We start from the raw sequence: 57671 nt of genomic DNA on the forward strand, positions 1-57671 counted from the left end.
CGCTTTGCTGTGACGCTTTGCTGTGACGCTTTGCTGTGACGCTTTGCTGTGACGCTTTGCTGTGAGTCTCGCGGACGAGTCACCCCGACGCTCCCCCACCCGCGCGAGGAGTCGTCACCGGGAATTGCGCAACACCCGGCTCGATCCCGCGAAACCGGGTGAGCGGTTTGCCGCACGACGCGAGGCGCTGCAAAGCCGGCTTACTCAAGTCGCGATGCAGTATTGAGGCCGCGCGACGCGCATCCTCCGGCAGTTTGCTAACATGGACCAAGCCGCGGCCGCCGGTAGCGCCTCTGTGGCGCTGCCGGCGGCCCGTGCAAGGCATTATCGGAGCGCGCCTCGTGACCCTCATCGTGTACATCAATACCGCCGGCAATCAGGACGGGCGCGACACCGACCTGTTCCAGATCGACGCGGCCGGCTTCCTGGTCGACATGGGTTGCGTGCTGGTCGATCACTGCAGCCATGCCGTAAACGCAGCGTCGCGCCCGGCCCTCCAGCGAGCCATCCGCCGCATCAAACCCGGCGACACACTGGTGGTCGCGCATCTCGGATACCTGGGAAGCAGCATCAGCGACGCAGTATCGACACTCGCCACGCTTGCGGCCAAAGGGGCGCACGCCATCAGCCTCGACGTAGGCAAAGCCGATCTTTGCGCGAGCGGCGAAGGCTCGCCAATCCGCATGCTCCAGCTTGCCGCCGAACTGGAGCGCGATGCCAAACGCGCCCGCGCGCTCGACGCAGCCGCGATTGCCAAGAAGGACGGCGCGCATCAGGGACGTCCTGCCTCCTTGTCCGACTCACAGCGGCAACAAGCGCTGAGCGCGCTTGCCGCAGGCAGCACCGTGACGGCAATCGCACGCGTGCTCAGCACGTCGCGGCAGACGATCATTCGCCTGCGCGACGCGGCAACGCGCGATTCCGCTGCGATGCAATCACCGCCAATGGAGCACTAAGCCGCAGGAGCGGAAAGGCTTCAAGAAGGCGTCAGCGGTCAAGACTGTCGTCAGGACCACCGTCGAAGCGGCTATTCGAGCGCGGCTCCGGTCGCCTCGGAGCAACGGGCTTTGCCGGAAGGGCATTGGTGCCAGTCGTGAGGCGCGCGAGGATGACGCTACCGCTATACACTTGCATCCATGCCTATAGAACATCCCGCTGACAAGCCACACAAAAGCAGCGCACCATTTGCACGCGAGCCGGTGCCTGATCTGCCTCGAAAACTGTCGACCGGGTCCAGCGGTATCGAACCAGCAGTCGCGACCGGATTTTGCGGGCTGATGCTTGATGCCGGTGCCTGGGCTTTCATGCGTGACAAAAGCGGAGATTTCTTCCCCGCGCTCACGCCCATTTGCATGGTCGCGGGTGCCGTACTTACCGCTGTTAGCGTGGTGTTATTCAGCCTTGTGTGGCTCAAGCACCGGCGCGCTTCGTCTCGCGCTGATCGCCTGCCATGACGAGAGCGCGATCGCCGTAGTTGATCTCGAATCGGCTGAGGTTTTGCGCTCCCTGCCGATCTGGACTTGAAAGTCGAAAGCTGATCTGCGTGACCGGGCGACCAGCGCCCAGTTCCGGACCCTGAACCAAACCGAGTCGCCCTGAATACCTGGTGAATGCCTAACGCTTCACAAGTGAAAGTTGTATTAAGCGACCTGCGCAGTAAACGATGGTAATAAAAAAATCCATGCGCTCGTCGCCCTCACTCCACAAGGCTGCGCAGACGCCGGCCAAAAGCAGCGAACCATTATTAGTTATGGTGCAGGCGCTTATTCGCTGCGTTTAATCCGCTGCCAAAAACGGACCGGACAGCTTCAATCGCCCTTCCGATGGTGCGCGTGGGCGCTGCAGCTTTGTTTTCCTTTGTGTACATTGCCGCATTGTCTGCTTGCATACAAAATTGAGCGAGCTTGGCGATGTCTTGATTTCAAATTACCTTAATAGTGATGATTTCGAAATCGATTCGAAAGAACTCAGCGGTTTCTGCTTGGAGCAGCCGTGTGAGCGCCAGCCGGATCAGATACTCGATGAAGTGAGTGACCAGACCGTCGTCAGCCCAGAACCCAAGAACATGTGGAGCATTTTTCAACAATCCGTCTTGTGTGAGGACGGAAGTGGTCCTACCCGGCGCATTGCGCGGGCCATGCGGACGACTGCGGCCGAACCTCGCCGACTGTTGCCGCTGGCAGCATCAAGGCGCCGTTCAGTTCAACCCCAAGTCTTGGAACTCTCATGCTCGGCCTAGTACGTATCGCTCTCCGACGGCCATACACTTTTGTCGTCCTGGCGATCCTCATTTTGATCATCGGGCCGCTTTCCGCGATCAGAACACCGACCGATATCTTTCCCGATATCCGCATTCCCGTGATCAGTGTCGTATGGCAATACACGGGCTTGCCGCCGGACCAAATGGTCGGACGAATCACGTCGCCGTTCGAGCGCTCGCTGACCACGACCGTCAACGACATCCAGCACATTGAAGCTGAATCGGTAAACGGCTTCGGCATCATCAAGATCTTCTTTCAGCCGGGCGTGAACATCAGTAACGCGAACGCGCAAGTGACCGCCGTTGCACAGACGCAATTGCGTCAATTGCCGCCGGGCACCACGCCGCCGCTGATCCTGAACTACAACGCGTCAACCGTGCCAATCATCCAGCTCGCGCTGTCGGGTAAAGGTCTCTCCGAACAAAACCTGGGTGACCTTGGGCTGAACCAGTTGCGTCCGGCGCTGGTGACTGTGGCCGGTGCGTCGATCCCCTATCCGTTCGGTGGCAAGTCTCGTCAGATACAGATCGACATCAACCCCACGGCCTTGCAAGCGCGCGGCCTGTCGGCACAAGACGTCGCCAATGCACTCGCTGCCCAGAACCTGCTGACGCCGATCGGTACGGAAAAGATCGGCGATCACGAATACACGCTGCAGTTGAACAATGCGCCTTACGCGCTCAAAGCGCTCGGCGACCTGCCGATCAAGGCGGTGAACGGCACTACGGTTTATATCCACGATGTCGCCAATGTCCGCGACGGCAGTCCGCCGCAAACGAATATCGTGCATGTGGACGGCAAGCGTTCGGTACTGATGTCGGTGCTGAAGAACGGCTCGGTGTCCACGCTCGGCATCATCGCCGGCATCAAGCAGCACGTGCTAGACGCCAAGGCTTCGTTGCCCGACGCACTGCAAATTGCGCCGATCGGTGACCAGTCGCTATTCGTGCGCGCGGCCATCAGCGGCGTGGCCCGTGAAGGCGTGATAGCGGCCGCGCTGACCAGCCTCATGATCCTGTTGTTCCTCGGCAGCTGGCGTTCGACCGTCATCATTGCGACCTCGATTCCGCTCGCCATTCTCAGTTCGATCGTGACCTTGTCGGCGCTCGGCGAGACACTCAACATCATGACGCTTGGCGGCCTCGCGCTCGCGGTGGGGATCCTCGTTGATGATGCAACCGTCACCATCGAAAATATCAACTGGCATCTCGAGCAAGGCAAGCAGGTAGAAGAGGCTATCCTCGACGGCGCCGCGCAGATCGTCACGCCGGCGTTCGTGGCGCTGTTATGTATTTGCATTGTGTTCGTGCCGATGTTCTTCCTCGAGGGCGTCGCACGTTTTCTCTTCGTGCCGATGGCCGAAGCCGTGATCTTCGCGATGGTCGCGTCGTTCATCCTGTCGCGAACGCTCGTTCCCACGATGGCGAAGTACCTGCTGCATCCGCACAATCTCGATGAGGATGCGCATGAGAAGAAACGCCCCGGCCCACTTGGACGCTTCCAGCAAGGCTTCGAACGGCGCTTCGAAAAAATTCGCACCGGCTATCACGGCCTGCTCGAACTGGCGCTGAACCATCGCGCGCCGTTCGTCAGTTGCTTCCTCGGTTTCGTCCTGATCTCGTTCGCGCTGGTGCCGCTGCTCGGCCGCAACTTTTTCCCGGACGTGGACGCCGGGCAGATCCTGTTGCACGTGCGCGCGCCGGTCGGCGTGCGGGTCGAGAAGACCGCACAGATTTTCGCGGATGTGGAAGGGTCGATTCGACAGATCATTCCGCCTGCTGAACTCTCCACCATGGTTGACAACATCGGCCTGCCGATCAGCGGTATCAACCTCGCCTATAACAACACCGGGACGATCGGCTCGCAGGACGGCGACATCCAGATCGCGTTGAACGAAGATCATCGTCCGACCGCGGAGTACGTGCGGCAGATGCGCGAGAAGTTGCCGCGTCTTTATCCGGGCGTGACGTTCTCGTTCCCGCCGGCGGACATCATCAGCCAGATCCTGAACTTCGGCTCGCCGGCACCCGTCGACCTGCAGGTGCGCGGCAACAACCTGAGCGCAAACTTCGCTTACGCGAACCGGCTGCTGCGCGAGATCCGCCAGATCCCCGGCGTAGTCGATGCGCGTATCCAGCAAGCGCAGAACTCACCAACCTTCAATGTCGACGTCGACCGGACTCGCGCGCAACTGCTCGGCATCAACGAGCGTGACGTCACGAACAGCCTGGTCGTGAACCTCGCGGGGTCAAGCCAGGTCGCGCCGACTTTCTGGCTGAACAATGCGAACGGCGTGTCGTACCCGATCGTGATGCAGACGCCGCAATACAACCTGGATTCGCTTGCCTCGCTGCAGAACTTGCCGATCACGTCGAGCCTGCAGAGCAGCGGACAGATCCTGGGCGGCCTGGCGAGCGTCGCGCGTACGAACACCAACGCGGTCGTGAGCCAGTACAACATCCAGCCGATGGTCGAGATTTTCGCGACCACGCAGGATCGCGATCTCGGCGCGGTCGCATCCGACATCCAGCGCGTGGTGCAGAGTAACGCCGGCGCGCTGCCCAAGGGTTCGTCGGTCGCGCTGCTCGGCCAGGTTCAGACCATGAACAGCGCGTTCGCCGGGATGTTGTTCGGTCTGCTCGGCGCGGTCGTGCTGATCTACCTGATCGTCGTGGTCAACTTCCAGTCGTGGGCCGATCCGTTCGTGATCGTCACGGCGCTGCCGGCGGCGCTCGCCGGCATCATCTGGATGTTGTTCGCGACTCATACCACGCTGTCCGTGCCCGCGCTGACGGGGGCGATCATGTGCATGGGGGTGGCGACCGCGAACTCCATCCTCGTGGTCAGCTTCTGCCGCGAGCGCTTGAGCGTTCATGGCGACCCGTTCAAGGCTGCGCTCGAAGCCGGCTTCACCCGTTTCCGCCCCGTCCTCATGACCGCTCTCTCGATGATCATCGGCATGGCGCCGATGGCCCTCGCGATGGGCGAAGGCGGCGAACAGAACGCACCGCTTGGCCGCGCCGTGATCGGCGGCCTGATTTTCGCTACCACCGCGTCGCTGCTCCTGGTCCCGGTGATCTTCTGCATCATTCACTCGCGCCCTGGCCGCGCGATTGCCCCGACACCCGCTACGGGAGGTCCTGCTCATGTCGTCTGAACCTGTTGTCAATAACGAACCCGTCACCAACCAACCCGTGCCGCGCCGGCGCCTCGTCATGATCGGCGTGGTGGGTATCGCGATTGCGGTGATCGTGGTCGCCGCGGGCGTCACGCTGCGCGCCGTCGATGCCCGCAACCTCAAGACCTGGACCAACGCGCAGGTCGTCCCGACTGTCAACGTGATCCATCCGGTCAGCGCGGCAAACGGCCCGACGCTCGACCTGCCGTCGCATCTCGAAGCGTATTCGCGTGCGCCGATCTTCGCGCGCGTCAGCGGTTACCTGAAGTCGTGGAATGTAGATATCGGCGCACCGGTCAAAGCCGGGCAACTGCTCGCGGTGATCGAGTCGCCGGAGCTCGACCAGCAGTTGCTGCAGGCTCGTGCGGACCTGGCCAGCGCGCAAGCGAACGCGGCGCTGGCGGGAACGACCGCGAAACGCTGGCAGGCGCTGCTCGGCACCGACTCGGTCGCCCAGCAGGAAGTCGACGAACGCACCGGCGATTACACCGCCAAGAAAGCGGCCGTAGCGGCGGCGCAGGCCAACGTAGATCGTTTGCTCGCCACCAAGGGCTTCGAGCGTATCCTGGCACCGTTTGACGGCGTGGTGACCGCACGCGACACGGATGTCGGCGCGCTCATCAACGCGGGTAGCGGCGGCATCGGACAGGAACTGTTCACCGTCTCCGATGTGAAGCAGTTGCGCGTGTACGTCCAGGTGCCGCAGAGCTACGCTCCCGATGTGCGCAGCGGCACCACGGCGACGCTTTCCGTGCCCGAATATCCGGGGCAGCATTTCGCCGCGCGCGTGATTGCATCGGCGGATTCGGTCAGCGCATCGTCAGGCACGACGCTGGTTCAATTGCTCGTGGATAACGCCGATGGCAAGCTCTTGCCCGGTGGTTTTGCCAGCCTGCAATTCAAGCTGCCGGTGCAGCCAAACGCGGTACGGGTGCCCGCCAGCGCACTGGTATTCGATGCTCGCGGCCTGACGGTCGCCACGCTTGGTGCGAACGGTCAGGTCGTGTTCAAGAAGGTGACGATCAATCGCGATTTTGGCGACTCGGTGGAGATCGGCTCGGGCCTCGTCGCTACCGACCGCGTGATCGATACGCCGCCTGATGGTCTGGTCGACGGCGATCGGGTGCAAGTCGCCAGCGCCGACAAGAAGGTGGCCGCCAATGGCTAGACTGGCAACGATGGTTACGCTGCGGGTTCCCGCGCTGCTTGCCGGCACCCTCGCGCTGGCGGCCTGCTCGCTCGCCCCGGACTACAAGGTGCCGCCAACGCCAGTCGTCGCGCAATATCACACGATCGGGCCGTGGATCAGCGCGCAGCCCGCCGATCAGTTGGATCGCGCCGGCTGGTGGAAGATGTACAACGACGCTCAACTCGATGATCTCGAGCAACGCCTGCTCGCGAACAACACGGATCTTGAGGCGGCATTCGCTCACTACAGGCAGGCGCAGGCGTTCGTGGACCAGGTCTCGGCCGGACTGTTCCCGAAGATCAGTGCGAACGCGGTGCCGCAACGCGACCGGCAGTCGTACAGGCGCCCATTGCGCGTTGGTGGCCCCAACGATTACAACTCCGCCACGCTCGGCGGCGAGATCGATTACGACCTCGACCTGTGGGGGCGCGTGCGTGATTCAGTGGTAGCGGGCAAGGACGAAGCTCAGGCATCGAAGGCCGATCTTGCGTCGGTGCAACTGAGCCTGCAGGTTCAACTCGCCGATAGCTACATCCGCCTGCGCGGTCTCGATCAGCAGACACAGTTGCTGACCGACACCGTCGCGGCATTTGCACGCGCGCTGCAGCTGACGCAAACGCTGCATGGAGGAGGACTTGTTTCCGGGCTCGACGTATCGCGTGCGCAGACGCAGTTGTCATCGGCGAAATCGCAGCTGTCGCAGAACCTGGCCCAACGCGCGTTGATCGAGCACGCGATCGCCGAACTGGTTGGCGCGTCTGCGTCCGAGTTCAGTTTGCCGCAGCAAACCGCCGCGGTTACCTTACCCGTGATTCCGGCCGGCTTGCCCTCTACGCTGTTGCAGCGGCGCCCTGACATTGCCGCGGCCGAACGCCGCGTGGCCGAAGCCAATGCGAAGATCGGTGTAGCGCGAGCGGCATACTTTCCTTCCATCACACTCAGCGCGCAAGCCGGCTTTCAAAGCGCCGCCTATGCGAATTTGATCAGTGCACCGACCTTGTTCTGGGCAATCGGTCCACAGCTCGTGCAATACGTTTTCGATGGCGGCTTGCGCCGCGCACAACTCGATTCGGCGAAAGCGGCGACCGATGAAGCGGGCGCACGTTATCGAGGGGTGGTGCTGTCGGCGTTCCAGCAAATCGAAGACAATCTTTCGCTGCTGCAGGACCTTGGCACGGCGCTCGACCAGCAACGCGATGCCAGCAACTCGGCGCAATATTCCGTGGATCTTGCGTTGCACCGGTATCGGCAAGGCGCGGTCGGTTATCTCGATGTCGTGCAGGCGCAGACCGCCGCGCTCGACGCTCAACGCGGCGTACTCGATGTCCAGACACGTCAGCTGAGCGCGAACGTACAGTTGATCAAGGCGCTGGGCGGCGGCTGGTCAAGCGAAGAGCTGGCGAGCACGGCAGCGGCTCCGGCGCTTGTTGCCACGAGTGAGAAACCGAAAGAATAGTGACACGTCGCCCAGTGCACCAAGCGGGTCCCCAGCTCTGTCGGGTTGGCGGGCGCAGGTCACTGGCGCGCGAGTGACGCTCTGAAGGCTAACCGCCCGATAGACACCGATGGTTGATTGCTCCGAGAAAAAAACGTTACTCTTATTGCTGGATAGCCGGAGTACCGCCGGTAGAGAGCACGGATGCGCCGGGTCTCGCGCGAAAGACAACCTCTGTGACCGCCATGGCGAACTGGCGACAAACGTGCCGTCAATGGAGCGCATTGCGCGCCTGATTCGTGAACTCGATATGGAAGCGGCCACACCGGCCGAGGTCCGCGACACCTTCGGCTACCGCGGGCGGGTGCCCAGCGGCCCGAGTTCTCGCCGCGTTAAGACAAGCGCCACGCCTTTGTCGCGTCGCCCATCAACCACGGTCAGCAGCCGACACGGATCGCGCATTGCAGGTAGAAGCGGGCAACCTGAGATTCAAGGCGCCTAAGGACACCCCACAGGTCAGTTACTCGTTTTCATCGAAGTAGTGACCAAACTTGACCTGCTTCGTCTTGATGTAGCGCTCGTTTTCTTCACGCACGGGAATGGCCAGCGCCACCCGTTCGCAGACCGGGATATCGTGCTTGAGCAACGTGTCGAACTTCGACGGATTGTTGCTCATCAAGCGTACTGAACGCACGTCGAGCGCACGCAGGATAGCCGCGGCCGAATCGTATTCCCGCGCGTCGTCGGGCAGACCGAGGTGCAGGTTGGCGTCGACGGTATCGTACCCCTGCTCTTGCAGCGCATACGCGCGGATCTTGTTCGCCAGCCCGATGCCGCGCCCTTCATGACCGCGCAGATACAGCAAGATACCGCGATTTTCAGCCGCGATATAACGCATGGCGAGGTCCAGTTGCTCGCCGCAATCACAGCGATACGAGCCGAACACATCGCCCGTGACACACTCGGAATGCAACCGGCACAGCACGGATTCGCCATGGCTGACGTCGCCCATGACAAGCGTCAAATGCTCGGCGCCCGTGCTCGTCACGCGATACACATGCGACTCAAACACGCCGTAACGCGTGGGAATCGTGGCCTTCGCCACGAGTTCGACGCATTCTTCGTGGGCTGCTACGGCAGTGGCTGCCGGTGAATCAGAAACGTTTTTCATGTTCTCTTGTACTGCCTAGGAGGGCGTGGGCCGCATGCCGGAATTGAATCGGTAACTTTAGCAAGAAGCCGGAAAAAGCAGGAGCGCCCGGTCCGACATGTTAAAACGCCCGGGAAATATTTGCAGCCCGCAGGCCGCAAGGACAGACGGCCGTCCGATGAACCGGATGAAACCACCCCAAATTCCCACGACTGATTTCTATATATCTAAAGAAGAACGTATCGCTTCGTCAAAAATTCCCCAATTGGTAAAGTACATGACTACTTAGGCGCGCTTGTTCGCCTCCGGGCACCGCCCGTCAACCTTCACCGACCTTACATGCCACATAAAAGCCTGACACCCGGCTCATTCTTCGCTCCAGCCCGCGCGCTGGTCCGTAATGCGGTTTGCACTGCGGCTTGCACACTGGCCGCCCTTGGCGCGCTCGCCGGCACCGCCCACGCGGCGGGCAAAACCCTGGTGTTCTGTTCGGAAGGCAGTCCGGCGGGCTTCGATTCCGCGGAGTACACCACCAGCACGGACTTCGACGCCGGCGCGCACGCAGTCTACGACACCCTGGTCGAATTCGAGCGCGGTTCGCTCAATCTCGTGCCGGGTCTGGCCGAGACATGGGACGAGTCGGCCGATGCCAAGACCTTCACGTTTCATCTCCGGCACGGCGTCAAGTTCCAGACCACGCCCTGGTTCAAGCCCACGCGCGACTTCGACGCAGACGACGTCGTCTTCACGTTCAAACGCATGATCGACCCGGACAATGCGTTCCAGAAAGCGCATCCGGTCAGCTTCCCGTATCTCAGCGACCTCGGTTACGACAAGAACATTGCATCGGTTGAAAAACTCGACGACTACACGGTGCGCTTCACGCTACACACCTCGGACGTGGTGTTCGTGCGCAACATAGCGATGGAGTTTGCCTCCATCGTGTCGGCGCAATACGCCGACCAGTTGCTGAAGGCCGGCAAGACGGAGGATCTGAACCAGAAGCCCGTGGGCACGGGGCCGTTCGTGTTCCGCGAGTATCAGAAAGACGCGATTATCCGCTACGACGCGAATCCGGACTTCTGGAACAAGAAGGACGTGCATATCGCGAAACTGGTGTTCGCCATCACGCCGGATGCGGCCGTGCGCATGCAAAAACTCGCGAGCGGCGAATGCCAGATGACCGCTTTCCCGCGCCCCGCCGACATCCAGACCGCGCGCAGCAATCCGAAACTCGCGGTGCTGTCGGGAGTGGGTTTCAACGTGGCCTATGTCGGCTACAACACCACCCACAAACCGCTCGACAACGTGCTGGTGCGCCGCGCGCTCGACATGGCCGTCGACAAACCGGCCATCTTGAAGAGCGTCTACGAGGGGGCTGCGACCGTCGCCTCGAATCCAATGCCGCCATCGCAATGGTCGTATAACAAGGCGTTGAAAGATGCCCCCTATGATCCCGCGAAGGCTCGTGATCTGCTGAAGCAGGCGGGATTTCCGAACGGCTTTTCGATCACGTTATGGGCAATGCCCGTGCAGCGCGGCTATAACCCCAACGCACGCCTGATGGCGCAATTGATTCAATCGGATTGGGCGAAGATTGGCGTTAAAGCGAATATCGTGACCTACGAATGGGCCGAATATAACAAGCGCGCGAAAGAAGGCGGCGAGCACGACGCCATCCTTTACGGCTGGATGGGCGACAACGGCGACCCTGACAACTGGCTCGGCACGACCCTCGGCTGCGACGCGGTGCATGGCAGCAACATGGCGAAGTGGTGCAACAAGCAGTTCGACGATCTGCTCGGGAAAGCACGGCTGATCACCGACCAGCCGACCCGCGCCAAACTGTATGAGCAGGCGCAGGTGGTATTCAAGGATCAGGTTCCGTACACGCCGATCGCCCATGCGAACGCGTTTCAGCTGATGACGAAGGACGTCAAGGGCTACGAGATCAGCCCGCTCGGCGGTCACCGTTTCGACGGCATCTCGCTCGACTGACAACGCCGGCTTCAACCATCCGGCGACAGGCTTTGAAAGGCCCGTCGCCGCTTGGCTTCATGCGGGGTGATCGAAGCTGCCGGGACTCTTGTCCGTCGCGCTCCATTGCGGCTTGCGAGCCTCCTCCGCCTTCTGCAAACCGGCCTTCAGGCCGTCTCTATCGAAATCCTTCGTGTAGACCGGCGTGCCCGGCTGCTGACGCCAGGACTCGTCAATACTCCCGTTGTCCACTGGGTCGAAGCCCATTTCGTTGACCAGCTGCATCACTACGGCTTTGGCGTCGGCGTTATCGCCCGAAACCGGCAGCGCCACGCGTCCCTGCGTGCCCTCAGGCTTGCCGAGATCGCGCAAATGGGCCGCGTAGATGTTGTTGAATGCCTTGATGACCGGGCGCCCGATCTGCTGCGCGACCCAAGCGCTTTCCATCATGCCGGACTCGATCCCGTCGATACGGCCATCGCGCTCGCGCGGATAGTAATTTCCGGTATCGATCACGACGGTGGTTTCCGGCACGTCGTCAAACAAGCCGGCTGGCAGATTCAGGACTTTCTTTTCGGGAATCGTGACCACGATCACGGCGGCGCCGCGTACCACGTCGGCGAGTTCGGCCGGCTTCGCCCCGGTTTCGCCGGCGACTTCGGCTAGCGTATCCGGCCCCCGCGAGTTGCCGATCAGGACCTCGTGCCCATGCTCGACCCAGCGCAGCGCCAGTACACGGCCAATATTACCCGCGCCAATGATGCCGATTTTCATACACCCTCCTGTTGATTCCGTTAGCTCAAGCGGGATGTGCGCAACGCCCATGCCCGTCGTGCTTGTTGACCTTGCCGGCGACCCCGGTACTGGCAGCGGGTCCCAGGTACGATAAAATGCGGCCCCGTTAATGCGGCGGCCTTGCGGCGGCCTTACGGTGCCCTATTCCGGTCGCCTGCTGCCGTTCCATCCCGCCTCGTTAACCCTGATAGCCTCACCACATCGACCCCATTAAATCATTCGATTTTCCATATTGGGTATCGCCCTTCATACTTCATTCACTTCTCCTTAACCACTTAACACAAGGACATACGCAATGCCGATCATCAACAGCCAGGTCAAACCGTTCAAAGCCAACGCTTACCACAACGGCGACTTCACCACCGTGACCGAAGAAAGCCTGAAGGGCAAATGGTCCGTCCTGGTGTTCTACCCGGCTGACTTCACGTTTGTCTGCCCGACGGAACTCGGCGATCTGGCCGACCGTTACGCAGAATTCAAGAAGCTGGGCGTGGAAATCTACAGCGTGTCGACCGACACCCACTTCACGCACAAGGCATGGCACGACACGTCGGACACGATCGCCAAGATCAAGTATCCGATGATTGCCGATCCGACGCTGGTGATCTCGCGCGCCTTCGACGTATTGATCGAAGAAGAAGGCCTGGCGCTGCGCGGCACGTTCGTGATCAATCCGGAAGGCGAGATCAAGCTGTGCGAAGTTCACGACAACGGCATCGGCCGTGACGCTGGCGAACTGCTGCGCAAGGTGCAGGCAGCGCAATACGTTGCAGCACACCCGGGTGAAGTGTGCCCCGCGAAGTGGACGCCGGGCGCTGAAACGCTGACGCCGTCGCTCGACCTCATCGGCAAGATCTAAGCTTTACATCCTCACCGCTGTAAATCCTCGTTGTAAAGCGCTGTACAGTCCGGGCCGTCCGCGGCCCGGATGACGCTCGCCTCGCATTCCTTGCCTTGATAAAACCCCCTCGCCACGGACTTCAAATCGCCATGCTGGAAGCCAACCTCAAGACTCAGTTGAAAGCGTATCTGGAAAAGGTCAGCCGGCCGATCGAGATCGTCGCTTCACTCGACGACTCTCCGAAATCCGTCGAGCTGCAAGGCCTGCTGCATGAAATCGCCACGCTGTCGGACCGCATTGCGGTGATCGAGAAGCGCGACGATACGCAACGCAAGCCCTCGTTTTCCATCGGCGAACCGGGCAAACCCACGGGTATCCGTTTCGCGGGCATTCCGATGGGCCATGAATTCACGTCGCTGGTCCTGGCGCTGCTCCAGACCGGCGGTCATCCGGTCAAACTCGACGACGCGGTGATCGAACAGATCCGCGCGCTCGACGGCGACTACGAATTTGAAACGTACATCTCGCTGTCGTGCCAGAACTGCCCGGAAGTCGTGCAGGCGCTGAACGTGATGGCGCTGATCAATCCGCGTATCCGCCAGGTCACCATCGACGGCGCATTGTTCCAGGACGAAGTCGAGCAGCGCCAGATCATGGCCGTGCCGACCGTCTACATGAACGGTGAAGTGTTCGGTCAAGGCCGCACGGGCGTGAAGGAAATACTCGCGAAGCTCGATAGCAACGCCGGCGCCCGCGCCGCGAAAGAGCTCGAAAAGAAAGGCGTATTCGATGTGCTGATCGTCGGCGGCGGACCCGCCGGCGCGGCGGCCGCCATCTACTCGGCGCGCAAGGGCATCTCGACCGGCGTGGCGGCGGAACGCTTTGGCGGACAGGTGCTGGATACGCTCGCCATCGAAAACTTCGTCTCGGTGAAAGAGACCGAAGGACCGCAGTTCGCCACTGCGCTCGAACAGCACGTGAAGAGCTATGACGTCGACATCATGGACGTACAGCGTGCCGAAGCGCTCGTGCCGGGCAAGATTCATGAAGTGCGTCTCGCCAACGGCGCGGTGCTGAAAGCGAAGACGATCGTGCTTGCCACGGGTGCTCGCTGGCGCGAAATCAACGTGCCTGGTGAGAAGCAATATCGCAATCATGGCGTGGCGTATTGCCCGCATTGCGATGGCCCGCTGTTCAAGGGCAAGCGTGTTGCGGTAATTGGCGGCGGCAATTCCGGCGTTGAAGCGGCAATCGATCTGGCCGGACTGGTCAGCGCGGTGACGTTGCTGGAATTCGGTTCGGAGTTGCGTGCCGATGCCGTGCTGCAACGCAAGCTGCGCAGCCTCAAGAACGTGACCATCATCACGCAAGCGCAGACCACGGAAGTCACCGGCGACGACAAGAAGGTCAACGGTCTTTCGTACAAGGACCTGAGTTCGGGCGAAGCGAAGCACATCGAGCTCGAAGGCGTGTTCGTGCAGATCGGGCTCGTGCCGAACACGGAATGGCTCAAGGGCACGGTCGAGTTGTCGCGTCACGGCGAGATCGTGGTCGATGCACGGGGCGCGACGTCGGTGCCCGGTGTGTTCGCGGCCGGCGATGTCACCACCGTGCCGTTCAAGCAGATCGTGATCGCCGTTGGCGAGGGCGCCAAAGCGTCGCTCAGCGCGTTCGATTACCTGATCCGGAATTCGGAGACGGAAACGGTTGCGGCGGGAGTTGAGGAAGCGGTAGCCTGAAGCCGGCGAGGAGCGGCTCAGCTTACGAATAGCCGCTGGAAGCTTCGATTGAATCGTAGTATCAAACGCCCGATAATCACCTATCATGTTGATTACCGGGCGTTTTTTGCTTTATTGCCAGCTTTCATCGTGTAAAAAATACCTTTAATTATGCGGTCCGTAAAAACCCTAAAGAATTCCCGCGAGCTGCCGTAGATACCGAGGGTGAGACCCAGTTCTCACGTCGAGTGCGCACATGCGGCCATCGGAAATGGCATGTTCCGATGCACAAATAACCTCAAGGTCGACGGTATGGGAATTCTCGGAAACACCTTCAGCACGCTCTTTCGCAGCCACGGGCGGTCACACCCCGGCATGGCGCAAAAGCTCGAACGCGCGCTTCGCCGGGAAGGCGATTTGAAACGTGAACTGACGCAGTTGCAGCTTAGGACGTCGGCGAGCGGGCCTGATCTCGACGTCCAGATGGACCTGATGAAATTCGACGTCGCGCAGGAAAAAGCCGCGGTCGCGAGTTTGACAGCGGCGTTGCTCAGCGCGCAGGAAGACCTGGAACTCGAGAAGGCGAACCGGTCGGCTGCAGTTCATCTCTTGAAGAAACATGGCGTGATCGATGGTGTGGCTTATGCGAGTTTTACGCGCGAGCAACGCGTGGAGTTGATCGCCGTGGCAATGGATGAAGTCGCCGGGAAAGAGACGACTAGCCGGTGGCGGGCGCGCTCGCCGGCAAGTGCGAAGTCGGGGTCGTCGGGTCGGGGTAAGGGATCGTAATGGGTCGTAATGGGTAGCAATGGGTAGTAAGGGCTGTGTGGCTGTGGGCTTCAAGATGGCAGCGATTCACTAAGCGCGCTCCGCGCCTACATCCAATCCCAAGCCAAATTTTCTCAGCGTGACGGTTGGCTCGGTCGAGCGTGCTGCGTGCTGTCGCGGTCCGCTCCTGTTTCCGCACATCATGGTAAGAGCCTCCCAATCTCCCGCCCCCATTCACCCCCACCCCATATCTTTAGCTCGTTTTGATATTTAAGATCTGCGTCAGCCGATGTTAGCCTTTAGAGCTATCGGCAGCGTCCTGAGGCGTCTTTTCACGCACTGCCTAACAGTGTGAATCAAACGAGGAGCGTCTTTCGTGAGCGTCGAATTCATCGGCATGATCCAGCAGCAAAAAGTGTCGGAGACGCATCTGGCGCGCGGCCCGGCAATCGATATCGACTACCTCCGCGACTTCGCCCAGGCGCACGAAAAAGCCGGCTTCGACCGCGTTCTCGTGCCCTATCAGTCGACCAGCCCCGACGCCATGCTGACCGTCGCCTATGCGGCCGGCGTCACGCAGCGCATCCACTTCATGCTCGCGCATCGCCCGGGCTTCGTCGCGCCGACCCTGGCCGCACGCCAGCTCGCCACGCTCGATCAGCTAAGCGGCGGACGCCTTGCGGTTCACTTCATCTCGGGCGGAAGCGACGTCGAGCAACGCCGCGATGGCGACTTTCTCTCGCACGACGAACGCTACGCCCGCACCGACGAATATCTGCAGATCCTGCGACGCGTGTGGACCGAATCCGAACCCTTCGATCACGAGGGCCGCTATTACCGCTTCGAAAAAGCTTTCTCCGAAGTAAAGCCCAAGCAAGCCCCGTATGTACCGATCTATTTCGGCGGTGCATCGGCACCGGCTATCGAGGTCGCGGGCAAGCACGCAGACGTCTACGCGCTGTGGGGCGAATCAAAGGAACAGGTACACGAACAGGTCACCCGCGTTCGCGCCGAAGCAGCAAAACATGGGCGCAACGTACGCTTCTCAGTGTCGTTCCGGCCGATTCTTGCGCCAACGGAAAAAGCCGCGTGGGAACGTGCTGAACATATACTTGCTGAAACGCAGCGGCTGCGTGCGCAACAGGGTCTCGGTGAAGCAACGCCCCAGCAAAGCGAAGGCGCACGCCGCCTGCTCGCCGCAGCGGGCGACGGTGTACGTGCCGATGATCGGCTGTGGACTGGCGTGGCGAAGGAGATTGGCGGCCGGTCGAATTCAACGGCACTTGTTGGGACCCCAGGTCAAGTGGCGCAAACGCTGGCCGAATATCACGCGCTCGGCGTCACCACGTTCCTGATTCGCGGATTCGATCCGCTGGAAGATGCGCTCGATTATGGCCGCGAACTGATCCCTGCCACGCGTGAACTGACCTCGCAAATAGCCCACGCGGCGTGACGCTACAATAAGCGATGAGCCATGTAAAACTGCGCGGATTTATAAGCGAGATTGCGCAACTCGTCGATAAAAATTTACCTGAAGCACGCCTGCTTGAACAAGGTGCGGTTTCGCTAAGCAAGCTGATAGCCGAAGACGACTGGCTGCCCGATGCCTACGCCCAACCATCGCCGGATCGCTATCAACAATTCCTGCTTTACGCCGATGCCCGTCAACGCTTCTCGGTCGTCAGCTTCGTGTGGGGACCAGGGCAACAAACGCCCGTTCACGATCACACGGTGTGGGGTCTGGTCGGCGTATTGCGCGGCGCGGAAGTCGCACGATCGTATGCACGCAATGGCCACGGAGCGCTCGTCACATCGGGCGAAGACCAGTTGCTCGAACGGGGTGCAGTAGCCGCGGTGTCGCCGTCCATCGGCGATATCCATCGCGTAAGCAACGCATTCGACGACCGAGTCTCCATCAGCATTCATGTGTACGGTGCGAACATCGGCGGCGTCTCGCGGCACGTCTATCCCCTTGACGGTCCGCCGAAGCCATTCGTCTCCGGCTACACGAACGACACGCTCCCCAACCTCTGGAACCTCTCGAAGGAACGACTCGACTCATGAGCGCCATCCCCCAGCGCAGCTTCAATGACGTGCGCGACGCCCTGCTTTCAAAGCGCGAAATCGCATTCCTCGATGTCCGCGAAGAAGATCCGCACGCGCAGCGTCACCCCTTGTTTGCAGCGAACCTGTCTTTGTCCAAAATCGAACTTGAAGCCTTTACGAAACTGCCGCGCAAGAGCGTGCCGATCGTTTTGCTCGATGACGGCGAAGGTCTCGCGAAACGGGCCGCGCGACGGTTCGAAGAACTCGGCTATACCGATGTTGCTCTGTTCGAAGGGGGTCTGAAAGGCTGGGAGCGCGCAGGCGGTGAAGTATTCCGCGATGTCAACGTCCCAAGCAAGGCATTCGGCGAATTCGTGGAAGCGAAGCGGCATACGCCGGCGTTATCGGCTGAAGCAGTCGATGCTCTGCTGAAAAGCGGCGAGGACGTAGTCGTGCTGGACGCGCGCCGCTACGACGAATATCAGACAATGAACATCCCGGGCAGCATCAGCGTACCGGGCGCCGAACTCGTGTTGCGTGCCCGTGCGCTCGCGCCTGATCCCAAGACACGCGTGATCGTGAATTGCGCGGGGCGTACGCGCAGCATCATCGGCACGCAGTCGCTGGTAAATGCCGGCCTTCCGAATCCAGTGGCCGCGTTGCGCAACGGCACGATCGGCTGGTTGCTTGCGGGCCAGTCGCTCGCCCATGGCAGCGCGCGGCAGTTCGCCACCGACGACGGCCGCTCCGACGCCGCTTCGCGTGAATCAGCCCGCGCCGTAGCCGATCGCGCAGGCGTGAAACGCACGACGCTCGCTGAGGCGAAGCGCTGGGCGGACGACGCGGAGCACACGACCTATCGCTTCGATGTCCGCACGCCGGCCGAATACGAACACGCGCATGCAGCAGGTTTTCAAGGCGCGCCGGGCGGCCAGCTCGTGCAGGAAACGGAGATGTTCGCGCCGGTCCGAGGCGCTCGGGTAGTCCTCTTCGACGACGACGGCGTGCGCGCCAACATGTCGGCGTCATGGCTCGCGCAGATGAACATCGACGTGTATGTAATCGATGATGCAACGAGCGCCGATCTAGCCGAACAAGGCCCGTGGCGCGTCGCGAAACCACTGCCAGCAGCCACACCCACGATCAGCGCAAACGAACTCGCCGCCCTGCTCGACGATCCCGCGAGCCAGACTGTCGTGCTCGACTTCACGGCGAGCGCCAACCATGTGAAGGGGCACATTCCCGGAGCATGGTGGACCGTGCGCTCGCGGCTTGCGCTCGACCTGCCCGCGTTGCCGGATGCGAAGCAATACGTGGTCACGTGCGGATCGAGCGCGCTTGCCGCATTCGCCGCACCTGAAGTGGCGGCGCTTACATCGAAGCCGGTGCTGTTGCTCGAAGGCGGTACGACTGCATGGACCACGGCAGGCCTGCCGCTCGCCAAGGGTGAGTCGCATCTGGCGTCGCCGAGAATAGACCGGTATCGGCGTCCATATGAAGGCACTGACGCACCGCACGAAGCAATGAACGCGTACCTTGAATGGGAGTACGGCCTCGTCGCGCAACTCGAACGTGACGGCACGCATGGATTCTTCGTGATCTGAAACATCTGATGTGACGCGGCCCCGTGCGCGTCATTCCAACTCCGGCGATTAGCAAAGCAGAACAAGGCGTTTGTCTAATGCCGCGGCGAATCGTATCGTGAATGCTTTTTCCTGCATGGACGATTCATGAAACGACGCAGTCTCCTGTTGATCGCCGCGCTGACTGCATTCACTGCGCTGCGTCCTCTTGCTTCAATAGCCGAACCTGTTCTGAAAGTCGGCGACCAGCAATTGCAGACACGCGGCATTCTCGAAGCATCCGGGCAGTTGAAAGACGTGCCGTACAAAATCGAGTGGTTCAACTTTCCCGCCGCTCAACCGCTCGGTGAGGCCTTGAACGCAGGTGCCATCGATATAGGCGGTCTCGGCGATGCGCCGCTGATCTTCGCCTACGCCGCCGGTGCGCGTGTACGCGCGGTGGCGGCAACGCGCTCCCAACCGGTAGACCTCGCGATCCTCGTGCCGGCCGGATCCCCCATCAAAAACGCAGCCGATCTGAAAGGCAAACGCATTGCGACCACACGCGGTTCGATCGGCCATTTTCTGGTCATCGCGACGCTGGAACGTGCGGGCATCAAGCTCTCCGACGTGACGCTGGAGTTCATGCAACCCGCCGATGCCAAGTCAGCGCTGGAGGCTGGCAACGTCGATGCGTGGTCTACATGGGACCCGTATGTCGCGCTCGGGGAATTGCGCGATAACAACCGCAGCGTGGCGAATGGTGTGGGGCTTTCATCGGGCCTCAGCTTTCAGGCAGCCACCGACGAATCGATCAAGACCAAACGCGCGCAAATCGATGACTTCGTGCGTCGCGTAGCGGCCGGTCAACAATGGGCGTTGTCGCATCCCGACGAGGTCGCGGCCATCCAGTCTCGTGTCACGCACCTGCCCGCCGACGTGCTGAAGGTCGTCTATCAGCGGGCGCAGTTGAAACCGATCGCAATCGACCGCAAGGTGATCGCCGAGCAGCAACGCACCGCCGATCTCTACGTTCGCGCGGGCGTGATCAAGACAACGCTCGACGTGACACCGAGTTTCGACGCTCAATTCACGACGCACTAGTAATTTTCATCAACGGACCATCCGATGACCGTACGGCATCCTTCCACTGCCTTGCAGGACCCTGTTGCGCTCGACGCCCTCGCCGATCTCGACAGCGCCGCAGCCGATCAATGGCTTGCGTCGCTCACTCAGGACTTTGCTGCGAGCGCCGGCGCGCTGGATCGTGATGCACTCTTTCCGCACGACAACCTCGCGCGGTTGCGCAGCGCCGGCTTGCTGGCGCTGACGGTGCCACAAGCACTTGGCGGCCGCCAGGCCACGCTCCCGCAAGTGCTCAAAGTGATACGCGCGGTGGCGCGCGGCGAGCCGTCGACGGCGCTGATCCTTGTGATGCAATGTCTCTATCATCTGCGTCTCCAGGCCAATCCGAACTGGCCGCAAGCATTGAAGGAGCACGTGGCGCGCGATGCGGTGGAACACGGTGCGCTCATCAACTCCCTGCGCGTGGAGCCCGAGCTGGGCTCGCCCTCGCGCGGCGGTCTACCCGGCACGATCGGTCGTCTGACCGATAGCGGCGACGCGTGGATTCTCAACGGCAGCAAGATCTATTCGACGGGCAGTCCGGGCCTGACATGGTTCGCTGTCTGGGGCCGCACCGACGAAAGCTCGCCCCGTGTGGGGACGTTCCTTGTGCATCGTGATACACCGGGGATCAAGTTCGGTGAGCCATGGAACCACCTCGGCATGCGCGCAACCGGCAGTCACGAAGTGATCTTCGATAACGTGCCTGTTCCCGCTGCCCATGCAGTCGACTTTAATTCTCCCGAGATCGCCGCAAGCGGCATGGACCCGCTGACTACGCTGTGGATGAACGTACTGCTTTCGTCGATCTACGACGCTGTCGCCCGCTCTGCGCGCGACTGGTTTGCGTCCTGGGCAGCGGATCGCAAACCCGCCAACCTGGGTGCGCCGCTATCGAGCCTCGCCAGTTTCCAGCAGACGCTTGGCCGTATCGACGCATTGTTGCTCAACAATCGCGTGCTGCTGGACGCTGGTTCGAAGGGCGACATTCCACTGCATGAAGCACCCGCCATTAAATACCTCGTGACGCAGAACGCCATCGCCGCCGTTGAACTCGCGGTCGAGGCAAGCGGCAATCCGGGGCTGAGCCGCAACAATGCGCTGGAGCGCCACCATCGCGACGTGCTGTGCTCACGCATTCATACGCCGCAAAACGACGCGCTGCTCGGCGCATTCGGACGCGCCGCCTTCGCGGGATTGGCCGCGCACCAAGCCAACTCTTCTAATTAAGGGAGCACCACCATGAGCGTTGAATTCATCGGCTATGTGAGCCATCAGGAATCAAGCGAAATCCACTTGCCGCAGGGACCGGCAGTCAATCCGCCGTATATTGCGGCAGTCGCGCAAGCGCATGAATACGGTGGTTTCGATCGCGTGTTGATCGCTCATTCAAGCGCGTCGCCGGACGGCTTCCAGATCGCGTCGTTCGTCGCGCAACAGACGAAGCGTTTGGGCATCCTGCTTGCGCATCGGCCGGGCTTTGTCGCGCCGACGCTCGCCGCCCGTCAACTCGCCACGCTCGATCACTTCAGCGCGGGCCGCACCGCCGTGCACATCATCTCCGGCGGCGACGATACCGAGCAGCAACGCGATGGCGACTTCCTCGATCACGACGAGCGCTATAAGCGCACCGACGAATATCTCGATGTCGTGAAGCGTTCATGGACCAGCGAAACGCCGTTCGATCATGAGGGCGCGTTCTATCGGGTGAAGGGTCACCGGTCACTAGTCAGACCGGTGCAAAAGCCGCATCTGCCGGTGTATTTCGGTGGTTCATCGGAAGCAGCAATCCAGGTCGCGGGCAAGCACGCCGACGTCTTTGCGCTGTGGGGCGAGTCGCTGGCCCAGGTCGCCGAGACCATCGCGCGGGTGCGCGCGGCTGCGAAACCGTATGGTCGTGAGAACGCAATCCGCTTCAGCCTTTCGCTGCGCCCAATCATCGCTTCGACCGAAGATGCCGCATGGGCACGCGCGGAGTCGATCCTCGCACGCGCGACCGACGTAGTGAAAAGCAATCCTAACTTCACGCGGCGACCTAGCGAACCCAAGAACGTTGGCGCACAACGCCTGCTGGCCGAAGCGGCGAAGGGAACCGTGGTGGACAAGCGTCTATGGACCGGCATCACCGCGCTGACGAAAGCGGCAGGCAACTCCACGTCGCTGGTCGGCACGCCCGACCAGGTGACAGAAGCGTTGATCGAGTATTACCGTCTCGGCATCTCGACGTTCCTGATTCGAGGTTTCGATCCGCTGGTAGACGCGCTGGGTTATGGGCGCGACCTGTTGCCGCTGGTACACGCGGCAGTTGCACAAGAGGACAGCAAAGCGAATTCAAAGGAACTCGACGCCGTTCAGGCCTGAACGAAATCGGGCAACGTGAACGGCGGTGACATCGGGCAGCTACCGCTGCAGCGCCGTCCACGTAACGCCCAACGCGCCCTCGACCTGTTGCAGTTCCACCATCGCGCAGTCGCGAACAATAAACACTGCGGCAAGGTCGTCGAATGCTGTCGTAGCAAGACGTCTGGGCGCAGCGAACGTTGTTCCTACGCTCTGAAGTAAAACCCGATCGGAGCCAGGAGGGCCGGCGACGATCGCCTTCATGCGAAGCAGCCGATCACCGGTCATGCCGGCTATATTTTCGAGCCAGTCAAGCACATCTTCCCAGTTTGGCCTTTGCGTAAACCGGGCGCGGAACACGCGCACGCGAGGATGGAGCAGGGTCTCGCTGACCTGCGTTGGCTCGCTGTGTACGATCTGTGGTGGCAGCGAAGTATCGACCTCTGCAAAGGCCTCACGCGCCCGGATTGACGCAGTTGATTCATCGACAATACGCGCCATCGGATTGATGCCGGCGACTACGCTGCGCGCCTGCGCGCGCCGGTCAGGACTGACAAGATCAATCTTGGTCAACACCACCGTCTGTGCGGCAGTCAGCTGCGCGCAGGCATCGTCGAAATCGCGGTCGAGCGGTGGACGGCTACAGTCATAAGTGGCCACAATATGCAGCCGAAAGCGCAACCTGGCGAGTTGTTCCAGCGAACGGATGACAGCCCCAGGCCGCGACAACCCGCTGCACTCCAGAACAATGCGCTCGAGTGGCTGTTGCCCCGCCTCCTCACGCAAAGCGACCAGCGCTTCGACTGTCGTAACAAGATCATTCGTCAACGAACAACACACGCAACCGTTACTGAGGGTTGCCATTGTCATGCCACGAGCCGATTCAGAAAGAACCGCCCCGTCAATGTTGATGGCGCCGACCTCGTTCACAATGACCGCTGTCGATGCACCGCCGCCCAAGTCAAGCAACGCTTCGAGCAACGACGTCTTGCCGCTACCCAGAATACCGGCGAGGATGACAAATTGCGTGGATGTCGCGTTCATGTCTTCGACCTGATGGTTGATCCGAAGGGCGTCTCGCCATCCGGCCACGTGGCCGACACCATCGCGCGCACGTCAGCCAGTAGCTCATCGACCGGAAACACAACCCCGCCCTTGATGGTCAGTTCAATCGAGCGCTTTTGTTCCAACGAACGCAACTCGTCGTTCAGCCGCAAGGCACCGGTTCCGTAAAGCAGCTTGAAATCGGTCAAAGGATTCTGGTCGTGCACGAGAATGTCCGCACAGCGACCGACTTCGAGCGCGCCAGTCTCGTCTTCTATGCCCAGCAGCTCGGCAGATTGAGCGGTCGCTGCGCGCAGCACCTCTAGCGGCGAGAATCCTGCCTCCTGAAACAGTTCGAGTTCCCGGACATAACCGAACCCGTAGATCTGGAACATGAACCCGGAGTCGCTGCCCGGGCATACGCGACCGCCCCTGTTCTTGTACTCGTTGAGGAACTGCATCAGGATGCGAAAACTCTCGCGCCACTCGACTTCGTTCGTGACCGACCAGCGATAAAAATACGCACCGTGGCCGCCGCGCTGCGGCTGGAAATACTTCCACGTGGTGTTGTCCGTGTACGCGTCGTGCCATTCAGCCCTGCGTGCACGCATGAGATCCCGGTTGCCGTCATACACGTTCATCGTAGGGACGAAAGTGTGGCCGACGGCGAGGAACGCATCCAGCACGTCATTCCACTTCTGACTGCCCGGTTTCGCCGCCTGGAGGAACGTCTGGCCGGCAGTGGAGAATCTCAGGTACTCGTCGTTATAGTTATAGTCGTCGCCAATCGTTTGCAGCGTTCTGCCCTCGAAGAGCGCCTCCGGTAAGCCATACGCGTGCTCGGTGCTTGTCAGCCCCCATTGCGCGGTCTTGAGCGCGTTCATACGGCCCACCGATAGCTGAGCATGATGGCAACACGTACGCAGCCCCAACAGCTTGCACTCGTCCAGAGCCGCTTGCATGATCGCCGGCGGTGCGCCGAAAAACTTCACCCCTTTTGCGCCTCTCTCACTGACTCTTCTCAGCCATTGCCGTCCTTCTTCGGGACTGTAGATCGTCTTGAGGTAGTCGTTGACGGCAGGAAAGTAGACATACGGGTACAGGTGCGGCGCCGCGATGCGGTTCGCGTCGGCCGCAGCCTTCTGCTCACAGGTCCATTCGAGTCCGTTCATGCAGCCCGCTTCACGCACCGACGTCACACCATGCGCAAGCCAAAGCTTGTACACATAGTCCGCCGGCATCATTTCGCCGTTTTCCGCATGAAACGGGGTGCCGATATGCGCGTGACAGTCGATGAATCCCGGCGTCACGAACTTGGCCGTGCAGTCGATCTCGTGGTCACCCGCGGCCGGCCTGCGTTGCTCGTTGATCGGAAGTCCGGGCACGCCTACCGCTGCAATTTCAGTGATCCGGTCGCCTTCGATGACGATATCGGCGGGTCCCCAAGGGGGCGCCCCGGTGCCGTCCATCACCGTTGCACCGCGCAGGACCAGCCGGCGAAACGGGCCGTCGCCACGGTCTCGCGACGAGGACGGACGCACCTGGCCAAGCCCCTTCCTTGCAAAGCCCGCGACCATTTCTTCGCCGACTTCAATGGTGATGTTTGGCGTTGTCATTGTTCCTCCCGGTTTCCGCTATCGGCGCAACGAGTTCAACCCTGATCGCGCGAGCGCTGATTTGTGAATGCTATGTCAGAAGACTTTCGGCCAGGGCACAGGGTAGAAATTCAAAAAAACAGGAGATACCTATCAAACATACGAAACAGTCAAAAAAGTTTCCTTTTTTCTGGCGCTTATCCTATTTTTTATACGAATCCAACGGTGTTCATTGCGTTGTTTTGAGGGTAGTTGTGCGAATTGTGGATGAGTCCAATGACCAACAGGGAGCGCGCGGACAACCCGTGCGTTCAACCTCATAGACGAAGTCACACGCATGCATCGGGAGTGGAGATGAACACGGTAGATCTGACGACAACCTACGACGAAGACCGGGTAATCCGGCGACGCGCCATTGTCGCGACCGTATTGGGTAATGGCTTCGAATGGTTCGACTTCATGGTGTACGGCTTTTTTGCCATCACGATCGCCAAGCTTTTTTTCCCGACCGGCAACGACCTGAGTTCGTTGATGCTGTCGGTGGCGACCTTCGGCGTCGGCTTTCTGGTCCGCCCATTCGGGGGCATCCTGATCGGCATTTACGCGGATCGAGCTGGCCGCAAGGCGGCTCTGTCACTGACCATTCTATTGATGTGCGCGGGCACCGCGCTGATCGGCCTCGCCCCAACTTACTCGCAGATCGGCGTCGCCGCGCCTTGCCTGATCGTGATTGCACGGCTGCTCCAGGGGTTTTCCGCCGGCGGGGAAATGGGCACGGCGACCGCGTTCCTGACCGAACATGCTCCGAAGGGAAAGAAAGCCTATTACTCCAGCTGGATCCAGACGAGCATTGGCTTCGCCGTGCTGCTCGGCGCATGTTTCGGCACGGGTATCACGCTCGGACTCTCGGCGCAGGATGTCGAAAGCTGGGGTTGGAGAATTCCGTTTCTGTCCGGTTTGCTGATCGGACCGATCGGTTTCTTCATCCGGCGCAACCTCGAGGAAACGCCCGTCTTTCTCAACGCCACTGACAAGTCCAAGACGCCGCTTGCCGACGTGCTGCGCGACTATCCACGGCAGACGTTCGCGAGCTTCGCGATGGTCGTGCTGTGGACCGTGTGTATCTACGTCATCCTCTTCTACATGCCGACGTTCTCGGTCAAGGTGCTCAAACTGCAGCAGTCAGCCTCCTTCATCGCGGCGATGGTGGGCGGCGTGGTGATTACGGTTTGTTCGCCGATCACCGGCTGGTGGTCCGACAAGATCGGCAGGAAATGGCTCCTGGCGTGTTCAGCGGCGGCCATGCTTCTACTCGCGTGGCCGATGTTCGCGATGATCGTGTCATCCCCGTCGCTCGCCACGTTATGCATCTTTCAGGCCGTATTCGGCGTGCTGATTGCGATCTACACCGGCCCGATTCTCGCCGCGCTCTCCGAAACGTTTCCGACGAAGGTATTGTCTACCGGCCTGTCGGTCGCGTACAACCTCGCTGTCATGACGTTTGGCGGTTTTGCTTCGCTGATTCTGACCTGGCTGATCAGCAAGACCGGCACGGCCATGGCGCCCGCGTTCTATGTGATGTTCGCGGCTGCTTTCAGCCTGTTCGGCGTGTTGTTCGGTTACCGGCAACCTGTCGCGAGCAGATCACCCGACTTGGCCATGCCCTGCTAGCGCTTCACGCTGCGTTTTTACGGAAAAAAATGAAACTGGATACCGCGATCAGGGAGACGATATTACGTGACGCCGAAGTGGTGGCGGGTTCGCAGACGCTGGACCGGGAGATCACGTGGGTTCACATGGTCGACCATCCCGACATTGCGCAATGGGTGAAGCCGGGTGAACTATTGCTGACGACCGGATACAACTGGCCAAGTGATGAGGTTTCCTCACGAAATCTGGTCAGAAACCTCAACAAGGTGGGGCTTGCGGGCGTGGTTCTCGCCGTGCCCCACTTTCGCGAACACTTCCCGCCTGAGGCGCTTGAAGAGGCCAACCGGGTTGGCCTGCCGCTTCTCGAACTGCCCTGGGATGTCCCCTTCAGCGAGGTCACTCACGAAATACTCGCGAAGATCATCAACTTCCAGGGCAACATCATCGAGCGGTCCGAAAAACTGCACCGGGCACTCACCAACGCGGCCGTCTCAGCGACAAGCCTGTCGGACATCGCAGCCGCGCTGACCAGCCTGCTGGGGCGCTTCGTGACATTCACCGATCCGGCTGGCGGCATCCTGGGTGGATCGGATTCGGTCGAAGCACTCACTGTGCTCGAACCTCAGTTCGTTGCTGCGGTGCAGGGTGGCTCGCTGCCTGCCGACTTCACGGTAATGCAACGGCCGTTCGTGGTGGTGTTCGCTACGGAGGCAGCGCTGCTGCATCGCATCGTCTTCCCCGTACGTCTGCACGATACCGTCGTCGCACTCATCTGGCTCGATCTTGCAGGCAACGAAACCCAGGAGCTCGATGCGCGTGCAATCGAACATGCAAGCATGGTCGCAGCGCTGCACATGATGCACCAGCGGCAACTTGCACAACAGGAAGACCGCCTTGGGTATGCGCTTGTTGCCGGCCTTCTGGACGGCGAATTTTCAGCGTCAGCCGGTGCCCTCGAACGCGCCCGGGTGTGTGGCTGGAGCGATTCAAAAGCTTATCGCGTGTGCCTGGTTCTGCTCGACGAGCCCATCCCTCTGACGACAGAAGGGCTTGAACGACGCGAGCGCTGGGTCGAGTCGCTCAAGCGCCAGTTGCGTGCAAGGAAGCTCCCCGAGCTCATCGCGATATGGCTGAACCAGATTAAATTTATTGTTCCGGAAGACGCATCGACTACGTCATTGTGGGAAGCGCTGTCAGATAAACGCTCGGCCATGGCGATCAGCCGGATTCACACTGGCGTGAAAGGTATGGCCGTTGGGGCGCAGGATGTAGACGCGCTCGTGCCGACATTGCGCCCCGGACGCCTGCATCAATTCGACGAAATTCTTTTCCCTCGCGCGTTGATGGGGGACCCGAATGCTCGCGATCTGCTCATCGAGCGACTGATCGGCCCGCTCTCGGAGAAACGGCGCGGAGAGTCGCTGCTGGAAACATTGTGCAACCTCGCGGACGAGGGTTTCCAGCTCGCCAACACGGCGAAGGCGCTCGGCATTCATATCAGCACGCTGCGTTATCGCGTTGAGCGCATCGAAAGCACGCTGAAGCTGTCGCTCGAAGATCCAAAGGTGCGGTTTCAGCTGCAAGTAGCGGTAGCGCTGTATCGACTTCGAGAAGACTAACTGGCTTTTTTCATACGCTCCGTAGGATGACCGCCGCCCTGTTTCACGTTTTAATCTGAGAAACCGGCTCAGCTGTTTGCCTCGCGATACGCGCGTCGCCCGTCAACATGAACGACAGGGAACGCGAGCCGGCACACTCAAGCACTTTCGAAACGAGGTCACCTCCATGTCGATCCAGTCACTCACCGAAGCCGACCGCAAGCATCTGATCCACCCGGTCGTCAGTTATCGCGCACATGAAGCACGCGGCGTCACCATTCTCGAGTCCGGCCGCGGCGCTTATCTGCGCGACGCAAACGGTAATGAACTGCTGGATGCCTTCGCCGGGTTGTGGTGCGTCAATGTCGGTTACGGGCAGGACAGCATCGTCAAAGTCGCGTCTGAGCAGATGGCCCGCCTGCCCTACGCCACCGGCTATTTTCATTTCGGCTCGGAGCCGGCAATCGAACTTGCGGAACAACTCGTCAGCCGGGCTCCCAAGTCCTTGCAACACGTCTATTTCACACTCGGCGGCTCCGATGCGGTGGACTCGGCAATCCGCTTCATCACGCACTTCTACAACGCGACGAATCGTCCGTCGAAAAAGCACGTCATTGCGCTCGAACGGGGTTATCACGGGTCATCGTCCGTCGGTGCCGGCCTGACCGCGATTGCGAGCTTCCATCGCAACTTCGACGTACCGCTGCCCACCCAGCACCATATCCCATCGCCCTATCCTTATCGCAGCGCGACACCTGACGATCCGCAGGCGATCATCGCGGCTTCAGTCGCCGCCCTCGAAGCCAAGGTTGCAAAACTCGGTGCCGAAAACGTCGCGGCATTCTTCTGCGAACCGGTGCAGGGTTCCGGTGGCGTCATCGTGCCGCCTGCAGGATGGCTCAAGGCAATGAGTGAAGCTTGCCGCAAGCTCGATATCCTGTTCGTGGCCGACGAAGTAATCACCGCGTTCGGGCGCACCGGCCCCCTCTTCGCGTGCGAGACTGAAGGCGTTGAACCGGACTTGATGACCGTCGCCAAAGGCTTGACCGCCGGCTACGCGCCCATGGGTGCCGTGCTGATCTCGGACGCGGTCTATCAGGGCATAGCGGACGGCGCGGATAAGTCGGTTGTGATCGGCCACGGCCAGACGTATTCCGCGCATCCGGTCAGTGCCGCGATCGGACTCGAAGTCATGCGCCTGTATCACGAGGGCGGTTTGCTGGCCAACGGCATCGTGCAAGCGCCGCACTTCGCAAATGGGCTTGACGCGTTGTTGACGCATCCGCTAGTGGGTGACGCGCGCCATATCGGATTGCTCGGCGCGCTCGAACTGGTGTCGGACAAAGATACCAGACAAGGATTCGATGCGTCGCTCAAGCTGCCTGAACGCATCTTCGAAACCGCGTACAAAAACAAGATCATATTCCGCGCGTTCGGCGACAACATCCTCGGTTTTGCGCCCGCACTCTGCTACACGCAGGACGACTTCGCGTTGATGTTCGAGCGTGTCAAGAAGACGCTCGACGATTTGCTCGAACATGCCGATGTGCGAGCGGCATTACGCAGCAAAGCCATCGCTTAATCGATATACCTGATTACTACGGCTTCCTTATGGACGCCAACCGGATGTCTTCACACCGGTGCGGCGCGATTGATTGCCGACGAGACGGACTTCATTGTTCGTCTGTCAGCAGTCTGTCCAACGGCGCGGCGTGCTTCACGAATGGCGACCTGATGACGATGTAGCTGAAGTACTTTTCGATGCCGATGTTGAGATCCAGCAGCTTTTCCACTACCTCCTGATAGTGGCCGATATTGCCGACGAGAAACTTCAGCAGATAGTCATAACCTCCGCTGACCAGATGACATTCGATGATCTCGTCGATCTCCCGGACATTCGCTTCAAACCGGATGAAGTCCTCGCGTCGATGGTCTTTCAGCATCACCTCGGTAAACACCGTTACCGTAGTCGTCAGCTTGGCAAGATTGAGATGTGCGCCGTAGCCTGCGATGATGCCCGACGATTCGAGCCGTTTGACACGCTGAAGGCATGGACTCGGCGACAGCCCGACTGCATTGGCCAGGTTTGCATTCGTTATATTGCCGTTCTTCTGCAGTTCCGCCAGGATCTTGATGTCGATCCGATCCAGTTTCTGTCGAGTGGTCATATGGTGCTCTCGCGTCCGGTGATTTTTCAGGCGGGTCTGTCTGTCACCCTCTGCTGAGCTCTTCGTGGTGCGCCTTCACCAGTTGCGCCATGCTCGTGAACTTGAACTCAACCGACGGCTCATTGACCGTGCGCATGGTGGCGCCAAAACCCCTTTGCTCGAATCGACGGTAGATCCAGCACGATTTTATGCCGAGCTCGGCCGCCGGTTCGTGATCGTGAAAAATGCTGTCCGCAATGTGCAGCGTCTCTTCCTTGCGCACGCCAAGGGAAGGAAGGATATCAAGCATGTAATCGAAATTTCGATGAGAGGGCTTATACGAACCGACATCTTCCGCTGTGATAACCGCGTCGAAGTCTACTTGCAGCATCGACCTGCTACTCGCGAAACTTTCATTGTCAACGTTGGACAGGATGATCAGCTTGAAGTACTTCTTGAGATATTGAAGCGTACTCGCGGAGTCGGGGAAAGCAGGCCACTGCCCCACTGACCGTCCGTATGCTTCAGCCTCGTCCCTCGTATAGGGAACGCCCCATTCCTCTGCGAGCCGTTTGAAGACGACCGCGAGCAACTCCCTGTATGGCATCTCGGGCGTATAGCGCTGCTGACCGGCCTCGTGACGCGCATGCGCTTCAAGCACATCGTCACGCGTCAACGGCTTCTCAAGGCGTTTGATCAGAGGCGTGAGACTCGTCGTTATACCGCGTTCCCAGTCGATCAACGTGCCGTAACAATCGAAGGTGAGCGCCCTGAAATCAGTGAGTCGCACTTGAACCTCCCAAGAAAATAAATCACATTGGACTGCGCGGCCCGCAATGTGCCGCGCAACGTCCTCTATCTCTTGCCGGGCGAGTTCGAATCGGCGCGGCGGCAGACCCTATCAGGCGTTACTTTTGCAGCAAGGCTTCCTGATGCGCTTTCACCAGGCCAGCCATATTGTTGAAGCGGAAGTCCACCTTGGGCTGCTGACCCGGATTCATTGTCGCACCGAAGCCTTCCTGATCGTGGCGGCGATAAATCCAGCACGATGCCAGGCCAAATTCGTTTGCGGGTTTGTGATCGTGAAACAGGCTCTCGGCGGTATGCAAGATTGCTTCCTTCTTGATCCCGCGCTCGCCAAGCTTGTCCAGCATGTATTCGAAATTACGCGGCGACGGCTTGTACGAACCGACGTCTTCGGCCGTGATGATCGCGTCGAACTCGACCTGCAGCTTCGCATTGCTGTAGGTGAAGCTTTCGTTATCGATGTTCGACAGGATAACCAGCTTATAATGCTTCTTGAGGTATTGCAGCGCGCTTACCGAATCTTCGAAAGCTGGCCAATTCTGCACTGACTTCCCATACGCTACGCAATCACCGAGCGTGAACGGCACCTGCCATTCTTCGGCCAGTCGTTTGTACACGATCGGCAGCAGTTCCTGATACCGCTTGGCAGGGGTGTATTTCTGCTGCGAGGATTCGTGGCGTGCATGAGCCTCAAGAACCTGATCGCGCGTCAGCGGCTGCTTGACGCGCTCAAGAAGAGGACGCAGACCTTGGAAGATCCCGGTCTCCCAGTCAATCAAGGTCCCATAGCAGTCAAACGTCAGCGTATCGAAGTCGGTGAGTTTCATAACAAGTTGCCCTCAGTTGTTCACAGGATGAACTCACAGTGTATTGACTCGTGGCAGCAGCCGTTACTGATGTCGAGATCGGCGTCGGCAGTTGATTTCGTGCGATAGCGGCCCGGCAGCAGATTCTGCTGCCACGTTTTCAACCTCGCGAATTGGAGCCGATGAACCTTGATTGACCTGTATTCCGTCACCGGACCCTCTGCTGCTCTCTACTATTTTACTGGCAAGATACCGCGCCGCGCCCCCTGCGCTACGCAGGATGACTCGCAAGAAGACATACCGCAGAGTCAAGCGTTTTGGGGGATCCTGTCGATGGCTTTATTCGGAGTCGCGCTCACGGTGCTGATGTGGAGCACGCTTGCATCATGCGTGGTCGTGCTCGGTCATCTACCGACCCTATTCGTCAACGGAATCGCCCTGACGGTGGGTGGTTTGCTCGGATTACCATGGGCGCGCGACTGGCGGATGCCTCCGCTACTCGCTGTCGTTGGGTCTGCCTGCATGTTTGCATACCATGTCGTCTATTTTTACGCGCTCCAACTTGGTGACCCGGTCGGAGTCAGCCTGATCCACTATCTGTGGCCGATTCTGATCGTCCTTCTTTCCCCAGTCTTCACGCGCGACGTCCGTGTCAGCTGCCGCCATCTCGTGCCGCCCGCCATAGGATTCGCGGGCGCAATCCTGGCCTGCTTCGCATCTTGGGGCACGGCATCCGGAAGCGGAGCAGGTTCGACGACGTTGGGGATAAGCCATGCCGGGATCGCGGCGACGTGCGTCGCTTACGCGCTGGCGCTGCTATCAGCATTTGCCTGGGCCGCCTATTCGCTGCTGGGCACCCGCTATCGGCAAGTCCCCAGTCACTCCGTTGGGCTTTTCTGTTTGAGCGCCGGCCTCGGGTGCCTTGCACTCTATTTTTCAAGGTCTTCGTGGCCGCATGTGACGATGACCGATGCCAGTGTTCTTATGTACATGGGGTTAGGACCGATGGGCGGCGCGTTTTACCTCTGGGATTTTGCAATGAAGCGCGGTGATCCGCGCAAGACAGCTGTCCTAAGCTATGCGATCCCGGTTCTGTCTACCCTCTTCCTGTCGGTTTATCTGCATGTCCCAATGAGCGCGATGCTGTGGGCCGGTGCCCTTCTGGTGACGGTGTCCGTGGCGATGGCATCACGCAGCCATACACGGCCTGGCGACTGACCCATCATTGGCAAAGCTCGTCGAACTCGCCCACGGGGCGAACGATCTCCGCAACCTATCCGGTCCTCGCCGACAGACCTCCGGACCCTTGCCGGCGGCAATAGCATGGACGCCCCGCTTCAACACGGTACGCCGTTTCATCAGACCTTCGCGAGATAGTCCGAGACATTGATCTTCTGCGGCAGGACACTGCGCGCCGCCAGCCAGTCCGCCGCTGTCTGCAGATCCTGCACGAAGGCTTTGTCGCCAACGCCGTGCATGTTGAACTTGCGCTTCATGCTGCTGAGCGTATTGCGGACTTCGTCGCTGTAATGACCCTGCTGCTGGGCGATGGTCTCGGCTTCGAGCGAGTTGTCCGATGCCCATTGCGCTTCCTGTGCGTATGCGGCGTTGACTGCCTTCACCAGATCGGCGTTGTCCTCGGCGAACTTGCGCGTGGTCACATAGGAATTGAAATCGATCTGGAAATCCAGGTCCCGCCCTTCGAGAAAGATGTTGTGGCCTTTGTAGTTCGCGCGCGCAATGTCCACGCCGGGACTCCACATCGACCATGCATCGATCTTGCCTTGCGAGAATGCGGGCGCCGCGTCGGGCGGATTCAGATAAACAATCTTCACCGCATCGCGTGGCACCTTGTGTTTTTCGAGCGCGGCCACAAGCAGGAATTCGCCGAGTCCTGAACGATTCACCGCTACCGTCTTGCCCACCAGATCTTCCACCCGGTCAATACCCGATCCATCCTTCGCGATGATCGCCGTGCTGCGCGGATCGACGACACAAAACTGCGTGAACACGAGTGGCGACCCCGCGATCATGGCAGCCAGCGCGGGTGTCGTGCTGCCGCCGAAGCTGAAGTCCGCGCTGCCGCCGGTGACCGCCGCGAGCGATGGCGCGTGATTGGGGAATGGTCCGATCCACTCCACTTTGACATTGTCTTTCGCGAGGGTTTTCTCGAATTCGCCACGGACTTTGGCGAGCATCGGCAAGCCGCCGAGTCCCCAGCCGAGGCGGACCGTGCCGGTTTTCCGGCTGCCGCAAGCGGTGAGGCCGGTGGCCAACGCCGATGCAGCCACGGTGGTTTGGAGGAAGCGGCGGCGCGACCAGATGGAGGAACTTGGATTTGACATGACGAATTGGAGTCGAACAGATGAACGGAATCCCGCCCGCCGTTGAAGGCCGGCGAGAGGCAAGACAAATTGAATGGGATGAGACGCTGGGGACTAGTGAGTGGCCGTGTCGGCGTCCACGCCGAGTTGCGCGAGCAGCGTCTCCCGCAGTGCGGGCCTGCCGGCCTCCGTCACCCGATACTCGGCGGCAATCGCACCGCCGCGCATGATCAGCGCACGATCCGCGAGGGCAATCGCTTCATCTACATCGTGCGTCACGAGCAAGACCCCCGGCTGATGGCGCTCGATCAAATGCTTCACCAGACGCTGCATCTTGATACGCGTCAGCGCGTCGAGCGCGGCAAACGGTTCATCGAGCAACAACAGTTGCGGCTCCTGCACAAGCGCACGCGCGAGCGCCACGCGCTGCGCCTGGCCACCGGATAAATTACGCGGCCAGTCTTCCAGGCGTTCGCCCAAACCGACCTCCGCCAGCGCCGCCTGCGCGGCAGCATGGCTTTTCGGACCCGGGGCAAGCCCAAGCGCGACGTTGCGAGAGAGCGTCTCCCACGGCAACAAACGCGGCTCCTGGAACACGATAGCTGGCAAACGCGGCCCGTCGATCGAACCACCGTCTATAGGATCAAGCCCCGACAATGCCCGCAGCAAGGTGGTCTTGCCGCAGCCGCTTTCGCCCAGCAACGCGACGAATTCGCCCCGCTCGATCCGCAGGTTCAAACTATCGATAACGATTCGCTCTCCGTACGAACGCCGCAGATGACGAACGACAACCGCCGGACCCGAAGGCTTCAAGGCTGCATTCATCAGCGGGACACCTTCGCAAAATTCACATGCCACGAGAGCAAGCGGCGCTCGAGGAAACGCGCCAGCTGATCCGCCAGCACACCGATCGCGGCATAGATCACGATGGTCATCACGATCACATCGGTACGCAGGAATTCGCGCGCGTCCATCGCGAGAAAGCCGATGCCCGTACTGGTCGCAATGGTCTCCGCCACCACCAGTGCGAGCCACGCCGTGGCAAGCGCATAACGCACGCCGGCACGCACCGACGGCAACGCGCCGGGCAATACGATCCGCCGGATCAGCGTCCAGTTCGACAGCCCGAGCACGCGACCGAGTTCGATCAGTTTGGGATCCACCTGACGAATCCCGAGAACGGTATTGATGTAGATCGGAAACATGACGCCGAGCGATACCAGAAAGATCTTGCCTGCCTCGCCCACGCCGAACCACACGATCACCAATGGCAGCACCGCAAGAAACGGGATGGCGCGCAGCATCTGGATGTTGCGATCGAGAAATGCCTCAGCCACTTTGGAAAAGCCCACAGCCGTACCGAGCACGAAACCGATCGAGCCGCCAATCACGAAACCGGTTGCGGCGCGCAGCAGACTCACCGCCATGTCGCCAATCAGACGCCCTTCTTTCACAAGCTCGAAGGCGGTGAGAGCGACCTTCGACGGCGCGGGCAATACGTTCGGCGACAACGCGCCGAGACGCGCGAACAACTCCCACACGATCAACAGCAGAATCGGCATGCTCCACGATACATAGCGCAGCCACGGAGAAACCGGACTCGCATGATTGGGTTTCTGCGCGGCGGCGGGACGTGCGTCGGGGTCAAGCTGCGAATGGAGAACGGATGCCCTGCGGGCGAATACGTCTGCCATCGGTTGAAGACTCCTTTTGTCCGGGTGGCTCGCCGCCCCAATGCGGCAGCGAGCATCAGCAAATGCTAGCCACCCGATGTTAAACAAAAGGAAAAATACTGGAACCACATAAAACTTCTATGCTTAGCAGCGACGCCGGGAAACATCCGGTACGCGCCAGCCTCAATCCGCCGAAGCCGCACCTTCGATTTCAAGCACCAGCGGAAAAAGCACTTCAAACACGGTGCCGCGGCCCTTGTACGATTCAAAGCGGATCACGCCCTGCAGTTCGCGGGCGAGTTCCTTCACAATTGCCAGTCCCAGTCCGGTGCCGGGAATCTCGTCCGAAGCCGCGCGTTCGAACTCCTCGAACACCCGTTCGCGATCCTCCTCGCTGATTCCCATGCCCGTGTCCGACACACGCAGCGTCCAGTGTTTCGCGGCCGACGCGACGATCGCCAGTTCCACTTCGCCCGACGTGGTGTATTTGATTGCGTTGGACAACAGGTTCAGTGCAATCTGCTTCATCTTCAGCCGGTTGGACGTGATCATGCTCAATGCCGGATCAACGCGCCCCTTGAGCGTCAGCCCCTTCGCCTTGGCCGACGAATGGCAAAGCTGCATGAGTTCGTCAAAAAGGTCGGTCAGGTCAAAACGCTCCACCGTCAGGATGGAATCATCGCCGAGCACTTTCGAGTATTCACCCATTTCGTCGACGAGCGCGGCCATGTCGGTGACTTGCCGTTTCGCGAGCGCAATCGCCCGGTCGTTTTTCGCCTGCGAGCGGCCGATCAATTGCAGCGCCGTGGCGAATACGTTCAGGAAGTTGCGTAGATCGTGAGTGACACGCCGGGCGACCTGCATGCGCGTTTCGTACAGTTCGCTGATCAACCGTTCCCGGAAAGTCAGTTCCTGATTCGCGCGCTCCAGCATGCCGGTGTATTCGTCGAGTTTCCGGTCGCGTTCGCTGACCGCCTCGCGAACGGAGGTGAGCGTAACGAAACTCAGCGTCTGATCGGTGATCAGACGCGCACGCTCCTCACGCTTGCGATCGAACGAAGGATTGTGCTGCGCGTAATCGCCAATGGCCGCGAGCAGGACCTGGCGGAACAAGTCCAGTTCTCGAACCAGTTCATCAATCCGATAACCCTGCTGCCAGCGCCATTTTCCGTGCTCGCGCGCGTCGTGTTCGATCGCGTGCTCCTGCGAATCCATATCCTGCGATTCGAGTACCAGACAGATTTCGTCGAAAATGCGCGGGACATGGTCGGCAAGCTGCCGGTAGGTGAGATCGTCGGAATGCTCTACCTCGGCGTCGCCAAAGACGAGTTGAATCCAGCGGTCGGTGAGCTGCGTCTGCTGTCCACGCAAGGCGGTGACGAGGCCATTCAAGGCGCCGGTGGTAATTTGGCTCATGCCCGAGATCCGTAAGCGGTAGCGCGCCGGGTCGGCGCCTGGAGTAGTGCTTATGCCGGTCTGCAGGGGATAGCGCGCGCCGGAACGCTCGGTCCGGGCATTGGACGCGAGTAGCTAAAGTATAAGACGACTGAATGGCGGGAGTGCGCCGATCGCTTTCGCCAACCTCCGGCCGACCTCAGCCCCGGCTTGCTGCAGTGAGCGACATCGACGTACTTGCGTCCATCAACCGCTGAACAAACTGCCGCGCCGACGGCGACAAAACCCCCACTTTGCGCGTCACGATTCCGAACGTCTGCGACTTCGACTTGAATCCGATCGGCAGCGTGCGCAGCATACGGTGCTTGCAAAACAGCGTCGCAACGCCCGCGGGCAGCACCGACACCAGGTCGGCGCTACATTGCAGCAGCGCGACCGTTACGAACGTCGACGCCGTCGAGATCGCACTTACCGGCACCTGCGCCCCCGCCAGATCCATCTCACGCTGCAACAGCGCCTGCATTGGCATGGCGCTCGGGTATGTAACCCACCGATGCCCGCCCAGATCGGCGAACGTCAGTTCGCGGGCCGCGAACGGCGAATGATCGTAGCCCACCACCACGGACAAGGGCTCGTCCCCCAGCGGCTGATAGAGATATCTCGACGGTTCATCGCTGACGATCGAGCGGCCCACAACCAGATCCAACCGCCCTTCGTCGAGCAGCGCCAGCATCCGTGCGCTCGTGTCCTCCACGATTTCTATCGACAAACCCGGATTGCTCACCTGCAACTCGTTCAGGATCGGCACGACCAGATCCGGCACCGATCCCATGATTGCCCCCACCGCGAGTCGGCCGCCCGTGCCAGAGCGGATATCGGCGACTTCCTGGCACAGCGAGGTCAGGTCCGCCGCCAGCAGCCGCGCGTAGCGGATGACGCAAAAGCCGAACTGGTTCGGCACCAGCCCTTTCTTCGCACGCTCGAAGAGGGGCGCTTCCAGCATCGACTCCAGTTCGGCAAGCGCCTTGCTCGCAGCCGATTGCGTCATCGACATCGCGCTCGAGGCTTTATGCAGCGACTTGTGGTCATCGAGCGCAATCAGCAACTGCAGCTGCTTCATGCGCAAGCGGCCCATTAATACGTCCAGCGTGGATTTCATGGGTGAGTCGCAAAAGCGATCACGAGATGGAAAGGTTTCACTATACAGCGCCTTCGGCCAGCACCTATAGTGTTTTCAAATACACAATGGAGACTTCCAATGCCCAATCAGACTAACCGCGCGACCTACCGCGGCGTGTTTCCGGTCGCCCCGACCGTCTTCGACGCCTCCGGACGCCTCGACCTGGATGGCCAGCGGCGCGCGATCGACTTCATGATCGACGCCGGATCGCACGGCGTGTGCATCCTCGCCAACTTTTCCGAACAATTCGCGCTCACCGACGACGAACGCGCCTCGGTGCAGAAGGCCGTGCTGGAACACGTGGCCGGCCGCGTGCCGGTGATCGTGACCACCACGCACTTCAGCAGCGATATCTGCGCGGCCCGCAGCCGCGCCGCGCAGGATGCAGGCGCCGCGATGGTCATGGTCATGCCGCCGTATCACGGCGCGACCATCCGCGTGGGCGAACGCGGGATCTATGAGTTCTTCAATCGCGTGTCAGACGCCATCGACATCCCGATCATGATCCAGGACGCGCCGGTCGCCGGTACGCCGCTCTCCGCACCGTTTCTGGCGAAGCTCGCGAAGGAAGTTGCGAACGTGTCGTACTTCAAGATCGAAACGGCGCAGGCGGCGTCGAAGCTGCGCGAACTGATCGAGCTGGGCGGCGATGCAATTATTGGCCCGTGGGACGGCGAAGAAGCCATCACGCTGATTCCGGATTTCGATGCCGGCGCGACCGGCGCGATGACCGGTGGCGGTTATCCGGACGGGATTCGCAAGATTGTCGACGCCTACACATCCGGCGACACGGAAGGCGCCGCCGAGCTTTATGAGCAATGGCTGCCGCTCATCAACTACGAGAACCGCCAATGCGGTCTCGCCGCCTGCAAAGCGCTCATGATGGAAGGCGGCGTGATCCGCTCCGACACCACGCGTCACCCGTTCGCCGCGATGCATCCGTCGACCCGCGCCGGCCTGATGAAAGTCGCACGCCGCCTCGATCCGCTCGTGCTGAGCTGGGGCAAGTAAGGCTGGCACGCCACGCAATCCGCACACTTTGATTACACCAACAGGATTCGAACCATCATGGAAATTTCCGGCGATCTTCTGATCGGCAAACAGACCCTTCGCGGCACGAACGGCTCAATCAAGGGTATCAATGCTGCCACGGGCGAGCCGCTCGAGCCCGCCTTCGGCGGCGCTTCGCTCGACCAGCTTGAGCAAGCCTGCGCGCTCGCCTGGCAAGCGTCCGACATCTATCGCGAACTCCCGCTCGACACTCGCGCCAAGTTCCTGGAAACGATCGCACAGAACATCCTCGATCTCGGCGATCCTTTGATCGACCGCTGCGTGGCTGAAAGCGGCCTGCCGCGCGGCCGCATTGAAGGCGAACGCGGCCGGACCGTGGGCCAGTTGCGCATGTTCGCGGCCGTCGTGCGCGAAGGCGACTTCCTGGGCGTGCGTATCGATCCTGCGCAGCCGCAGCGCCAGCCGCTGCCGCGAGTCGACCTGCGGCTGCGTTATGTGCCGCTCGGACCCGTCACCGTGTTCGGCGCGAGCAACTTCCCGCTGGCGTTCTCGGTAGCGGGCGGTGACACCGCCTCCGCACTGGCCGCCGGTTGCCCGGTGATCGCGAAGGCCCACTCGGCGCATCCGGGAACATCGGCGCTAGTCGGACGCGCCGTGCAAAAAGCGGTCGCGGACTGCGGTTTGCCGGAAGGCACGTTCTCCCTGCTCTTCGATAGCGGCCGTGACATCGGCCAGGGTCTCGTCTCGGACCGGCGCATCAAGGCGGTGGGATTCACCGGTTCGCGCGGCGGCGGCACGGCGTTGATGAAGCTCGCGGCAGCACGTCGCGAACCGATCCCGGTCTACGCCGAGATGAGCAGCATCAACCCGGTTTTGTTGTTCCCGCACGCGCTTAAAAATCGTGGCGCGGCGATCGGCAAAGCCTTCGCCGGATCACTTGCGCTGGGCGCCGGCCAGTTCTGCACGAATCCCGGCCTGGTGCTTGCCATCGACGGTCCTGAGCTCGATGCGTTCATCGAAGCAACGGCTGCCGCCCTGAGCGAAACGCCCGCCGCCACGATGCTGACGCCGGGTATTCATAAGGCTTACGAATCGGCTGTGAACAAGACAGCGGAGCACGGCGAGGTCAAGACGCTCGCGCGAGGCTGTGCGGCCAAAGGCGCGACGCAGGGGCAAGCAGCGTTGTTTTCGACCACCGCTGCAGCGTTCCGCGCCAATCCGGAATTGCACGAGGAGATTTTCGGCGCGGCTTCGCTGATCGTGCGATGCCCGGATCTGGCCACGATGCTTGAGCTGGTGGAGCAATTGGAAGGTCAGTTGACCGCGGCCCTGCACATAGATGAAGCGGATTACGTCGATGCCCGCCGTTTCCTGCCGGCGCTGGAACGTCGCACCGGCCGTATTCTCGTTAATGGTTTCGGCACAGGCGTGGAAGTTGGGCATGCCATGGTCCACGGCGGCCCCTTTCCCTCCACCGCCGATGGCCGATCAACGTCAGTGGGCAGTCTCGCCATCGACCGCTTCCTACGTCCGGTGAGCTACCAGGACATGCCAGAAGGCTTGCTGCCGGACGCGCTGAAAACCGCCAATCCGCTCGGACTGAACCGGCGGCTGGACGGCAAACTGCAGTTATCGAAGTAGGGATGTAAAGCCGCAGGCAATCACACTTCGAGGCAGCAGTTCAAGCTGACCTCGAAGTATTCATAGCTGCGCTGGATGCTTCGTTTGACATCGCGGACGTCGGCCGCGCGCGGCGCGCGGCCCAGCAAGGTGGCGACTATATCGAGTGCTTCCCATGGATGCGCGTCGTCGTAATGGGCATGCATCCTGAGCCAGCGCATGGTCGTCTTGCGGATCGACTCAGGGTAGCTGTGTGCGAGCGTGTCGCGGCTGCAGAGCAATGTAGACCATTCTCCGGTCACGCCTTCAACGGCGAAATTAGTCGCCGCTATAGACGCATGCAGCGGGTCCGAATTGCTGCTTTTCCAACACCAGTGGCTCAGCGCAAACGCAAGCGCGGGCGCTTCGCCGGCTTGCAGATCCGAGCGCGAAACATCGTGGGCCGCGGCCCAGTCGACCCAATAATCAGCGTGATTCTGCTCGATGCGGATATTGCGCGTGAGATACCGCCGCGCCATGCGCGAGCCCGGCGTTTCTTCGGGTCCGATCTTCTGCAGGTTCATGCCCATGTACTGCGGAAACTGATTGATCACCGGCCAGCCGTTGATCAGGAAGGCACGCATTTCGCGCGGGCCGAGCTCGCCGTCGCGCAATGACCGAAAAAGAGGATGAGACGTCACACGGCTTTTCGCCGCACCGGTTTCCAACAAAACTTCCTGCAACCAAAGTGGGTAGCTTGCTGCGTTCTTGAGGTCGCCTTCTCTTGTAAACCTACCCCCCATCACGCCTCCTTAGCTAATGTCAGGACGGCCGGCTCTGTCCAAAGCGTTGGCCGCCCTATGTAATACCCTTGCGCATAATCCACCCCAAGCGCATGCAGCGCCCGCAGGATCCCTTCGCTTTCCACATATTCCGCGATGGTCCGGCATTTCATCGAATGGCCCATCTCGTTGATGGCCGCAACCATCTCGCGGCTCACGGGATCGAGCACCATGTCGGTTACGAAACTGCCATCGATCTTCAAATACTCTACCGGCAGATGCTTAAGGTAACCGAAGGACGACATGCCGGCGCCGAAGTCGTCGAGCGCGAAATGACAGCCGAGCGCATTCAACTCGTGCATGAACCGCGCCGCCGACGCCAGATTGGCAATCGCGGTCGTTTCAGTAATTTCGAAGCAGATCATGCCAGGGGAGACGCCCGTGCGCTGGAATTGCTCACGCACGAAACCGAGGAAACGTTCGTCGCCCACCGAGGCGCCCGACAGGTTGATCGCATATTCCTTGAAACGCTTATGACGGGTACGTGAAAGCATATCGAAGGCATTGCGGATCACCCAACGGTCGATAGCCGTCATCAGCCCATACCGTTCGGCGGCGGGAATGAACAGGGTCGGCGCAATCACGCCGTTGGTCACGGCCGGGTCGAGCATGCGCAGCAGCAATTCAGCGCGCTGCCCTTCCGAAGAGGCGGGCAAGCCATCGCCCACGGCCACGATGGGTTGTATGTAGAGGCAGAAGTGATCGTGTTCGAGCGCCTGCTTGAGACGCCGTCCCCACGATACTTCGCTCGCGTGGCGCGCCAGTTCGCGGTCGCCCAGGTCGGCCAGTTGCACCCGGTCGCGGCCGCGTTCCTTCGCCATGTAGCAAGCGATATCGGCGAGTCGCATGGCCTCTTCCACGCTCATTTCCGTGTTGCGCAAGTCGACCACGCCGACGCTCACACTGGTCGTGAACGGTTGCGCCTCCCAGTTGAAGACAAAGTCATTCAGGCACGCGCGCAGGCGTTCCGCGACCGCCTGGATGCCCGGGGTGTCGTAACCCTGCAGCAGCACGCCGAACTCGTCGCCACCCAGCCGCGCGAGCGTGTCGTCCGGTTGCAGGCTGGCTTCGAAGCGCAACGCGACTTCACGCAGCATGGCGTCGCCGGCCGCGTGGCCGCAGGTGTCATTGACCACCTTGAAGCGGTCGAGATCGAGAAACAGGAGCGCCGATGCCGCCGGCAGCCACGACGCCACCTCGCTCCAGCGGGTACCCAGCGCGTGCTGCAGGCGCCGCTCGAATTCGGCGCGGTTCACGAGCGCCGTGAGCCCGTCGTGTGTGGCTTGCCAGGCAAGACTTTCGATATATTCGTACTCGCGGGTCATGTTGCGCAGGATCAGCACGAAGCCGGATTCCGCATCGGCCGCGGTGGGACTCGCGCCGGCAGCGCTGATCCGCGACGTCACCGCCTGCACGCGGATTTCGGCGCCGTCACGGCGCTGCAGCAGCATTTCGGCGGCTTCGCCGTCCGGGCGCGTGCCCGCACGGGCGTCCTCGATCGGGTCGAGCGGCTGGCGGCTATCGGCGTGCAGCAACCTGAAGGTCTGGACCAGCGGTCGTCCGAGACAGTCGTCCGCCAGACGTCCGGCGATCCGCTCGGCTGCCGGATTGATGAATTCGATATGCCCCGACGGCCCCGTCGCGATCACGGCCTCGCCGATCGAACCGAGCGTCGCCTTGGCACGCGCCTCGCTCTGCTTGAGCGCGGCCTCAATGCGCCCGCGCTGCCTGATCAGCCGCCTAACATGCACCGTTGAGAGGCATACGAGCAACAGCGCGGCGACCAGGTCGACGGTCAGCAGCAGCGACGCCGTCTTGCGGAAGGCGGTGCTCAATACCTGTGAGAAACCCCATGACAGCGGCGCAATGGTCGCATTGATGGTCGATATCTGCGATTTGTAGGCACTCACGAGGGTCATGGGCAAGCCACCGGCCGCGACCCGCGCATGCAACTCGTTGCCGACCCGCTCAAGCTTCGCCACTTCGGCGTCGCCGCGCGACCAGTAACCGACCGCCTCGCTGAAATAACTGACGTGGCGGAACATCTTGAAGGTCCAGATGACATCGCTGACGTCGTCTGGATGCACGCCGCTCGCGATCAGCGCCCGGCGTGCGGTGGTTGGATCGGGCTTGCTCTGGTCGAGCGCCAGACGGGCCGTGCGCAGGTTGCGCGGGCCTTCCATGGCGCTCAGATATTGCTTGTAGGTACTGTCGGAGCCGGTTTCGGCGTACAGGTTGAGATAGAACGCCGCGTCTTTCTGGCCTTTCGACCAGATACTTTCCCCGCCGATGTATGCCCGTACCGACGACATGATGTCGATACTGAAAATGGCGAGCGAAACGAGGACAAGAATGACGACGAGAAACGGCCAGGTGATCCGTATGAGCTGCGCATTCTCTCCCTTAGACGGCATGTCCATCGGTATGTCCCTTCTCCAGACTCGATGCCGGGGTAACCTGCCGAGGTCAGCCGGCGAGCATCGGATGGTGAGTCACTTGTATTTTTGACGGATCTTGGGGTGTTGCGCCCAGCCTCTCGCGGCGCACATACATCCTACCAAATTGCCAGTCTGGCTCAAATTTATTACTCAGTGTGCCAATCAGCGTAAACACCGGAAAATAATTGGGCTCCGGCTGTTGTTTTTCGAATCCGCGGCGGCCAGTTTCGGGCCGCTGCGCAGCGCCATATTCGGACAGAACCTAGGCTCCTGCCGACGAAACCAAAGGCCGCTTTTACCTGTTCGCCAGCGCCTTGACCGGCGGGGCCAAAGCAGGCATTCGAGCGGGGCGGCGAGGTCGTTGCGTCGCCGCTCCCGGGCGTGTTGACGCCGCCGCAGAGATGTCACATATTGGGTCCGGCTCCCCCGGCGCATGTCCAGCCTAGGGAGTCCGAAGCATTTCGTCATACGAGTGAGCGTTTTGTCCGATTAAACCGGACACGCAAGCGGGAAGGACAACCCTTGTGTCCCGGGAGGTTTCTGGTATGGCCCGTCTCTTCTTTCCCTCATCATCCGAGTCCGTGACCTGCAAGCGTTGCGGCAACGACGTTCCGCGCGATGCCGATACCTGTCCGCATTGCGGCGCCGAGCATGGTCCGACTTTCCGGGCCGTGAAGACCGCCGCGCTCTCGACAGGCCTGCGCCTGCCCTTCAGCGCGCGCCGCGAAGCACTCAATATCCCGTCACCGTACCCGAGCGTGCCGGAAGAATCCGAACTGGCTGACGCCGGCGAGCAGCGCTGGGAGACGTCGAAGACTGTCACCCTGGGCGCAGTGGCGTTGGCGCTGGTAGCCGGCGGCATCATCTATTCGCAGCACGGCAGCAGCGGCGGTGACGACGCCAGCCGTGCCGAACAGCCGGCCGGGCATAGCGCGTACGGCGCCATCGATATGAAAGACGCGCATGCCACGCCTGGGCCTGCCGCGGGCGCGCCGGCGCAGGCGCCATCCCCAGCCAGGTCTGCTGCAGCGCTCAGGCAGGCGCAGACTGCGGCCGCACCCTCCGTTGCCGCCCGCGAAGCCTTGCCCACCGACACCTCCTCCGGCCGCGCGGCAACCGGGCTAGCCAGCGCGACAGATAATCTGCAGGCCGCGCGTGACGCCATCGCGCGCGGTGACCTGACTACGGCGCGCCGCCGGTTCTCGAAGATCCCGGCGTCGCAACTGAGCGCCGCCAATGTGCAGCGGACCCAGGCGGATCTCACCGGTCTGGAACACGCACGCGATGAAATGCTGCAAGTCGCACGCGGTTGCGAGGCGACCGGCTCGTGGGTGTGCGTGCGTCAGAATGCCCGCGACGTGCTGACGATCGATGCCAGCAATGTGGAAGCGCAAACGCTCGTCGAACACGCGATCGCCCGGTCGGGCTGGCTCAATAAGCCCGCGCCGGCGGCCACAGCGGCGCATGGCGCCTCCCACAACAACGCGCAGACGGCGGCGGCTCCCGCGCCCATGTTCGTGCCGGGGCCGCGCGTGGCGGCCGCGCCTCCCCTTGCGTCGACGCGCAGGCCCACTGTCACCGTCTCGGCAGCGCAGCACGCGCGTGCCGTCGCCGCGATGGGGGCACCGACGCCTATCCCGACGCCCGTGCCGTCTGCACCGGCCGCACCCGTTGTAGTGACGACGCTGCGCTCACCTGTCGCCACGCAGGCCGTTCCAGAGCCAACCCGCATAGGCACGGGCTCGCAGGCTCCGCTCACGTCACAGTCGTATTCCCCGCCGCCGCAACAGCAAGCCGCGCCGCCTCGCCCGCCAGTACCGGCTTTTGTCCCCATGCCGGACGGACCGGACGTGGCGCCCGCCACGTCACTGGTACGCAGCGCGCCGACGACCGCCGCTGCACGCGCATCAGCGCAGCCCGAACCCGAGCCTGCGGCCGCCATCCAGGTTCCAGGCAATACCGCTTCGCCGACCTTGCACACAGTCGCGCCGATCAACGAAGCCGTCCCGGTGCGCGCGGGCATTGTGTCGCCTCCCGTCGAGGCGAACAGCACACCGGCAAGCGTGCAAAGCGGTACTCGTCCACCGTCACCCACGGTCCGCCGCACAGTCGCATCAGGAGACAACGCGGCTAGTGCAGCGCAACCGCATGCGTCGGCTTTCGACGCGACCAATCCGGACGAAGAAGAGCGCGCGATCCTGGAGTCGGGCTGGAGCAAGAGCAAGAGTCAGTCGTCGGCGCAACGCTCGACGCCGCAGTAGAAGGAACGCAGGAAACAAGGAACAGGAGACAAACTGAAGGAAACTTCGAGGAGGTTGAGGGCCGCGCCGGGAGACGCAGGCCACCGTGGTCTATCCGTGTAATGAAAGTTGGCCAACACATTAAAACGACTCACACGACATCATGCACAAGACTTTCCTCATGCTGTTCGCTCTCTTCGGGCTCGCTGGCCTCGTTGCGCAGGCTCATGCGCAAGCCGACTACAAGATCGTCACCGGGCCGGAACGCGGCACATACATCCAGATAGGCCAGGACCTGGCGAAGTGGGTGGCTGACCCGATCGGCATGAACCTCGACGTGCTCGCGTCAAAAGGATCCGCCGAAAACGTGCAGCGCATGCGTTACGAGCCGGGCGTGAAGTTCGCGCTCGTGCAGTCGGACGTGTACCAGGCTTACCTCGATATGGCGAAAGCCGGTAACGCGGATGCGGGCAAGATCATCCAGCCGCTGCGGCTTATCATGCCGTTGTATAACGAAGAGATTTACTTCGTTGTGCGAGCGGATTCGCCGATCAACTACATCCACGAGATCAAGGACAAGAACATCAGCGTGGGGTTGATCGGCAGCGGCACGGCGCAATCGGCGACCACGCTTTACAGGCTGATGTTCAACGAGCCGATCCCCGAGCAGAACACGCAGCACTACAGCAACGAGGACGCGCTGGCGAAACTGATCGTGCGCAAACTCGATGTGGCGATCATTGTGGTGGGACAGCCGGCCAAGCTCTTTCAGGACCTGAACTCGGACCTGCTGGGCCAGCTCAAGCTGCTCAAGCTCGATCCTTCAGTGCCTGAAACCGCGCGTGCTGAACAGACCTATTTCCCGGCCACCATCCGCACGTCGAGTTATCCGAACTGGATCAAGGAAGACTCGCCGACGCTGACCGTGAAGGCGTTTCTCGTCACCTACGATTACAACCTGCGCGGTACCGTAGGCGCGATGACGCAATTCGCCGACTCGCTTTGCACGCACTTCGATGAACTGCAGGCCAACGGCCATCCGAAATGGAAGCAGGTGAAGATGGAATTGCCCCCGCTTACTCGCGGCTGGAAATACTATCCACCCATAGAAAAGCGCTTGCGGGCATGCATCCGCAAGATGGCGTCGACAGGCAGTGGGGAAACGGCCATGCCCGTGACGCAACGCGCGCCGAAGCGCCCATGCACGGACGCGGAGAAGGTGTTGATGTTGTGCAATAACGAATGACGCGGACGCTGCCACGGGCTTGGAGACAGGGGACGGGCTGAGAACCCGCCCGCTGTCTTGCTACTTCGTCACTTCGCCGCCAGTTCCACTTCGGGTTGAACCTCGCCGCCTGCCGGAATGTTCTGTGCCACGATGCTCACGCGCGGCTGCAACAACAACGCGACCAGCCCGCTCCAGCCCGTCTGATGCGACGCGCCCACGCCGCGCCCTGTATCGCCATGGAAGTACTCATGGAACAGCACGAGATCCTCTGAGCGCGGGTCCGCCTGCAGTTGCGGATAAGCGGCCATGACAGGACGCACGCCGTTTTTGTCCTTCAGGAACAGGCGCGTGAGGCGTCGCCCCAGTTCGTCGGCTATGTTGCTGAGCGAAAGCTTCTGGCCTGATCCGGTCGGATATTCCACGCGGAAATCATCGCCGTAATAACGATGAAATTCGTATAGCGACTCAATCAACAAATAGTTGACGGGCATCCAGATCGGCCCGCGCCAGTTTGAGTTACCGCCGAACACCCGCGAGTCCGATTCCGCCGGCAGATATTTCACGCAGAAGCGGTCGCCGTTGTGCTCGAGCACAAACGGATTGTCCCGATGTACCCGCGACAACGCCCGCACGCCGTAGTCGGACAGGAACTCGCTTTCGTCGAGCATGCGCCTGAGCAGCGCCTTCATGCGGTGTCCGCGCAGCACCGACAACAGCAGGCTATTGCCCTTGCCCGGCTCGTTCCAGCGCGACACCAGCTTCGCCAGATCAGGCCGGTGCTCGAGGAACCACGTCAGCCGGTCCCGCAGCCCCGGCAACTGGCCATGCAGATGCTCTTCCAGCACATGCACCGCGAACAGCGGAATCAAGCCGACGATAGAGCGAATGCGCATCGGCACGCTCGTGCCGTCGGGGAGCTGCAGCACGTCGTAGAAAAACTCGTCGCGCTCGTCCCACAGGCCGGTGTCGCAGGTATCGCTGCAACTGACCGCCTCGGCGATATACAAGAAATGCTCGAAGAACTTCACGCCGATATCGACGAACACATGATTCGCCACCGCCAGTTCGAGCGCGATGCGCATCAGGTCGAGCGCATATGCGGCCATCCATGCAGTGCCATCCGACTGGTCGATCCGGCCGCCCGTAGGCAGCGGCGCCGAGCGGTCGAAGATGCCCACGTTGTCCAGCCCGAGAAAACCGCCCTGGAAAATGTTGCGGCCGTCGGCGTCCTTGCGGTTCACCCACCACGAGAAGTTCAGCAGCAACTTGTGGAACACGAGCTCCAGGAAGTCGCGATCCGCCTTGCCTGTGATCGCACGATCGATTTCATAGACGCGCCATGTCGCCCATGCGTGAACCGGCGGGTTGGCGTCGCCGAACGCCCATTCGTAGGCCGGCAGTTGCCCGTTCGGATGCTGATACCGATCCTTCACCAGCAGCAGCAATTGTTTCTTCGCGAATGCCGGATCGATCAGCGCGAACGCGGCCGCGTGAAATGCGAGATCCCACGACGCGTACCACGGGTATTCCCACTTGTCCGGCATCGAGACAATGTCCGCATTGCACAGATGCCGCCAGTCGGCATCGCGGCCGCGCTTGCGACCGGCCGGCGGTGTGGGCTGCAACGGATCGCCGTCCATCCAGCGAGTGACGTCGAAGAGGTAATACTGTTTTGACCACAGCATGCCCGCCAGCGCCTGACGTTGGACGAGCCGCTGGTCGGCGTCATCCATTTCGTGCTGCAGGCCCGCATAAAAGGCATCAGCTTCGGCGATCCGGCGGGCGAACAGCGCGTCGATATCGAGCGCTTGCCGCTCACGGTCTGCCTCCGACGCCGGGCGCCAGCGCATGGTCACGACCGTGCGGCTATTCGGGCCAAACTCCAGATGCACATGCGCGGCGGCGCGCGTGCCGGTATCGTGCCGGATGGCGTCTTCTTCGCCGTGCACGATGTAGTCGTTAAAGCCGTCCTTGAACGGTCCCGCCCCTTCCGAGCCGAACAGGCGCCTGACATTGGTTTCGTTCTCGCAGAACAGCCAGTTGACCGTAGCGTCGCCACGGGCTTCGGCTGTCACGACCAGCGGCTCATGGCCCTCGCTTTGCGCGATCACGCGGCTGCCCTTCGCATCGGATTGCAAGGTGAGCGAAGGTTTCTTCGATGGCTGCCACGACCACGTATTGCGCGCCCAGATCTGCGGCAGAAGGTCGAGCGACGCGGCGCGATCCCCGCGATTCTCGACCGTCACGCGCATCACGATATCTTCAGGCGTGTTTTTCGCATATTCGACATGGACATCGAAATAAGCGTTGTCTTCGAACACGCCCGTGTCGAGCACTTCGTACTCGGGCATGTCCGCGCCGCGGCGCCCGTTTTCGGTGACGAGGTCGTCGTAGGGGAACGCGGCATGCGGATACTTGTACAGCATGCGCATATAGGAATGCGTCGGCGTGCCGTCGACGTAGAAGTACAGCTCCTTCACGTCCTCGCCGTGGTTGCCCTGCGAATTCGTCAGCCCGAACAAACGTTCCTTGAGAATCGGGTCGAGGCCGTTCCACATGGCGAGCGAGACGCACCAGTTGAGATGGTCGTCGCCGAAACCGGCAATGCCGTCTTCGCCCCAGCGGTAGGCGCGGCTGCGCGCATGATCGTGCGGAAAATAGTCCCAGGCGGTGCCGTTTTCGCTGTAGTCCTCTCGCACCGTGCCCCATTGGCGCTCACTGAGATACGGACCCCAGCGTTGCCAGCGCGAGCAGTCGGTGGAATGGAGCCGGGCTCCTTCTATGGTGTCGAGTGACTTGGTGGCGCGCAGTGGCGGCATGGGACGTCCTTGACTAAAAGCGTGACGGAAAGACCGATAATCTAGCGCGTTTGCGGCATCTCGGCAGGATCGGCATTGAGCAGACGGTCGAGGCGCATGAGTTCGCCGAGCGACCACGCCTGGAATGGCGTGCCGCCGGGCGTATGCGGTGCATCGCCGTCCGCGACTTCGGAGATGTGGTCCAGTCCCGCATGATGCAGATGGTTGCGCAGCGGCCTGAGAAAGCGCTCGCGGGCCACGGCTTTCGATGCTTGATCATCGCCATGAACCCGTAGCCACGCGTCCACGAACGGCCCCATCAGCCACGGCCAGACTGTGCCCTGGTGGTAAGCACCGTCGCGTTCGAGCGGCGTGCCGGTGTAACGGCCCTTGTAGGCCGGGTCATCCGGTGACAGGGTTCTCAGCCCGAGCGGCGTGAGCAAGCGTTGCTCGCATTGATCGACAACCGCGCGAGCCGTTGCGCCATTGTCGATCACGGCGAATGGCAGTCCGCCGACGGCAAAAAGTTGGTTCGGACGAATGGAGCGGTCGAGCTTGCCCGGCTCGTGATCGGCGTCGACCACGTCATGGAGCGCACCGCTGGCGGGATCGACGAAACGGTGCTGGAAAGCCTGCGTTGCGTGCGTGGCCGGCTCTGTCCAGCGTGGGTTCCATGCCGCCGCTATGCGCAGCGCATTGATCCACAATGCCTGCACTTCCACCGGCTTGCCGATGCGCGGCGTCACCACCCAATCGCCCACCTTCGCGTCCATCCACGTCAGTTGCACGCCGGGAACGCCTGCCCGCAGCAGACCATCCGCCGGATCGGCTCCGATCCGAAAACGCGTGCCGCTTGAGTAACCGTCGAGAATGCCATCGACGGCTTGCTGCAAACGGTCCTGCGTTTCCCGTTGAGCATGGCCCGTGGCGAGATAATCGTGTACGGCAATCACGAACCACAACGACGCATCCACCGAGTTGTATTCCGGTGCGCCGCTGTCCGGGAAACGATTCGGCAGCATGCCTTCGGAGAGCGTACCGGCCCATTCGAGCAGGATCGATTCGGCGTCGCTGTATCGGCCGGATGTGATCAGCAAACCGCGCATCGCGATGAACGTGTCACGGCCCCAGTCGGTGAACCAAGGGAAGCCGGCGAGGATTGTGCTTCCTTTGTTTCGCGCCACGATGTAGGCATCGGCGGAACGATGCAGCGCCGTCGGAAAGGCCGTGCGACGTGCTCGTTCGATATCGGCAAGCTGCTTCGCGGTATCGACCGCGTTCGTCTTCGCGCCCTCGTTCGCGCTCAACACGAGCACCGCTTCGCCAAGAGACAAATCGAACGAAAAGACGCCGGGCGTGGCGAGGTCTTCGTTGAAATCCATGCCGCGTTCGCGTTCGACGGTGTAGCAGAAGTTGCGATACCAGTCGGGCGCATGAACATACGATCCATTCGATGCCGCGACCACCGCCGGCACGTCGCCGTATGCTTGCCAGCGCACCTGATCGCCCGTCGCCGTGTAGTTGAAGTTGAACGCCGGGTTCTCGTGATGCAGCGCGTGATAGTCACGGCCGGAAAGCAATGGCCGAACCTTGAGCGTGAATGGCTCGCCTTCGAGCCGCCAGCGCAGCACCGTCTGTGCACTCTGCTTCGCGACGAATAGCTCAGCGCTCAGGATATGGTTATCGCCAACCTGAAAGCGCCACGTGGGCCAAGGGCCGGTATCGAAGGAAAGCAGGCTTTCGGAGGGGTCCGGCCAGACCGAACCAGCGCCATAACGCTGCATGGAGAGCGCAATGCGCGTCTGCCCGGACGCATCCTCCAGCCAGGCCTCCACGCCGTTCACCAGCACCATGCGGCCCGCCGGCGGTTGCGTGGCCGTGAGAAGCAGCGCGTGATATCTGCGGGTCCGTTCGGTGCCGGCTGTGCCCGATGCAAAGCCACCCAGCGCATCGGCCTCGAGCCATTCGTCGTTGAGACATCCTTCGCTAGCTGGACATTCGAGGCGAGTCATTTTTTGGGTTGCTGCCGGTATGCCCGAAGCCCCTTGGTCGCTTGCGCCCGGATCTTGTTCTGCATGAAGGACGACCAGCCAAGCAGCCAGCCCTTGGGGCCGAGCGCCTGCCGGCTCCAGGTCCAGAGGTCAAAGCTGTCGTGATGTTCGTAGATCAGGCCATCGCGAATCGCAAAACGCGCGTTGATGCGGTTGACCACCTTGCGCCCGGTCTGCGTGAAACGATAAGTCGCGACCCAGTTTGCTGTCGCGCTCTGGCCGACGGTCTGAATGTCGCTGAAGGTCAGTGAGAATTCGGTGGCGCGAGAGATCAGCATGCGCCACATATCCGAGGCTTCGCGGCCTCGCAACACGCCGAATACCGGATCGCTGAACTGTACGTCCGGCGCGTAGCACGCCGCCATTGCTTCGGCGTCGGAACGCTGAAAGGCTTCGTAGAAGCGCTGGATCAACGCGGCGTTCGGATCCGTCATGTTCGGTCTCTTCAAGAGGAAATTAGCTGACCGCGGCTACAAGGTTTCAATTCCGCAGCTTAAACCATGAACGTGGATACTGCGTGAATGATCAGACCAACCGCACCGCCCACCAGCGTGCCGTTCACCCGGATGAACTGCAAGTCGCGACCCACGCTCAGCTCGACGTCGCGCACGAGCGTGGCGTCGTCCCAGTTGCGCACCGTGGCGGCAATATGCTTGGCAATGCCGTCGCGTAAATCCGGTGCCAGTGACTTGAGCGCGTCGCGCATGTGCTCGTTGATCGATTCGCGCAACGCGGGATCGCTCCCCAGCGCGGCTGCGAACGACGCCGATGCGCCCGTCACCTTTTTGTGCAGCGTCGAATCTGCTTGCGCGAGATCGCGGCGCAGCCAGTCCTTGAATTCGTCCCACAGTCCGTTCACGTAGGTTCGCAATTCCGGGCGTTCGAGCCATTCGCGCTTGTGTTGGTCGATACGCGCGCGGAACGCGGGGTCCGTCTTCAGGCGTTCGATGAACCCTTCCACCGTCCTGTCGAAGGCCTGACGGCGCTCATGTTCCGGGTTTTCGCTGATGTCGTGCAGCCACTTGTTCGCGCCGCGCACCAGGCCGCCCGCGAACTTGTTGCCAAGGTCTTCCGCGCTCAGGCCTACAAATCCGAGCATGCCGATTAATTTCGGATATTCCTCGCCGGCCACGTCCAGGATCTTGGCTGCGAGGATTGCCTGCACCTCCTCGCGATCAAGCCATTGGGCAAGTTCGCGCAAGCCTTCGTCGAGCAGCATTTGATGGCGTCCATCCGCCGTCAGCGTGGACAACAATCCGCCCACCGCGCCGGCCAGGTCGAATTGTTCGGCGCGGCGGCGCAGGGCTTCGTGGAGCATCGTTTTGACGCGTTCGTCGTCGACGAAATCGAGCATCTGGCCCGCCGCCGCGACCGCTTTTGCACCCAGCAGCGCCGCGTTCGCCGGTTCCGCCAGCCAGATCGCGAGGCGGCCGGCGGGATCGAAGGCGTTCACGCGGGCGACCAGTGCGTCGGTGCCGAGGAATTTGTCACGGACGAATTCGGCGAGGTTATCAGCCACGCGCGCCTTGTTCGCCGGCAGGATGGCGGTGTGCGGGATCGGCAACCCGAGTGGGTGGCGGAACAGCGCGACGACCGCGAACCAGTCGGCCAAGGCGCCGACCATCGCGGCTTCGGCGAAGGCCGAGACCCACGCCCAGGCGCCGGCGTCGTGCTGGCTCTTGGCGAGCAGAAATAGTGCGGCTGCCGCGACCAGCAGACCGGCGGCGAACCATTTCATCTTCTTGAGTGCGAGTGCTTTGTCCTGCGTTGCCATCTTGATCCAGAGGTTTCTTGGTGGAATAAGGCCGCAGCATACCAGTGACACCGAACCCAGGTGAATGCTGGGGAAGGGTTTGGGGGGTTCCGGCGGGGGCTGCTCAGAGTCCGTCGCGTTGAAGTTGCTGCAGTGCAACCATGGCGGCATCGGCGGATTCGATCGGCACGAAGATGTGATCGTGGTATGCCGCGGCGACCACGTTGCAACTGACGTTGGCTCGGCCGAGCGCGGTGGCGAAGGCTGCCGTCAGTCCAACCGCCTGAAGGTCCGAATGCACGGTCAGCGTGATCCACGCGGCGCGGAACAGCGGCGGGATACCTGCTCTCGACGCGTCACCCTCTTCCAAGATAATCGTCAGGCCTTCGCGTTCGCGGAACGTCGCGAGCGGGACGATATTTCCGAGGTCGTAGGTAAAAGGCACGGTTGCGTAGACGTAGACGCCCGGCTGGAGTTCGGGTGACATGGATGCAAGCAGCGTGTTCAGATCAGCGATGGGGTTGGTCATGGTTTGAGTTTCCCGCAGTATTTTTGTCCGCCAGCCAGCCGCGCGATTGGCCGATACACTCGCTTGAAACCACCCTCAAGGAGCACCCGAATGATTTCAGATCGCAGCGAAGTGACTCGCTTGATTCTCGCCGCCAAGGTGAGCAAAGGGCTGAAATGGGCCGACGTGGCGGAGAAAGTCGGCTTGAGCAAGGAATGGGTAACGGCAGGCTGCCTGGGGCAGATGACGTTCTCCAAGGCACAGGCCGAAGTTGTCGGCACCATCTTCGATCTCTCCGATGAAGCCGTCGCCTGGCTGCAGATTGTGCCCTATAAAGGCTCACTGCCGACCGCCGTCCCGACCGATCCGTTGATCTATCGATGGTATGAAATAGTGAGCGTTTACGGGAGCACGATCAAGGAACTGATCCACGAGGAATTCGGCGACGGGATCATGAGCGCAATCGATTTTTCGATGGATATCCAACGCGAACCCGATCCCAAAGGGGACCGGGTCAACGTGGTTTTATCGGGCAAGTTCCTGCCGTACAAGAGTTACTGAACCGAGTTACTGAACCGCCTCGGCCGGGATGGCCCCGCGCTCTAGCACCGGCCGCAGCGCGGCGCCCGTGTGACTGCGCGGATTCTTCGAGAGCGTGTCCGGATCGGTCGCGGCCACGATCGATCCGCCTTCCGTGCCGCCCTCCGGCCCGAGATCGATCACCCAGTCGGCTTCGGCGATCACATCAAGATCGTGCTCGATCACCACCACCGAATGCCCGCCATCGACCAGCCGATGCAGCACGCGAATCAGCTTCGCGACGTCCGCCATATGCAGGCCGACGGTGGGCTCATCGAGTACGTACAGCGTGTGCGGCGCCTTCTGCCCGCGTTTGCCGATATCGTCCCTTACCTTCGACAGCTCGGTCACCAGCTTGATCCGTTGCGCTTCACCGCCTGACAACGTCGGCGATGGCTGCCCGAGCGTCAGATAACCCAGCCCCACGTCCTTCATCAGTTGCAACGGATGCGAGATGCTTGTCATCGCGGAGAAGAACTCGACAGCCTCGTCAATCTCCATTGTCAGCACTTCGCCGATGTTCTTGCCGCGCCACGTCACCGCCAGCGTTTCCGGATTGAAGCGCTGACCGTGGCAGACGTCGCACGGTACTTTGACGTCGGGCAGGAAGCTCATCGCGATGGTACGCACGCCCTGGCCTTCGCAGGCCGGGCAGCGGCCGTCGCCGGTGTTGAACGAGAAGCGTGATGCCGTGTAACCCCGTGCACGGGATTCGAGTGTGTCAGCGAACAGCTTGCGGATGGTGTCCCACATGCCAATATACGTCGCCGGACACGAGCGCGGCGTCTTGCCGATCGGCGTCTGGTCGACTTCCAGCACACGGTCGATGGTCTCGAACCCGGTCACCTCCGTGCACCCTTGCCAGCGATGCGCAACGTCGAACTTCACACGCGGCGCCTCGCGTGACAACACGCTCGAACGGTTGCGCGCGGGCATGTCGGCTTGCGCGGTCTTGCGTGCACGGCGAGTAGCCGGCGACGACAGAACCGAGCGGCCCACCGCATCCAGCAGATTGGTCATCAGCACGTCACGAGCGAGCGTGGATTTGCCGGAACCGCTCACGCCCGTGATGGCAATCAGGCGACCCAACGGCATGCTCGCGGTGACGTTGCGCAGGTTGTGCAGCGTCGCACCGTGAACCGTGAGCCAGTTCTCCGGCGTTGCGGCGCGCTTCGCGGTCGCGGTCTTTACATCACGACGCGCTTGCAACGGGTGCTGGATCGGGTTCGCCAGATACTGGCCCGTGAGCGAATCCGGCTGCGCCGCGAGATCGGCCACGCCGCCTTGCGCCACGACCGTACCGCCGCGCTTCCCCGCCCCCGGACCGATATCGATGATGTGATCCGCACGGCGAATGGTGTCCTCGTCGTGCTCCACCACGACCAGCGTGTTGCCCTTGTCACCGAGTTTCTTCAGTGCATCCAGCAGGATCTTGTTGTCACGCGGGTGCAGACCGATGGTCGGCTCATCCAGCACATAACACACGCCCTGCAAGTTGCTGCCGAGTTGCGCGGCAAGGCGAATGCGCTGCGCTTCGCCGCCCGAGAGCGTGGGCGCCGCACGATCCAGGCTCAGATAACCAAGACCGACTTCTTCGAGGAACAGCAAACGCCCTTCGATTTCACTCACCACGTCGCGGGCGATATCCGCATCGCGGCCCTTGAGCTTCAGCTTCTTGATCCAGCCGCGCGTTGCGCCAACCGTCCAGCGGCCGACTTCCGTTATCGGCTGATCGCCGAACGTCACCGCCCGCGCGACTTCGTTCAGGCGCGTGCCGCTGCAATCCGGGCAAGGCTGGTCGCCGACGTCGTCCGGTTCCTGTTGCGCCGATGGAATCGTCTGCTCGCGGCCGCGGCCGTCGTCGGAGATCACGGTGTCGTCGTAGACTTCACGCTGTTCGCGCGTGAGCGTGACGCCAGTGCCCACGCAGGTGTTGCACCAGCCGTGCTTGCTGTTGTACGAGAACATGCGCGGATCAAGTTCGGGATAACTCGTGCCGCAGACCGGACATGCGCGTTTG

The 57671-nt window shown here is 61.2% G+C and carries 43 protein-coding genes (1 of these 43 running past the window's edge); 23 read left to right on the forward strand and 20 right to left on the reverse strand.

Translation table 11 applies throughout. The features are described from left to right. Window positions 1-341 precede the first annotated feature (341 nt). From BSU04_RS29740 to BSU04_RS29755, 4 genes are all read left to right on the forward strand, one after another. On the forward strand, window positions 342-956 hold the full coding sequence (locus tag BSU04_RS29740) for a recombinase family protein (RefSeq protein ID WP_144021388.1): 615 nt from the start codon (window positions 342-344) through the stop codon (window positions 954-956). Window positions 957-2226: 1270 nt separating this feature from the next. After that, window positions 2227-5418, forward strand: coding sequence for an efflux RND transporter permease subunit (locus BSU04_RS29745; protein ID WP_089163896.1), 3192 nt, complete (start codon window positions 2227-2229; stop codon window positions 5416-5418). Beyond that, complete coding sequence (locus tag BSU04_RS29750) at window positions 5408-6607, forward strand: efflux RND transporter periplasmic adaptor subunit (protein WP_089163897.1); 1200 nt, start codon at window positions 5408-5410, stop codon at window positions 6605-6607. The genes BSU04_RS29745 and BSU04_RS29750 overlap by 11 nt, the downstream gene beginning before the upstream one ends. A gap of 10 nt (window positions 6608-6617) precedes the next feature. Next, the gene (locus BSU04_RS29755; protein ID WP_089163898.1) at window positions 6618-8084 is read left to right on the forward strand and encodes an efflux transporter outer membrane subunit; all 1467 of its coding nucleotides are present in this window, start codon (window positions 6618-6620) and stop codon (window positions 8082-8084) included. 499 nt (window positions 8085-8583) lie between these two features. Here BSU04_RS29755 and ribA read toward each other — a convergent pair whose 3' ends face one another. Further along, window positions 8584-9234 carry a GTP cyclohydrolase II gene (ribA, locus tag BSU04_RS29765; RefSeq protein ID WP_089163900.1) on the reverse strand — a complete coding sequence of 217 codons (651 nt, stop codon included), beginning with the start codon at window positions 9232-9234 and terminating at the stop codon, window positions 8584-8586. Between the two features lie 318 nt (window positions 9235-9552). On the opposite strand from ribA, the gene BSU04_RS29770 reads away from it, so the two are divergent. Beyond that, entirely contained in the window at window positions 9553-11211 is a 1659-nt protein-coding gene (locus tag BSU04_RS29770; RefSeq protein ID WP_089163901.1) for an ABC transporter substrate-binding protein, read from the forward strand. Window positions 11212-11268: 57 nt separating this feature from the next. On the opposite strand, the gene BSU04_RS29775 is transcribed toward BSU04_RS29770, so the two are convergent. Next, on the reverse strand, window positions 11269-11964 hold the full coding sequence (locus BSU04_RS29775; protein WP_089163902.1) for an NADPH-dependent F420 reductase: 696 nt from the start codon (window positions 11962-11964) through the stop codon (window positions 11269-11271). Between the two features lie 316 nt (window positions 11965-12280). Here BSU04_RS29775 and ahpC point away from each other — a divergent pair, with 316 nt between their 5' ends. From ahpC to BSU04_RS29820, 9 genes are all read left to right on the forward strand, one after another. Continuing rightward, window positions 12281-12844 (forward strand): alkyl hydroperoxide reductase subunit C, encoded by a 564-nt coding sequence (gene ahpC / locus BSU04_RS29780; RefSeq protein WP_089163903.1) that lies wholly within the window; start codon window positions 12281-12283, stop codon window positions 12842-12844. 131 nt (window positions 12845-12975) lie between these two features. Beyond that, window positions 12976-14565 carry an alkyl hydroperoxide reductase subunit F gene (ahpF, locus tag BSU04_RS29785; RefSeq protein WP_089163904.1) on the forward strand — a complete coding sequence of 530 codons (1590 nt, stop codon included), beginning with the start codon at window positions 12976-12978 and terminating at the stop codon, window positions 14563-14565. A 255-nt stretch (window positions 14566-14820) separates the two neighbouring features. Next, window positions 14821-15333 (forward strand): hypothetical protein, encoded by a 513-nt coding sequence (locus BSU04_RS29790; protein WP_089163905.1) that lies wholly within the window; start codon window positions 14821-14823, stop codon window positions 15331-15333. A gap of 355 nt (window positions 15334-15688) precedes the next feature. Then, window positions 15689-16765: an LLM class flavin-dependent oxidoreductase gene (locus tag BSU04_RS29795; protein ID WP_089163906.1), complete on the forward strand. Its 1077-nt coding sequence runs from the start codon at window positions 15689-15691 to the stop codon at window positions 16763-16765. A 14-nt stretch (window positions 16766-16779) separates the two neighbouring features. Further along, complete coding sequence (locus BSU04_RS29800; protein WP_089163907.1) at window positions 16780-17376, forward strand: cysteine dioxygenase; 597 nt, start codon at window positions 16780-16782, stop codon at window positions 17374-17376. Continuing rightward, window positions 17373-18962 carry a rhodanese homology domain-containing protein gene (locus tag BSU04_RS29805; RefSeq protein ID WP_089163908.1) on the forward strand — a complete coding sequence of 530 codons (1590 nt, stop codon included), beginning with the start codon at window positions 17373-17375 and terminating at the stop codon, window positions 18960-18962. The genes BSU04_RS29800 and BSU04_RS29805 overlap by 4 nt, the downstream gene beginning before the upstream one ends. Window positions 18963-19088: 126 nt before the next feature. Next, window positions 19089-20024 (forward strand): ABC transporter substrate-binding protein, encoded by a 936-nt coding sequence (locus BSU04_RS29810; RefSeq protein ID WP_089163909.1) that lies wholly within the window; start codon window positions 19089-19091, stop codon window positions 20022-20024. Window positions 20025-20048: 24 nt separating this feature from the next. Beyond that, window positions 20049-21275 (forward strand): acyl-CoA dehydrogenase family protein, encoded by a 1227-nt coding sequence (locus tag BSU04_RS29815; RefSeq protein ID WP_089163910.1) that lies wholly within the window; start codon window positions 20049-20051, stop codon window positions 21273-21275. Window positions 21276-21287: 12 nt separating this feature from the next. Next, complete coding sequence (locus tag BSU04_RS29820; protein WP_089163911.1) at window positions 21288-22406, forward strand: LLM class flavin-dependent oxidoreductase; 1119 nt, start codon at window positions 21288-21290, stop codon at window positions 22404-22406. 39 nt (window positions 22407-22445) lie between these two features. Here the strand turns inward: BSU04_RS29820 and BSU04_RS29825 are convergent, their stop codons facing one another. Together BSU04_RS29825 and BSU04_RS29830 are read right to left on the reverse strand one after the other, a co-directional pair. Then, complete coding sequence (locus tag BSU04_RS29825; RefSeq protein ID WP_089163912.1) at window positions 22446-23429, reverse strand: CobW family GTP-binding protein; 984 nt, start codon at window positions 23427-23429, stop codon at window positions 22446-22448. Beyond that, window positions 23426-25045 carry an amidohydrolase family protein gene (locus BSU04_RS29830; RefSeq protein WP_089163913.1) on the reverse strand — a complete coding sequence of 540 codons (1620 nt, stop codon included), beginning with the start codon at window positions 25043-25045 and terminating at the stop codon, window positions 23426-23428. The genes BSU04_RS29825 and BSU04_RS29830 overlap by 4 nt, the downstream gene beginning before the upstream one ends. Before the next feature lie 333 nt (window positions 25046-25378). On the opposite strand from BSU04_RS29830, the gene BSU04_RS29835 reads away from it, so the two are divergent. From BSU04_RS29835 to BSU04_RS29845, 3 genes are all read left to right on the forward strand, one after another. Beyond that, window positions 25379-26695 carry an MFS transporter gene (locus BSU04_RS29835; RefSeq protein ID WP_089163914.1) on the forward strand — a complete coding sequence of 439 codons (1317 nt, stop codon included), beginning with the start codon at window positions 25379-25381 and terminating at the stop codon, window positions 26693-26695. A 29-nt stretch (window positions 26696-26724) separates the two neighbouring features. Next, window positions 26725-28293: a PucR family transcriptional regulator gene (locus BSU04_RS29840; protein WP_089163915.1), complete on the forward strand. Its 1569-nt coding sequence runs from the start codon at window positions 26725-26727 to the stop codon at window positions 28291-28293. A 166-nt stretch (window positions 28294-28459) separates the two neighbouring features. Then, window positions 28460-29854 carry an aspartate aminotransferase family protein gene (locus BSU04_RS29845; protein ID WP_089163916.1) on the forward strand — a complete coding sequence of 465 codons (1395 nt, stop codon included), beginning with the start codon at window positions 28460-28462 and terminating at the stop codon, window positions 29852-29854. A gap of 91 nt (window positions 29855-29945) precedes the next feature. Here BSU04_RS29845 and BSU04_RS29850 read toward each other — a convergent pair whose 3' ends face one another. From BSU04_RS29850 to BSU04_RS29860, 3 genes are all read right to left on the reverse strand, one after another. Next, complete coding sequence (locus BSU04_RS29850) at window positions 29946-30440, reverse strand: Lrp/AsnC family transcriptional regulator (protein WP_089163917.1); 495 nt, start codon at window positions 30438-30440, stop codon at window positions 29946-29948. A gap of 43 nt (window positions 30441-30483) precedes the next feature. Further along, window positions 30484-31209 (reverse strand): haloacid dehalogenase type II, encoded by a 726-nt coding sequence (locus BSU04_RS29855; RefSeq protein ID WP_089163918.1) that lies wholly within the window; start codon window positions 31207-31209, stop codon window positions 30484-30486. 118 nt (window positions 31210-31327) lie between these two features. Continuing rightward, the gene (locus BSU04_RS29860; RefSeq protein ID WP_089163919.1) at window positions 31328-32053 is read right to left on the reverse strand and encodes a haloacid dehalogenase type II; all 726 of its coding nucleotides are present in this window, start codon (window positions 32051-32053) and stop codon (window positions 31328-31330) included. A 168-nt stretch (window positions 32054-32221) separates the two neighbouring features. Here BSU04_RS29860 and BSU04_RS29865 point away from each other — a divergent pair, with 168 nt between their 5' ends. Further along, a complete protein-coding gene (locus BSU04_RS29865; protein ID WP_144021389.1) occupies window positions 32222-33250 on the forward strand; it encodes a DMT family transporter in 1029 nt (342 codons plus the stop codon). Between the two features lie 140 nt (window positions 33251-33390). On the opposite strand, the gene BSU04_RS29870 is transcribed toward BSU04_RS29865, so the two are convergent. The 5 genes from BSU04_RS29870 to BSU04_RS29890 form a co-directional block, all read right to left on the reverse strand. After that, on the reverse strand, window positions 33391-34377 hold the full coding sequence (locus tag BSU04_RS29870; RefSeq protein WP_089163921.1) for an NrtA/SsuA/CpmA family ABC transporter substrate-binding protein: 987 nt from the start codon (window positions 34375-34377) through the stop codon (window positions 33391-33393). 93 nt (window positions 34378-34470) lie between these two features. Then, window positions 34471-35181, reverse strand: coding sequence for an ABC transporter ATP-binding protein (locus tag BSU04_RS29875; RefSeq protein ID WP_089163922.1), 711 nt, complete (start codon window positions 35179-35181; stop codon window positions 34471-34473). Next, entirely contained in the window at window positions 35181-36050 is an 870-nt protein-coding gene (locus tag BSU04_RS29880; RefSeq protein ID WP_089163923.1) for an ABC transporter permease subunit, read from the reverse strand. Before BSU04_RS29880 ends, BSU04_RS29875 begins: the two co-directional genes overlap by 1 nt. A 162-nt stretch (window positions 36051-36212) precedes the next feature. Continuing rightward, window positions 36213-37445, reverse strand: a complete 1233-nt coding sequence (locus BSU04_RS29885) for a sensor histidine kinase (RefSeq protein ID WP_089163924.1) — start codon at window positions 37443-37445, stop codon at window positions 36213-36215. Window positions 37446-37623: 178 nt separating this feature from the next. After that, the gene (locus BSU04_RS29890) at window positions 37624-38583 is read right to left on the reverse strand and encodes a LysR family transcriptional regulator (protein ID WP_089163925.1); all 960 of its coding nucleotides are present in this window, start codon (window positions 38581-38583) and stop codon (window positions 37624-37626) included. Between the two features lie 99 nt (window positions 38584-38682). Here BSU04_RS29890 and BSU04_RS29895 point away from each other — a divergent pair, with 99 nt between their 5' ends. Both BSU04_RS29895 and BSU04_RS29900 read left to right on the forward strand, forming a co-directional pair. Next, the gene (locus BSU04_RS29895) at window positions 38683-39615 is read left to right on the forward strand and encodes a dihydrodipicolinate synthase family protein (RefSeq protein WP_089163926.1); all 933 of its coding nucleotides are present in this window, start codon (window positions 38683-38685) and stop codon (window positions 39613-39615) included. Between the two features lie 57 nt (window positions 39616-39672). Further along, window positions 39673-41256: an aldehyde dehydrogenase (NADP(+)) gene (locus BSU04_RS29900; protein ID WP_089163927.1), complete on the forward strand. Its 1584-nt coding sequence runs from the start codon at window positions 39673-39675 to the stop codon at window positions 41254-41256. A 20-nt stretch (window positions 41257-41276) separates the two neighbouring features. Here BSU04_RS29900 and BSU04_RS29905 read toward each other — a convergent pair whose 3' ends face one another. After that, a complete protein-coding gene (locus BSU04_RS29905) occupies window positions 41277-41942 on the reverse strand; it encodes a TenA family transcriptional regulator (RefSeq protein ID WP_256983431.1) in 666 nt (221 codons plus the stop codon). Window positions 41943-42016: 74 nt separating this feature from the next. Next, window positions 42017-44476, reverse strand: coding sequence for a putative bifunctional diguanylate cyclase/phosphodiesterase (locus BSU04_RS29910; RefSeq protein ID WP_089163929.1), 2460 nt, complete (start codon window positions 44474-44476; stop codon window positions 42017-42019). 563 nt (window positions 44477-45039) lie between these two features. Between BSU04_RS29910 and BSU04_RS29915 the strand changes: the two genes are divergently transcribed. Continuing rightward, window positions 45040-46755 (forward strand): zinc ribbon domain-containing protein, encoded by a 1716-nt coding sequence (locus tag BSU04_RS29915; protein WP_089163930.1) that lies wholly within the window; start codon window positions 45040-45042, stop codon window positions 46753-46755. Window positions 46756-46915: 160 nt separating this feature from the next. Further along, window positions 46916-47980, forward strand: a complete 1065-nt coding sequence (locus BSU04_RS29920; RefSeq protein ID WP_256983442.1) for a TAXI family TRAP transporter solute-binding subunit — start codon at window positions 46916-46918, stop codon at window positions 47978-47980. Between the two features lie 68 nt (window positions 47981-48048). Here the strand turns inward: BSU04_RS29920 and BSU04_RS29925 are convergent, their stop codons facing one another. From BSU04_RS29925 to BSU04_RS29945, 5 genes are all read right to left on the reverse strand, one after another. Then, window positions 48049-50781: an MGH1-like glycoside hydrolase domain-containing protein gene (locus tag BSU04_RS29925; protein ID WP_089163932.1), complete on the reverse strand. Its 2733-nt coding sequence runs from the start codon at window positions 50779-50781 to the stop codon at window positions 48049-48051. Window positions 50782-50822: 41 nt separating this feature from the next. Next, entirely contained in the window at window positions 50823-52772 is a 1950-nt protein-coding gene (locus BSU04_RS29930) for an amylo-alpha-1,6-glucosidase (RefSeq protein WP_089163933.1), read from the reverse strand. After that, window positions 52769-53245: a nuclear transport factor 2 family protein gene (locus tag BSU04_RS29935; RefSeq protein WP_089163934.1), complete on the reverse strand. Its 477-nt coding sequence runs from the start codon at window positions 53243-53245 to the stop codon at window positions 52769-52771. The genes BSU04_RS29930 and BSU04_RS29935 overlap by 4 nt, the downstream gene beginning before the upstream one ends. Before the next feature lie 59 nt (window positions 53246-53304). Beyond that, window positions 53305-54585 (reverse strand): DUF445 domain-containing protein, encoded by a 1281-nt coding sequence (locus BSU04_RS29940; RefSeq protein WP_089163935.1) that lies wholly within the window; start codon window positions 54583-54585, stop codon window positions 53305-53307. A gap of 103 nt (window positions 54586-54688) precedes the next feature. Further along, complete coding sequence (locus BSU04_RS29945; protein WP_089163936.1) at window positions 54689-55093, reverse strand: ACT domain-containing protein; 405 nt, start codon at window positions 55091-55093, stop codon at window positions 54689-54691. 90 nt (window positions 55094-55183) lie between these two features. Between BSU04_RS29945 and cynS the strand changes: the two genes are divergently transcribed. Further along, on the forward strand, window positions 55184-55633 hold the full coding sequence (gene cynS / locus BSU04_RS29950; protein ID WP_089163937.1) for a cyanase: 450 nt from the start codon (window positions 55184-55186) through the stop codon (window positions 55631-55633). Window positions 55634-55639: 6 nt separating this feature from the next. Here cynS and uvrA read toward each other — a convergent pair whose 3' ends face one another. Then, window positions 55640-57671, reverse strand: partial view of an excinuclease ABC subunit UvrA gene (uvrA, locus tag BSU04_RS29955; RefSeq protein WP_089163938.1) — the 3' end only. It continues 3806 nt past the right edge of the window; the window shows 2032 of its 5838 coding nt (coding positions 3807-5838); its start codon lies beyond the right edge, outside the window — the gene reads right to left on this strand; its stop codon occupies window positions 55640-55642.

Source organism: Caballeronia sordidicola (assembly GCF_002220365.1).
In the GTDB taxonomy this organism is placed as follows: domain Bacteria; phylum Pseudomonadota; class Gammaproteobacteria; order Burkholderiales; family Burkholderiaceae; genus Caballeronia; species Caballeronia sordidicola_C.

Coding starts and splice junctions, on each gene's coding strand:
- BSU04_RS29745 (WP_089163896.1), top strand. CDS start 2,227: ATGCTCGGCCTAGTACGTATCGCTCTCCGACGGCCATACACTTTTGTC.
- BSU04_RS29750 (WP_089163897.1), top strand. CDS start 5,408: ATGTCGTCTGAACCTGTTGTCAATAACGAACCCGTCACCAACCAACCC.
- BSU04_RS29755 (WP_089163898.1), top strand. CDS start 6,618: ATGGTTACGCTGCGGGTTCCCGCGCTGCTTGCCGGCACCCTCGCGCTG.
- ribA (WP_089163900.1), bottom strand. CDS start 9,234: ATGAAAAACGTTTCTGATTCACCGGCAGCCACTGCCGTAGCAGCCCAC.
- BSU04_RS29770 (WP_089163901.1), top strand. CDS start 9,553: ATGCCACATAAAAGCCTGACACCCGGCTCATTCTTCGCTCCAGCCCGC.
- BSU04_RS29775 (WP_089163902.1), bottom strand. CDS start 11,964: ATGAAAATCGGCATCATTGGCGCGGGTAATATTGGCCGTGTACTGGCG.
- ahpC (WP_089163903.1), top strand. CDS start 12,281: ATGCCGATCATCAACAGCCAGGTCAAACCGTTCAAAGCCAACGCTTAC.
- ahpF (WP_089163904.1), top strand. CDS start 12,976: ATGCTGGAAGCCAACCTCAAGACTCAGTTGAAAGCGTATCTGGAAAAG.
- BSU04_RS29790 (WP_089163905.1), top strand. CDS start 14,821: ATGTTCCGATGCACAAATAACCTCAAGGTCGACGGTATGGGAATTCTC.
- BSU04_RS29800 (WP_089163907.1), top strand. CDS start 16,780: ATGAGCCATGTAAAACTGCGCGGATTTATAAGCGAGATTGCGCAACTC.
- BSU04_RS29805 (WP_089163908.1), top strand. CDS start 17,373: ATGAGCGCCATCCCCCAGCGCAGCTTCAATGACGTGCGCGACGCCCTG.
- BSU04_RS29810 (WP_089163909.1), top strand. CDS start 19,089: ATGAAACGACGCAGTCTCCTGTTGATCGCCGCGCTGACTGCATTCACT.
- BSU04_RS29815 (WP_089163910.1), top strand. CDS start 20,049: ATGACCGTACGGCATCCTTCCACTGCCTTGCAGGACCCTGTTGCGCTC.
- BSU04_RS29820 (WP_089163911.1), top strand. CDS start 21,288: ATGAGCGTTGAATTCATCGGCTATGTGAGCCATCAGGAATCAAGCGAA.
- BSU04_RS29825 (WP_089163912.1), bottom strand. CDS start 23,429: ATGAACGCGACATCCACGCAATTTGTCATCCTCGCCGGTATTCTGGGT.
- BSU04_RS29830 (WP_089163913.1), bottom strand. CDS start 25,045: ATGACAACGCCAAACATCACCATTGAAGTCGGCGAAGAAATGGTCGCG.
- BSU04_RS29835 (WP_089163914.1), top strand. CDS start 25,379: ATGAACACGGTAGATCTGACGACAACCTACGACGAAGACCGGGTAATC.
- BSU04_RS29840 (WP_089163915.1), top strand. CDS start 26,725: ATGAAACTGGATACCGCGATCAGGGAGACGATATTACGTGACGCCGAA.
- BSU04_RS29845 (WP_089163916.1), top strand. CDS start 28,460: ATGTCGATCCAGTCACTCACCGAAGCCGACCGCAAGCATCTGATCCAC.
- BSU04_RS29850 (WP_089163917.1), bottom strand. CDS start 30,440: ATGACCACTCGACAGAAACTGGATCGGATCGACATCAAGATCCTGGCG.
- BSU04_RS29860 (WP_089163919.1), bottom strand. CDS start 32,053: ATGAAACTCACCGACTTCGATACGCTGACGTTTGACTGCTATGGGACC.
- BSU04_RS29870 (WP_089163921.1), bottom strand. CDS start 34,377: ATGTCAAATCCAAGTTCCTCCATCTGGTCGCGCCGCCGCTTCCTCCAA.
- BSU04_RS29875 (WP_089163922.1), bottom strand. CDS start 35,181: ATGAATGCAGCCTTGAAGCCTTCGGGTCCGGCGGTTGTCGTTCGTCAT.
- BSU04_RS29880 (WP_089163923.1), bottom strand. CDS start 36,050: ATGGCAGACGTATTCGCCCGCAGGGCATCCGTTCTCCATTCGCAGCTT.
- BSU04_RS29885 (WP_089163924.1), bottom strand. CDS start 37,445: ATGAGCCAAATTACCACCGGCGCCTTGAATGGCCTCGTCACCGCCTTG.
- BSU04_RS29890 (WP_089163925.1), bottom strand. CDS start 38,583: ATGAAATCCACGCTGGACGTATTAATGGGCCGCTTGCGCATGAAGCAG.
- BSU04_RS29895 (WP_089163926.1), top strand. CDS start 38,683: ATGCCCAATCAGACTAACCGCGCGACCTACCGCGGCGTGTTTCCGGTC.
- BSU04_RS29900 (WP_089163927.1), top strand. CDS start 39,673: ATGGAAATTTCCGGCGATCTTCTGATCGGCAAACAGACCCTTCGCGGC.
- BSU04_RS29910 (WP_089163929.1), bottom strand. CDS start 44,476: ATGGACATGCCGTCTAAGGGAGAGAATGCGCAGCTCATACGGATCACC.
- BSU04_RS29915 (WP_089163930.1), top strand. CDS start 45,040: ATGGCCCGTCTCTTCTTTCCCTCATCATCCGAGTCCGTGACCTGCAAG.
- BSU04_RS29920 (WP_256983442.1), top strand. CDS start 46,916: ATGCTGTTCGCTCTCTTCGGGCTCGCTGGCCTCGTTGCGCAGGCTCAT.
- BSU04_RS29925 (WP_089163932.1), bottom strand. CDS start 50,781: ATGCCGCCACTGCGCGCCACCAAGTCACTCGACACCATAGAAGGAGCC.
- BSU04_RS29930 (WP_089163933.1), bottom strand. CDS start 52,772: ATGACTCGCCTCGAATGTCCAGCTAGCGAAGGATGTCTCAACGACGAA.
- BSU04_RS29935 (WP_089163934.1), bottom strand. CDS start 53,245: ATGACGGATCCGAACGCCGCGTTGATCCAGCGCTTCTACGAAGCCTTT.
- BSU04_RS29940 (WP_089163935.1), bottom strand. CDS start 54,585: ATGGCAACGCAGGACAAAGCACTCGCACTCAAGAAGATGAAATGGTTC.
- BSU04_RS29945 (WP_089163936.1), bottom strand. CDS start 55,093: ATGACCAACCCCATCGCTGATCTGAACACGCTGCTTGCATCCATGTCA.
- cynS (WP_089163937.1), top strand. CDS start 55,184: ATGATTTCAGATCGCAGCGAAGTGACTCGCTTGATTCTCGCCGCCAAG.